Here is a 46,332-nt window from a genome sequence, read left to right on the forward strand (position 1 = left end):
AAATTTGGTACTGATACACGATGGCGGTGGGTCAGCCAATAAATTTGGTACTGATACACCGCCATCGCGAGCAAGCCCGCTCCCACATTGGGTCCTGCGGTGTTTGGAGGGGATCAGTACACGCCAGCGGTACCGCTCGGTGCCGCTGTACCTTTGAACTTGCCCACCAACCCCTGCAACCCACGCATCAGCACCGTGGTATCCACCCCCACCGCGACAAACCCCGCGCCCAGCTCGATGTAGCGCCGGGCCAGTTTCTCATCGGCACTGAGAATCCCCGCCGCCTTGCCCGCCTGGCGAATCCGCGCAATGGCATCTTCGATTGCCACTTGCACATCTGGGTGCCCCGGATTGCCCCGGTGGCCCATGGAGGCACTCAAGTCCGCCGGGCCGATAAACACCCCGTCCACCCCCTCGACGGCGGCAATTGCGTCAAGGTTGGCCAGGCCTTCGAGGCTTTCGATCTGCACCAGCAGGCACATCTGTGCATCGGCCTGGTCCAGGTAGCCGTCGATGCTGTTCCAGCGCGAAGCCCGTGCCAGGGCGCTGCCCACACCACGGATGCCCTGGGGCGGATAGCGCATGGCGCGCACCAGCTCCCGGGCCTGGGCGGCGCTTTCGACCATCGGCACCAGCAGGGTCTGTGCGCCGATATCCAGCACCTGCTTGATCAATGCGGTATCGCCGATCACCGGACGGATCACCGCCTCGCTGGCGTAGGGCGCCACGGCCTGCAATTGGCCGAGCATGCCGCGCAAGTCGTTGGGCGCGTGTTCGCCGTCGATCAGCAGCCAATCGAAACCGGCATTGGCCGCCAACTCCGCGCTGTACGCATCCGCCAGGCCCAGCCACAGGCCGATTTGCGTTTCACCGCGGGTGAGCCGCTGTTTGAAGCGGTTGACAGGCATGTCCATGAATCAATCCTCCAGATGTCAGACGAAGCGGCAGGAAATCGAGCCGAGCATGTCGTAGTCGACATGGAAGGTATCGCCCGGGCTGGCCGCCACTGGCCGGGTAAACGAGCCGCCGAGGATGATCTGCCCTGGCAGCAAGGTGACGTCGTAGGGCGCCAGCTTGTTGGCCAGCCAGGCCACGCCTTTGGCCGGGTGGTTGAGCACAGCGGCCGAAACCCCGGACTCTTCGATCACGCCGTTGCGGTACAGCACCGCCGGCACTTTGCGCAGGTCGATTTCGGTTGGCCGCACCGCGCGGCCGCCCATGACCACGCCGGCATTGGCGGCGTTGTCGGAGATGGTGTCGAACACCTTGCGCGTGGCCTTGGTGTGCGGGTCGACCTGCTGGATGCGCGCGTCGATGATCTCCAGGGCCGGAATCACCCACTCGGTGGCGTCGAGCACATCGAAAATCGTGCAGTTGGGGCCCTTGAGCGGTTTGCCGAGAATAAAGGCCAGTTCGACCTCGACCCGCGGCACGATAAAGCGCTCGAACGGGATGTCGGTGCCTTCCTCAAACAGCATGTTGTCGAGCAGCGCACCGTAGTCCGGTTCGCTGATGTTCGACGACACCTGCATCGCCCGTGAGGTCAGGCCGATCTTGTGCCCGACCAGCTTGCGCCCGCCCTTGATCTTCTGGGCGACCCAGGCGCGCTGGATGGCGTAGGCGTCCTCGATCGTGATCGCCGGATGATCGAGGGAAAACTGGCGTACCTGTTCGCGGCTGCGTTCGGCATGGTCCAGCTGGGCGGCGGCTTGCAGGATGAGCTGTGGATCGAGCATGACAAGGGTCTCTTACTGAGGGTTGACGATGGCGGCGTGGGTACGCAACACCAGCAGGCCGCCAAGGGCGATAAACAGCGCCAGTACGTACAGGGCGAGGCTGGCGCTTTGGGTGGTGTCGCGCATCCAGCCGATCAGGTAGGGCGCGAGGAACGAGGCGATGCTGCCAAACGAACTGATCATGGCGATCCCGGCCGCCTGGGTGCAGTTGGACAGGAAGGCCGGCGGCAGTTGCCAGAACATCGGCAGCGCGGCGCTGGCGCCCATGCCGGCGACGATCAGGCCGCCCATCACCACCAGCGAATTGCCCGGTGCCAGGCCCGCTACCGCGATCCCGGCCGCCGCCATCAGCAATGGCACGCACAGGTGCCAGCGGCGTTCGCGGTGGCGGTCCGAGGAGCGCCCGCAGCCGATCATGAAGAAGCAGCCGGCCAGATACGGCACGGCGCTCAGCAGGCCGACCTGGCTGTCGCGGCCGATGCCGGCGCCGTGGATCAGGGTGGGCATCCAGAACGCCAGGGTGTTGACCGCCAGCATCACCGCAAAGTAAATCGCCACCAGTAGCCACACTTGCGGGTCGCGCAGGATGCCGCCAAAGGAGGTGATGGATTTGCGCTTTTCCTCGGTGTTCAGTTGCTCGCGCAATTGTTGTTTTTGCGCCGGTTGCAGCCATTTCACCGTTTCAAAACTGTCCGGCAGGTACTTGAGTACCACCAGGCCCAGCAGCACCACGGGGGCGCCTTCGATCAGGAACATCCACTGCCAGCCGCGCATGCCGCCAAAGTCGTGGAAGTGCTCCAGGATCGCCCCCGAGAGCGGCCCGCCAATCACCCCGGCCATGGGCACGGCGATGGCGAACAGGGCCGTGATCTGCGCCCGGCGGCGCGCCGGGTACCAGCGGTTGAGAAACACCAGGATCCCCGGGAAGAACCCCGCCTCGGCCACCCCCAGCAAAAAACGCAGGACGTAGAAGCCGGTGGAACTTTCGATCCACAACATGCTGGTCGACAGGATGCCCCACACTACCATCAGGCAGGCGATCCAGCGCCGTGGCCCGACCCGGTCCAGGGCGATATTGCTGGGCACGCCGAACAGGGCGTAGGCGATAAAGAACAGGCCGGCGCCGAAGCCATACACCGTGTCGCTGAAGTGCAGGTCGCTGCTCATCTGCATCTTGGCGAACCCGATGTTGATCCGGTCCAGGTGGGCAAACAGGTAACAGATCAGCAACAACGGCATCAGGCGCCAGGTGACGGTGCTGTGGGTGCGATCATGCTCGGCAAGGGTGACGCTGTGTGCGGTATTGGCTGTGCTCATGATGTTGTACTTTTTGTCTGAGAGGCCGTTGGGGGAGGCGGGGTCAACCCGCCTGGTTGCTTAAAAACGCATGGACGTTGTTCTGTTTGAAATTCAACTGCGGGTGCAGCTCGATCATCTCGAAGGACAGGGCCAGCAGCCGTTGTGCCTGCAGGGCGGCGAAGTGCTCGGTGATCACCCTGAACAGGGTTTCAGCCACCGCCTGGCGGGTCGGCAGGTCGCGACCGTGGCCGACCTTGAGGGTCATGTGGACGAAGGCGTAGTCGTGCTTGCCATCGGCCATGCGCCAGGTGTCCAGGCGCACCGCGCGGCTGCGGATGCCGGCGAGGGGGAACACGCCACTGTCTCCCAGCATCTGGTGGACCTTTGCAAACAGCCCTGGCAGGTCGGCCTGGGAGTCGAGGTTGTCGGTGTATTCGGCGATGAAATGCGGCATGCAAAGCCTCCTTCTGTACGCGATTTAATGTGGGAGCTGTCTCGCCCGGCGAGACAGCTCCCACATCTACGGGTGTTGTACTCAGAGCGGGAAAATGGCGTTGATCTGGCCAGTGCCGGAGCTGCCGAACGGCTCGGTGATGATCTCGGCCGGGCGGTTGTACTCAGGCCCGCCGAGCAAGCCCAGGAGCATCGCGGTGTCGTGCATCTTGCCCTCGCCAAAGCAGTGTTCGGCGTAGTCCGGGAGCATCGCGCAGAACTCCTTGAAGCGGCCTTCGCGCCACATCTGCACCACGTGCATATCCACTTGCTTGTCGAACTCGCGGGTCCAGTTGTGGATATTGGCTTCGGCTTCGCGGTCGTCGGAGAAGCGGTGCGACAAGGAGCCGGAGGCCAGCACCAGCACCTTGCGATCACTCTTCTCGATGGCCCGGCGCACGGCGGCCCCGAAGGCGAAGCTGTCTTGCAGGCGATGCCAGGCACACCAGGCGGCGATGGAGATCACCTTGAATTTCTGCTCATCGGGCACATCCATGTGCATGTAGCGCATGGGCACCAGGGTGCCGTATTCCAGCTCCAGGCTCGGGATGTTGTGGTTCATGGTGCGCACCCCGGCCAGGTTGGCTTCGGCGGCAATCAGCTCGCCCAGCTCCGGGCAGCCGGGGTAGGCGTACTCCATGTTCTTGATGAAGTGCGGCAGCTCGTTGCTGGTGTAGGTGCCCTGGAACCGCTCGCCGCCGTTGACGTGATAGCCGCTGTTGACCAGCCAGTGCACATCGAACACCACGGCGGTGTCGGCCCCCAGTTCACGGGCGCGGCGCCCGATTTCCTTATGGCCGGCAATCGCCGCGGCGCGGCAACCGTGGTGCTTGCCCGGCAGTTCCGACAGGTACATGGAAGGGACGTGGCAGATTTTCGCCGCCAGGACTATTTCACCCATGATCATTCTCCTGATTTCATTATTCTTGTTGGTGCGCTACGGACCGTGTAGGAGCGAGCTTGCTCGCGAAAAACCCAAGGTCAGCGCGTTAACCCTGAACGTCAGCGTTATCGTTGACGAGCATCGCGGGCAAGCCCGCTTCCACAGTTACACGCCCCAGCGCGGGATGTGATGGCTGCCCATGGAGATGCATACGTTCTTGATCTCGGCGAACACTTCGAAGCTGTACTGGCCGCCTTCACGACCGGTCCCCGAGCCCTTGACCCCGCCGAACGGCTGACGCAGGTCGCGCACGTTCTGGCTGTTGATAAACACCATGCCGGCCTCGATGCCACGGGCCAGGCGATGGGCCTTGCCGATGTCCTGGGTCCAGATATAGGACGCCAGGCCGTACTCGGTCTCGTTGGCCAGTTGCAGGGCCTGGGCTTCGTCCTTGAAGGGAATCAGGCACACCACCGGGCCGAAGATCTCTTCCTGGGCGATGCGCATGTTGTTGTTGACGTCGGCGAACACGGTCGGCTGGATAAACTGCCCGCGTGCCAGGTGCGCCGGCAGGTTGGCCGGCCGCTCCAGGCCGCCTGCCACCAGGTTGGCGCCTTCTTCGAGGCCAATCTTGATGTAACCGGTGACTTTGTCATAGTGGGCTTGCGTGATCATCGAACCCACCTGGGTGTTCGGGTCTTGCGGGTCACCGACAATCAGGCGTTTGGCGCGGGCGGCGAACTCGGCGACGAACTGCGGGTACACACTCTCCTGGATAAACACCCGGCTGCCGGCGGTGCAGCGCTCGCCGTTGAGCGAGAAGATGGTGAACAGCGCGGCATCCAGGGCCCGTTCGAGGTCGGCGTCTTCAAAAATCAGCACCGGCGACTTGCCGCCCAGCTCCATGGAGTACTTCTTCAGGCCGGCGCTCTGCATGATCTTCTTGCCGGTGGCGGTGCCGCCGGTAAAGGAGATCGCCCGCACATCCGGGTGACGCACCAGGGCATCGCCGGCGGTGGCGCCATAGCCCTGGATCACGTTGAGCACGCCCTTGGGGATCCCCGCTTCCAGGGCCAGGCGCCCCAGTTCGTTGGCAGTCAAAGGCGACAGCTCGGACATCTTCAGCACCGCCGTGTTGCCCAGGGCCAGGCACGGGGCGGTCTTCCAGGTGGCGGTCATAAATGGCACGTTCCACGGCGACACCAGCGCGCACACACCCACCGGTTGGTACAGGGTGTAGTTGAGCATCTGGTCGTCCACCGGGTAGCTGTGGCCATCCATGCGCGTGCAGACTTCGGCGAAGAAATCAAAGTTGTGCGAAGCCCGTGGAATCAGCACGTTCTTGGTCTGGTGGATCGGCAGGCCGGTGTCCAGGGTTTCCAGTTCGGCCAGGTGCGGCACGTTCTGCTCGATCAGTTCGCCGAGCTTGCGCATCAGGCGCGCGCGCTCCTTGGCCGGGGTGTTGGCCCACTTCGGGAAGGCTTCCTTGGCCGCAGCTACGGCCTGGGCGACTTCTTCGGCGCCACCGCTGGCCACCTCGCCAAGCGCCTCGCCGGTGGCGGGGTTGTAGTTGATGAAGGTGTCTTTGCTTTCGACCTCACGGCCGTTGATCCAGTGTTTGATCATGGTGCTCAAGCCTCTTTGCGGGCGGCGAAAAAGTCCGCCTCGCTGACAATTCGGTTGACCAGGCGGCCGACGCCTTGCACTTCCACCACCACTTCATCGCCGGGCACTACATCGGCCAGGCCTTCAGGGGTGCCGGTGGCGATCATGTCGCCGGGTTGCAGGGTCATGAAGCTGGACAGGTATTCGATCAGGTAGGGGATATCGAAAATCATGTCGCGGGTGCTGCCTTCCTGGCGCAACTCGCCGTTGATCCAGGTGCGCAGGGTCAGGTTGCCCGGGTCCGGTACATCGGCCACATCGACGATCCACGGGCCGACCGGGGTGGTAGCGTCGCGGTTTTTCACCCGCAGGTTGGGGCGGTAGTAGTTTTCCAGGTAGTCGCGGATCGCGTAGTCGTTGCACACGGTGTAGCCGGCCAGGTACGCCAGGGCGTCCTCGCGCTTGACGTTGCGCGCCGGTTTGCCGATCACCGCCACCAGCTCGCACTCGTAGTGCATATAGGCGATGTTGTCCGGGCGCCAAGTGACCTGGTTATGCCCGGTGTAGGTGCCTGGCGACTTGATAAAGGCCAGCGGCTCGGTCGGCGGGGCGAAGGCCAGTTCGGCGGCATGGTCGGCGTAGTTCAGGCCCAGGGCGAACATATTGCCGGTGGCCGGTGGCAGCCATTGCACCTGGTCTTCGGCCAGCAGCCGGCCGTCAGCCAGGCGCACAGCATTGAACTCTTCGACGTGGACCTGATGGACCTGGCCTTCAAAACGGATACGCGCGTGTTTCATGGCTGTTCCTCGGCCTGGATGTGGTTGACCAGGCGGCCCAGGCCACTGATCTCGACTTCGACGGTGTCGCCGGGCTGTACATCCACCCGGCCTTCAGGCGTACCGGTGATCAGCACATCGCCCGCATGCAGGGTCATGAATTCGCTGATCTCGGCGATCAGCCGGGGAATGTCGCGCACAAAGTTGGCCGTGGTGTTCTGCTGGCGCAACTCGCCGTTGACGAACAGCTTGAGGCTCAACTGGTGAGGGTTGGCGATCTGCTCGCGGGCCACCAGTTCAGGGCCCAGGGCGCAGAACCCGTCGCGGCACTTGGCTTTGACGGCGGGGCGGTAGTAGCTGTCTTCCGGCAGGCTGAACTCATTGACGATGACATAGCCCGCCACATGCTCCAGGGCATTTTCCACGCTGACGCGGCTGGCGCTTTTGCCGATCACCACGCCCAGGGCAGGGCCCGGTTGCAGGCGTTCGCCGTGGGGCTGGACCACGATGCCGGCATGGCTGTTGCGGGTGTTGGGGGTCTTGATAAACAGCACCGGCTTGACCGGGGGCTTCTGGTACGGCGGCTGCTCGAATTCGGCGAGACGCTGGTTCAGCAAGCCCTGGTAGTTCAGCGCGACGCCGAACAGGGTGCCGCTGGCAACATCATGCAGGGTACGGCTCATGCATTTCTCCTGGCGATGGCGACTGCTCTGGAGGCAGTTCGTTAATGTGTTAACGTTATAATTAATATGTTAACTACCGTCAAGCGTGGCAAAATCATCGGGTGCAAAAAACAATAAAGAGACGCCTGTGAAACCGATCCCCAACATCAACATCGGCCAGGTCTACGACCAGCGCTACAGCGATGCCGACGTGCATTACGACCGGCTCGGCAACCTGGCGGGTTTTTTCGGGCGCAACATGCCCGTGCATCGGCATGACCGGTTTTTCCAGGTGCATTACGTCAAGAGCGGCGCGGTGCGGGTCTATCTTGATGACCAGCAGTACCTGGAATCCGGGCCGATGTTTTTCCTTACGCCGCCCACCGTGGCCCATGCCTTTGTCACCGAAGCCGACGCCGATGGCCATGTATTGACCGTGCGCCAGCAGTGGGTGCGGGCGCTGGTCGATGCCGACCCGAGCCTGGCGCCCGGGCCGCAGATCCCGCCCGCCTGTGTGGCGCTGGCCCGCCTGGCGCCTGTGTTCGAGCCCGAGATCAAGCGGCTGGAGTGGCTGTTCGACGAGTTGAGCGGCGAGATCAACAGCACCGGCGCGGGGCGGGCGGCGGCCCTGGCAAGCCTGACCCGTCTGATCATGATCAGCCTGCTGCGCCTGTGCGCCAACTCCCTGGAAGCACGCCCGGCGCGCCACGAAGACTTGCGTATCTTCCATCGCTTCAATGAGCTGATCGAAGACCACTATTTGCTGCATTGGCCGCTGTCGGCGTACGCCGAAAAAATTGGCGTCACCCAAGCGCGGCTCAACGACGTATGCCGGCGCATTGCCGACCTGCCGTCCAAGCGCCTGGTGCTTGAACGGCTGATGCAGGAAGCCAAGCGCCTGCTGCTGTTTACCGGCAGTTCCGCCAATGAAATCTGCTACCAGTTGGGCTTCAAGGACCCGGCCTATTTCAGCCGGTTCTTCCAGCGCTATGCGCAGATGACGCCGGGGGAGTACCGCCTGCGCCAAGCAGGCCTGCGCTGATCACCACAACGCCAGGCTGTAGCCGATGATGATGCGGCTTTCGTCGATATCGCTGGTCAGGCCGTTGCTCGAGCGCAGGGTCGCGTTACGCAGCCTGACGTTGACGTTTTTCAGCGGCCCATTCTGCACGGTGTAGGTCAGGTCGGTATCGCGCTCCCATTCGCGGCCATTGCGCACGCTGGCGGTTTGCACATGGCTGCCATCCACATAGCGCGTCATAAAGGTCAGCCCCGGCAGGCCGAGGGCAGCGAAGTTGTAGTCATAGCGCGCCTGCCAGGCATCGGTCTGGGCCTTGGTGAACACGTTGATGGTCACCAGGTTGACCGAATAGGGGTCCATGCCGGGGTAGGCAAAATCACCGTCGCCCGAAAGGTTTTGATAGCCCAGGCCCACCTTGTGGCCCCCCGCCGACAGGCTCAGCATGCCGTTGAAGAACCGGTTGTCGATGCGCCCGCCGTCTACCCGCGAGGCGCCGCGCAGTTCATGGCTGCCTTGCTCGCGGGTATCGAAGTAGCGCAGGTCGCTGCGCAGGCTCATGCCGTTGCCCAGCGGCAGGTCGTGTACCAGGCCGATGAAGTGCTGGCGATAGATGTCCTGCATTTGTGCGTAGTAGTAAGTCGTCGCCAGCTGTGGGGTGATGGCATAGGTGCCGCCGGCCAGGTCCAGGTGGCTGCTGTCGACGCCGGCGTAGCTCATCGGGTCGTTGCTGGAAGAGTCGCGCAGGTTCTGTTTTTCCAGGCGGCCCAGGTTCAGGGTCAGGCCGGCGATGTCCTGGGAGGTGACCAGCTCGCCGGTATAGGTCGAGGGCAGGAGCCGGGTGTCGTTGTAGGCGGCCACGGGCAATTGCGGCTGCAGGGTGCCGGCCTTGAGCACGGTTTTCGAGACCCGCACCTTGGCCGTCAGGCCCAGTTCACTGTAATTGTCGACCGGTTGCTGGCTGGCGCCATACGCCAGCAGGCCGGTGCCACGGCGGTCGCGACTGGAGTCGAGCTTGACCCCCAGTTCGCCCAGGGCATCCACGCCAAAGCCTACCAGGCCTTCGGTGTAGCCCGACTCCAGGCGCAGCACAAAGCCCTGGGCCCATTCATCGGCCTTGTTCTGCGGCGCGTTGGTCTGGCGAAAGTCGCGGTTCATATAGAAGTTGCGCAGGTCGAGGCTGGCCTTGCTGTCCTGGATAAACTCGGCGTAGGCGCTCAAGGGGCTGAACGTAGCGCACAGGCCGGCGCTGGCCGCCAGGGGAAGGAGGCGCAAATGCATGACAGATTCCTTTTGTTGTTTTTGTAGGTATCGCCCTTCGGATCGCTGAAGGGAGTGGCATATTGTTAACATGTTATATTTATTATGGGTAGACAATTTGCGCCGATTTAAAATAATTTATATCGAGGTTAACGAGTTTTTGCGGCGGCCAGCTTGCATGCCCATGGAGCCGACCCTAAGCTTCGACGCTTCGATCTCTTTTGTGCGTGAGCCATGTCCACTCCCAGACCTTCCCTGACGCTGACCCTGTTGCAGGCCCGCGAAGCCGCCATGGCGTTTTTCCGGCCGTTGCTCAATGAACATCAATTGACTGAACAGCAGTGGCGGGTGATTCGTATCCTGCGCCAGCAAGGCGAACTGGAGAGCCATCAACTGGCGCACCTGGCCTGCATCCTTAAACCGAGCATGACCGGCGTGCTGGCCCGCCTGGAGCGCGACGGCCTGGTGCGCCGGCGCAAGTCCAGCGAAGACCAGCGCCGGGTATTCGTGAACCTCACCGAGCAGGGGCAGCAGTGCTTCGTCGAGATGAGCGCGGGGATGGAAAGCAACTACCAGAAGATCCAGGAACAGTTCGGCGAAGAGCAGTTGCAGCAACTGCTCGAATTGCTCAACCAGTTGAAAAACATCAAGCCCTAAGCGCTGGCCGGCGATGGCGCCGCAGACAGGTCGAACCCCCATGCAAAGACGGCAATTTAGCGGTGGGATGAAAGGCAAGAACCTGCGCTACCTGAACGAAACCCCGGGCCAGGCCCCGCGCCGGGTGCGTGCGGGGTTTGTGTTGCTGGAGCACTTTTCCCTGCCGGCCTTCACCCAGGCATTGGACACCCTGATCACCGCCAACCTGCTGCGCCCGGGGCTGTTCACTTCGCGCACCTTCGGCCTGGACGGGCAGGAGGTGACCAGCGACCTGGGCCTGGTGATTCGCCCGGACGCGCGCCTTGAACACAGCGCGCTGGCCGACCTCGACCTGCTGGTGATTTGCGGCGGTTATCGCACCCAGCTCAAGGCCGGCGAAAGCTTTATCGAACTGCTCAAGGCCGCCGCGCAACAGGGCGTGATCCTCGCCGGCCTATGGAACGGTGCGTGGTTTCTGGGCAAGGCCGGGGTGCTGGACGGCTATCGCTGTGCCATTCACCCGGAACATCGCCCGGCCTTGACGGAAATCGCCAAGGCCACCCAGGTCAGCAGCGAGCCCTATGTGATCGATCGCGACCGCCTCAGCGCATCCAGCCCATCCGGTGCGTTCCATATGGCCCTGGACTGGATCAAGAGCCTGCACGACAAGGCGCTGGTGGAGGGCATCGAAGATATCCTGGCCTTTGAGGAGTCGCGGTACCGGCGGATCAAGCCCGCCGAAAATATCTGCGTGAGCGCGCCGCTGCGTGAAGTGGTGCGCCTGATGGACGCCAACCTCGAAGAGCCCCTGGCCCTGGAGCAACTGGCGGTGTATGCCGGGCGCTCGCGACGCCAATTGGAGCGCCTGTTCCGCGAGCAACTGGGCACCACACCGCAGCGCTATTACCTGGAGCTGCGCATCACCGAGGCCCGGCGCCTGTTGCAGCACACCGAACTGTCTCAGGTCGATGTGCTGGTGGCCTGCGGGTTTGTGTCGCCCAGCCACTTCAGTAAATGCTACAGCGCCTACTTCGGCTACCGCCCTTCAAAGGAAACCCGGCTGGTGAAATAACCGCCATGCCTACACGGAATGGGTCGCCGGTTTGCTCGCCGGTGTGCGCTTGACGCAATGCGCCAGTGCCTGCTCAAGATCGGCCAGCAGGTCCGCGATATCCTCCAGCCCCACCGACAACCGTACCAACCCTTCGCCAATCCCATGCTGGGCACGTTCTTCCGGGGTGTAGGTGGAGTGGGTCATGCTCGCCGGGTGCTGGGCCAGGGATTCGGCATCGCCCAGGCTGACTGCGCGGCTGAACAGCTTGAGCGCGTTCATAAAGCGCCTGCCCGTGGCGATGCCGCCCTTGAGTTCAAAGGCAATCATGCCGCCTGACAGTTTCATCTGACGTGCTGCCAACTCGTATTGTGGGAAGGAGCGCAGGCCGGGGTAGGTCACCGACTCGACCGCCGGGTGGGCCTGCAGGGCCTCGGCCACGGCCTGGGCATTGCTGCAATGGCGATCCATGCGCAGGGCCAGGGTTTTGAGGCCGCGCATCAAGAGAAAGGCGTCCTGGGGCGACAGGACGGCCCCCGTCAGGTCCTTCAAGCCTTGCAGGCGAAGGCGCTGCGCCAGGTCGTGGCGGCTGACGGCGATGCCGGCGGTGATATCGCCATGCCCGCTGAGGTACTTGGTGGCCGAATGCACCACCACATCCGCGCCCAGTTCCAGCGGGCGTTGCAGGTAGGGGGTGCAGTAGGTGTTGTCGACCACCACGGTGATGTGCGGTTGCTGGTGGGCGATCCTGGCCACGGCGCCAATGTCGATCAATTGCAGGTTGGGGTTGGCCGGGGTCTCGCAGTAGATCATGCGGGTCGCGGGGGAGAGTGCGGCGCGCAGGGCGTCGAGGTCTGACAGGTCGACATGGCGCACCTTGACGCCGAACTCGCCAATGCCATGGTGCAGCAGGGCGAAGGTGCAGCCGTACAAGGTCTGGCTGACGATCACCTCATCGCCGGGGCGCAACAAGGTCCAGAAGGTCGCGGCAATCGCGCCCATGCCGGAACTGAACGCCACCGCCGCCTCGCCGCCCTCCAGGGTGGCCATGCGTGACTCCAGCAGCGCCAGGGTCGGGTTGGAAATGCGTGTATAAAAGTGCCCGCTTTCTTCGCCGGCAAAACACCCCGCGCCGTATTCGGCGGTAGGGAAGGCGAAGGTCGCCGACAGATAGATCGGCGGCACCAGGGCACCGTGATGGTCTTGCGCATCGTAGCCGTGGTGAATGGCACGGGTAGAAAAGCCGAATGTGTTGTGTTTATTGTGCATGTCGGACACTCCTTATTTCCTACAATGCTATGCTCATAATCGAGGCCGAACGTTGCCTACTTTGCCGAGAAAAACCGCTGGCGAAGGATGAAACCCCATAAAAATAATGATTTGAGGCAAGACATGCCCAGCCATCTGGACCGTACCGACAAAGCCCTGCTCAACGCCCTGCAAGGCAACGCCCGCCTGACCGTCGCCGAACTGGCCGAGCGGGTGTCCCTGACCACCTCGCCGTGCTGGCGCCGGGTCAAGAACCTTGAAGACAGTGGCGTGATCAGCGGCTACCAGGCGATCCTCTCGCCCAAGGCCCTGGGCTACGGGGTCACGGCCTTTGTCAGCATCATGATGGACACCCACTCCAAGGAAATCGCCCGGGCGTTTGAACAGCGGCTGCTGGACATCCCGGAAATCGTCGCCTGCCATAACGTGTCCGGGCGTTATGATTTTTTGCTGGAAGTGGTGGCCAAGGACCTGGAGTCCTTTGGCGAATTCGCCCGCGAGGTGTTGCAGACATTGCCGTGCGTGAAGGAAATCTATTCGAGCTTTTCCTATAAGTCGGTCAGGCCGTTGCGGGTGATCCCGTTGCCGGGGTGATGGCTGTATCCGCGTGTAACCAAAGGTCTACGAAGTGCCGTTTCCTATAGGAAATGCAGACCGTTCGTGATACCCCAGCGGGTACGGATCCTTCAAGGTTCAGTCTGCGGCGCGTACTCAACCGTGCGCCCCGGATCTGAAACTTCAAGGAGCCACCGCCATGTCGACCTCTGCAATGCAAGGTAGCCCGCTGTTCCGAACGATTGACCAGTTTCGCCATCGCGATGATCGCGGTGGCGGTATCCAGCACAATGGCTTGCCATCCAAGACCACTGAAGAGGCGGCCCAATCGCTATGGCGTGCCAGTTCGGGCTGGCCGGACAAGAACGGTGACGGTATCCGCCAGGTCTCCTACACGTTTCGCCCCGCGCCTGCCGACCCCAAGGCGGTCTGGCAGAAAATGACCGGGTTCACCCATATCCTCGAAAATCAAAGGCAACAAATCAGGCGCAGCCTTGAGTCCATTGCGGATGTGGCGAACGTCACGTTCAGCGAAGGGCCGAAGACAGCCAACAGCGATGGGCACATTACCCTCGGCAATTATGGGCAAATGATCGGCAGCAATGGCAAGCCCCAGAGCGGCTACTCCTTTGCAGTCCTGCCGGGCAGCAGCCGTGGTGGCGAAGTGTGGTTTTTAAGCACGGATGACGATCAGTACATGGTCAATGCGACCCTTGGCGATGCGGGGCGGCACACGATTATCCATGAGCTGGGGCACGCCATGGGGCTGCGGCATCCCGGTCACTACGATGCCAGCGCTCCCCATGCCCAATTCGATTTCCATGAAGACTCGCAAAGCCATACCAACATGAGTTACCGGGGCGAGCGTACCGGCTATATGCGGCATGACGGTTTTCGTTCATCGGCGCCGCAACTGGACGATATAACGGCTTACCAACGCCAATATGGCGCAAATTTCAAGACCCGTAATGACGACACCACCTATGGCTTCAACTCCAATACGAATCGCGACTTCCTGAGCATCAAGAGTCATGGCGACAAGATGGTCGCTGCCATTTGGGATGGCGGCGGGACCGACACCCTGGATTTTTCGGGCTATGGCCAGGACCAGAAAATAAGCCTCGGGGCCGGTACGTTTTCTGATGTAGGGGGCCTTAAAGGCAACGTGTCCATTGCTTATGGCGTGACGATCGAGAATGCCATTGGCGGATCGGGCAACGACTGGCTGGTGGGCAACGCCGCGGATAACGAGCTGCACGGTGGTGATGGCGACGATGTGTTCTACGGCGCCGAGGGGGCCGACTCATTGTGGGGGGGCGAAGGCAATGACATCTTTGTCTACGGCAAAACCAACGAGTCCAGCGCTGCGGCGCCGGACCGGATCCACGACTTTGTCAGTGGGCAAGACCAGGTCGATGTGTCAGGTCTCAGAGCGCAATTGGGCGATAAACCGTTGCAGTTTGTCAGGCGTTTTTCCGGGGCGAGCGGCGAAGCTATCGTGGACTATGATCCGCTGTTGAACATGAGCACGTTGCAGATTTCTGGGAACCCCAACGAACCGACCTTCCTGCTGCAGGTGCAGGGGCAACTGCGGCGCAGCGATATCATGAGCTGACCACTAAAGGTGCCCAAGGGCGGTGGCCCAGTCCTGGCTGTTCAGTACACCCAGCACCTTGAGCTTGCCGTTAGCCCTCACCTGTACAAACAGCGAACTGCCGTATTCGGCGCCATCGGCATGGGGATAACCCAGCACCCGTTCCAGCTCGCCGATGCATTCGCTGTGGGTGACCAGCAACAGGTTACGCCCGGCGATCTTGTGGGCAGGCAGTTCGTGCACAAGGGCCGTGCCGCACAAGGTCAAGCGGTCGGGTAACACATGGGCTTCACCGAACATGAACCGCGAGGTTTGCACCGTGCGCGTGGTGGGGCTGCTCAATACATCGCTGTGGGACATGCCCAGGGTCTGGAATGCGCTACCCACTGCCGCAGCCGAGACACTGCCGGGGCGGGTCAAGCCATCCGCAGGGCCCAGGCAGGGGTTGTTGGAGCGGTCGCAGCGTTCTTCATGGCGCACCAGCACAATCAGGTTGCCACTGCGCCAGGCCGCCAGGGCCCCTGAAGTGACCAGGCGATTGCCGACGCTCAGGTTCTGCGGCGAGGTCGGCCAGAGTATCGCGCCCATGATCACCAGGCACAGGGTAAGGAGCGCGATGAAACGCAGCCATGACTGTTTGAAGGTGTTTGCCCGGGGCCCTTCTGGGCGATTCATGTCAACCACACTCTTCACCCTGGCACCTGAGGCACAGCTGTTTGCGTTGCCGGGCAATTTAGGGGGCGGGGCGTGGTCGGCCAGTGAAAGCGATGTGAAAAAATTGCCTTGGTTTGTTGCAAGACCTGCTTGGCTGTGATGGTTTGGCGCGTTTGACGCAGGGGGTAGCTTTGCTTGCATTCAATCAAAAAATATACTGTACATATATACAGTTATCTTCTACAGTCCATCCCAGGTGAACGGATTTCACCGCGCACCCAAGCCACAAATTTTTTAACTATGGATGGATAAAAAATGAAATCGAAAAAAGCCTTTATGCTAGGCGCGGCCATGGCGGCCTCCTGCTTTGTTTCGGCCTTTGCCCTGGCCGAACAATACCCTGCGCAAGCACCTGCAAAACTCGCGGTCCAGGCGGTCAAGTCTGCGGTCGATCAGGCGCTTAGAGCGGGTGGCAAGGTTGAGTCGTCGAAGCTGTCGGCCGAACTCAAGCAAAAACTCAAGGCGGCCAAGGTCGGCAAGTCCAAGGCTGTGGCAAGCAAGGCGGCAGTGAACAGTGAGGCGGTGGAGGCGGTCGTTGACGGTCTGCAAAAACCAAGCGAACTACAGGGCGCAGCGATTGCGGCCTTTACACCGTTGTTCCCGACGCTTGATATCAATACCCTCTACACCCTCACCGGGGTCGAGACCGGGGCGCAAATCGCCTACCACTTCAATCTGCCTACAAGCGCGCGCATCCAGGTCCAACTGCTGAACCAGAGTGCCGGCACCGATATGTCGCTGACCCTGTTCCACGACGACGGCCAGGGCAACCTGACGCCTCTGGGCACCTCTGATAACGCAGGCAGCGCCGATGAATACCTTAACGGCGTGATGCCTGCCGGCGATTACTACTGGTACATGGTGGCCAACACCGCGAGCAATGCGCAATTCAGTTTTGGCGTGGCAGTGGACAGCAATATCGATGCCTTCGAGCCCAACGACACCGCACAAAGCGCATTCGCCCTGCCGGATGCACTGAACCAGGTGACCGGCAACCTCGATAGCGTCAACGATATCGATTACTTCGACTTCACCTCCCTGCGTGGCCAGGGCGTGGGCATGTTCCTCGGCGATGACGACGAGGGCACCCGCAACCAGTGGATCTTCGAGCGTTTCGATGGCAACAACTGGGTGGTGATCCAGCCGAACAACACCTCCACCTATCCAAGCCTGACCCCTGGCTACATCGTCAAAGTGCGGGTGCGAGCCAACCCGGCGGTAGCCCTCAACCCCAAGGCGCAATACAAGTTGACCCTGGGGTCGGCGCCGCGCCTGAACCAGAGCAATGTGAACGGCGACAACGTGGTGCGTATCCCCAGTTCGATCATGCAACTGGCCACCCAGGCCTCCCGCAGCCTGAGCTGGAGCACCCAATGGTCGGACAGCACCGGCGAGCCACTGCGGGGCGTGACCCCGGTGCTCAGGGTCGATAAGCGTTTTGATGACAGCAACCAGTACCACTGGGTCAACTACGAGGCCAAGACCGGCATCACCGGTGCGGCATCCGGCAATGTCGACCTGGGCAGTTGCTCCGGCGATCTCAATGTGGTCTACCCGGACAGCTCGTCCGGCCAGACGTACAACTGGCGGACCTGGTTCAACATGGGCGGCTGGCGCATTGAACTCAAGGAGTTCCCGGGCGTGGGTGTAGGCGGCAATATCACGCAGTACGTCAGCCTGGGGCATATCTGCAGCCAGACTATCGTGCGCTGACCGCTCCATTCCCGTAGGCACTGGCTGGCCAGCCGGCGCCTACGGGTTCAACGCCAGTTTCAGCGGCAGCCGCGCCAGGCTGGTGTTCTTCAACGAACCCAGGTACAGCCAGTCGCCAGACTCGCGCGCGCTGGTCACCGGCGAATAATTGCCCGCGCTGCCATCCTGCAAGTTAGCGACCACCTGGCCATGCACATCCAACCCCAGCACAAAGGCTTTGCGCTCCACGGGCTTGGGCACCACCATCAGCGCCCGCACCACCATCTTGCGTACCGCCGGGTAACCGGCCAAGCCATCGAGCAAGGGATTGCGCGGGGAGTACAGGGCCACCCAGAAGCGGTCGCGGCCGTTGAAGCTGAGGTTGTCCGGCAGCCCCGGCAGGTTGTCGATAAACAGGTCATGGCTGCCAGCCTTGTCGCCCCTGAGCCAATAGCGACTGATGCGATAAGCCCCGGTTTCATTGACCAGCACATAGTCTTCATCCGGCCCCAGCGCCACGCCGTTGGCAAATTGCAACTGATCGAGCAACACCTCGGTCTGGCCGTTGCGAAAGTCATAGCGCAACAACCGGCCATCGCCACCATGCTCGATCACTGCTTCACCATCCTGGCCATAGCCCCAGCGGCTCGACGCGTCACTGAAGTAGGCGTAGCGCCCGGCAGCATCCACCGTTACATCATCGGTAAAGCCGAAGGGCAGGCCATTGGCACTGGTGCTCAGGGTGGTCAGTGTGCGCTGGCCGTCCAGGGCCAGCAGGCCTTTGATCCCATCGGCAATGATCAGGCGCCCGTCCGGGTGTTGGGCCAGGCCCAGCGGCCGGCCCCCGGTCTGGGCCAGCACCTCCAGGGCCTGGCTGTCGGGCGCGGTGCGGATGATCCGCCCATCATGCAGCCCGGTAATCAGAAACCCCTTGGCATCCACCAGCAACGCTTCAGGCCCGTCGATGCCTTGGGCGCCGATGCGCTGGATGTCCTTCAGACGCTGGTTTTCGCGGTAGGGCTCCTCCTGCAGCGACGGGGCCTTGGGCGGTGTCCAATTGACCGGTTGTACCGGGGTGGGCATCAACAGCAGGAAGGCGACGACCGCGATCAATACCAGTAGCAGCCAGTGACGGATTTTTTGACTCATGGTGCTTCCCGAGGCTCTTGGGAGGGGGGCGTGGCGGGCTCCCAGTGCAGTGTGCCGAACAGGTAGTCCATCAGCGGCAGCACGATGTTGAAGTTGCGCCCCTGCATCAACTCACGGCGGTGATGCAGCGCGTGGAGCTGGTGCATGTGCCGGATCCACGGCAGGCGGGCCAGGGGATGGGCAGGGGGCAAGTGTTCACAGGCATGGAAGATTTCGTAAAGCAGGTAACCCAGGATCATGCACCCGGCGAACAGCCCCGCCACGTTGGGGTTGAACTGCTTGAGCAGCCACCAGGCGGGGAGGGTGATGGCCAGGCTGTGGAGGATGATCAGCCAGGCAGGAAACAGGATCACCCGCCAATCCCTGGGGCTGTCGTAGGTCATATGGCCGGGGGTGAAAAAACTGTGGTGATCGCCGGTGTGGCGTGCATAGAACAGCTTGGAAAAACCGTGTTTACGATGGCCGAGGTGGCGGTGCACGAGGTAGATGCACAGGTTGAAGAACACCAGGGTCAGGGGGATGGTCAGCCATTCCCAGGCCTGGATGTGCTGGGTGCTGCCCCAGGCCAGGAGGATGCAGGACAAACCGTAGCTCAGCACAAAACCGGCATGCAGCCACGGGTTGTAGCGTGGGTGGACAGCGGCGCGGTAGCGTTGGCGAAAGGCCTCGGTGGGATGGGTCATGGCGTAGCCTGTTGTATTTTTTGTTGGTGAGTGAGCTTAGCCCGGCCCGAGGATTTTGCGAGCTGAGCCCAAGCAAGCCCGCCCCATCGGGAATATCGCAAGGGGCTTGCGCCCACCTCATTTCCTTGTTAGTTTCTGGCGAAATGTTAACGATAACATTCGCTCTGAAAATAAAAACAAAACTGAGACTCACGCCATGAAAATGCTTCGCAAAACCCTGTGTTTGTTGGCTTTAAGCATCTCCACCGTCGCCCTGGCCGAGACCAAACCGGCCCCCATGCGCATCGGCGCGTCCTTCCAGGAAATCAACAACCCGTACTTCGTCACCATGAAAGACGCCCTGCAAGAAGCGGCGGCGACCATCGGTGCGCAATTGATCATCACCGATGCCCGCCACGACGTGTCCAAGCAGGTCAGTGACGTCGAAGACATGCTGCAAAAGGGCATCGACATCCTGCTGATCAACCCCACGGATTCGGTCGGCGTGCAGTCCGCCGTCAAATCGGCCCACGCCGCGGGTGTGGTGGTGGTTGCCGTGGATGCCCAGGCCGACGGGCCGCTGGACTCCTTCGTCGGTTCAAAAAACTTCGATGCCGGGTTCCAGGCCTGTGAATACCTGGCCAAGAGCATCGGTGACCAGGGCAATATCGCAATCCTCGACGGCATCGCCGTGGTGCCGATCCTGGAGCGTGTGCGCGGTTGCAAGGAGGCCGTGGCCAAGCACCCGCAGATCAAGATCGTCAGCATTCAGAACGGCAAGCAGGAACGTGACCAGGCCCTGAGCGTGACCGAAAACATGCTCCAGGCCCAACCCACCCTCAAGGGTATTTTCAGCGTCAATGACAATGGTTCCCTCGGCGCCCTGTCGGCCATCGAGGCCAGCGGCATGGATGTCAAGCTGGTCAGCGTCGACGGCGCGCCGGAAGCGATCAAGGCCATCCTCAAGCCGGGCAGCAAATTTATCGCCACCTCGGCCCAGTACCCTCGTGATCAGATCCGTCTGGCGCTGGGCATCGCCCTGGCAAAAAAATGGGGCTCCCATGTACCCGCCAGCATCCCCGTGGATATCGCCCTGATCGACCAGGCCAAGGCCAAGGATTTCAGCTGGTAAACCGCCTAGGCCCCACGTCACGCGTGGGGCCCGGGGCTCCCTTCTGAACGAGAGGTCGGCGGTATGAGCAGTCTGTTGCAACTGGAAAATATCTGTAAGCGCTACCCCGGGGTGCAAGCCCTCAAGTCCATCAACCTGCAAGTGGAGCGCGGCGAGATTCATGCCTTGCTCGGGGAAAATGGCGCGGGCAAATCGACCCTGATGAAAATCCTCGGCGGGGTCGAGCACCAGGATGAAGGGCGCATTCTGATCGATGGGCAGGCCCGGCACTTTGCGACGTATCGCGATGCGATTGCCGCCGGTATCGGCATTGTCTTCCAGGAGTTCAGCCTGATTCCCGACCTCAGCGCCGTGGAGAATATCTTCCTCGGCCATGAGCTGAACAACCGCTTCGGCCTGCTGCGCAAGCGCGATATGCACGAGGCGTCCCAGGCCTTGTTCCAGCGCCTGGGGGTGAGCATCGACCTGCAATGCCCGGTGCGGCACCTGAGCGTGGCCGAGCAGCAGTTTGTCGAGATTGCCAAGGCCCTGGCCCTGGAGGCGCGCTTGTTGGTGCTCGACGAACCCACCGCCACCCTGACGCCGAGCGAGGCCGAGCTGCTGTTTGGGATCATGCGCGAACTCAAGCGCCAGGGCGTGGCGGTGATTTTTATCTCCCATCACCTGGAGGAGATTTTCCAGGTGTGCGACCGCATCAGCGTGTTGCGCGACGGCGGCAATGCCGGCGTCACCGACGTGGCCGACAGCGATATCGACCGTCTGGTGGAGATGATGGTGGGCCGCAAGCTGGAATGCAGTTTCCCGCCCAAACCCACCACCGCGCGCGGGCCGTTGCTGCTGGAGGTCAGGGATATCCAGCTGCAACGCAATGGTCCCCACAACCAGTTCCACCTGCACCAGGGCGAGATCCTCGGCTTTGCCGGGCTGGTGGGGTCGGGCCGCACCGAGCTGGCGCTGGGGATGATGGGCGCACTGGCGTCAGTGACCAAGGAGGTGTGGCTGCGCGGCGTCAAAATCAGCCTCGACGACCCGGCCCAGGCCCTGGCCCATGGCATCGGCCTGTTGCCGGAAAGCCGCAAGAGCGAAGGCCTGATCACCGATTTCAGCATTCGCGAAAACATCTCCCTCAACAACCTGCACAAATACCAGGGCGCCAGCGGCCTGATCGACAAAAACAAGGAATGCGCCAGCGTCGAAGCGTTGATGCAGCAACTGTCGATCAAGGCGCCGAGTGGCGAAAGCCGGGTGTTCAACCTCAGCGGCGGCAACCAGCAGAAAGTGGTGATTGCGCGCTGGATCAACCATCACTGCGATGTGCTGGTGTTCGATGAGCCGACCCGGGGCATCGATGTCGGCGCCAAGGCACAGATCTACGCGCTGATGCGCAAGCTCACCGAGCAAGGCTACGCAATCATCATGATTTCTTCCGAACTGCCGGAAATCATCGGCATGTGCGATCGCGTCGCTGTGTTCCACAAGGGCGCCATCGTCAAGGTACTGGAAGCGTCCGCCGTCAACCCACAAGAGGTCATGCGCCATGCCACAGGGGGCTCAAGTGAATACGTCCATTAACCGCGCAGGCACCCAGGGGCTACGGCCGAACCTGGCACGGCTGGTGCGCTCGCCGGCGTTCTATCCGTTTATCGGGCTGCTGGTGGTCACGGCGGTGATGATCGTGGCCAGCGATAACTTTCTCACCGCCAGCAACCTGTCCAACATTGGCCGCCAGGTGTCGATCAACGCGATCATCGCGGTGGGCATGACCTGCGTGATCCTTACCGGTGGTATCGACTTGTCGGTGGGGCCGGTGATGGCCTTGTCCGGCACCTTGACTGCCGGGCTGATGGTCGCAGGCCTGCCGCCGGGCCTGGCGATTGGCGCCGGGCTATTGATCGGTGTGGCCTTTGGCATCGGCAACGGGCTGTTCGTGGCGTACCTGCATATGCCGCCGATCATTGTCACCCTGGCGACCATGGGCATCGCCCGGGGCTTTGGCCTGATGTACACCGATGGCTACCCGATTTCCGGGCTGCCGGAGTGGTTCGGCTTCTTTGGTCGCGCCAGCCTGCTGGGGATCCAGGTGCCGATCCTGATCATGCTGGTCACCTACCTGGTGGCCTATGTGCTGCTGCAACACACACGCATTGGCCGCTACATCTACGCCATTGGCGGCAACGAAGAGGCGGTGCGTCTGTCCGGGGTACGGGCGGCGCGCTTCAAGTTGCTGGTGTATGGCATCAGCGGCCTGACCGCAGCGATTGCCGGGCTGGTGCTGACCTCGCGCCTGATGAGCGGCCAACCCAACGCCGGCATTGGTTTCGAGCTGGATGCGATTGCCGCGGTGGTCCTGGGCGGTGCCTCGATTGCCGGTGGGCGCGGGGTGATTGTCGGCACCTTGCTCGGCGCCATGCTGCTGGGCGTGCTGAACAATGGCCTGAACATGCTCGGGGTTTCGCCCTATGTGCAGAGCGTGATCAAGGGCGCAATTATTTTGCTGGCGATCTTTATCAGCCGTCAGCGCCACAAGTAAAACAACCAGCACCGCAACGCGGCCGCCGTGGCTGCGACGGGCTCTCTCAGCTTCAATAAAGGTCAGAACCTCATGGATAAGCACACCCAAATGCAAGCCGTCGTCTGCCACGGCCCCAAAGACTACCGCCTGGAGCGCATCAGCAAACCCCAAGCGCGGCCCAATGAACTGGTGATCCGCATTGCCGCCTGCGGCATCTGCGCCAGTGACTGCAAATGCCACTCGGGCGCGGCGATGTTCTGGGGCGGTGACAACCCGTGGGTCAAGGCGCCGGTGGTGCCGGGGCATGAGTTTTTTGGCTATGTGGAGCAAGTGGGCGAGGGCGCCGAGGAGCACTTTGAGGTCCAGGTCGGCGACAAGGTGATCGCCGAGCAGATCGTGCCTTGTGGCAAGTGCCGCTTCTGCAAGTCCGGCAAGTACTGGATGTGCGAGGTGCACAATATCTTCGGCTTCCAGCGCGAAGTGGCCGAAGGCGGAATGGCCCAGTACATGCGCATCCCCAAGACTGCCATCGTGCACAAGATTCCCGAGGCGGTGTCCCTGGAGGATTCGGCGTTGATCGAGCCGATGGCCTGCGCGATCCATACGGTCAACCGTGGCGACCTGCAACTCGATGACGTGGTGGTGATTGCCGGCGCCGGCACCCTGGGCCTGTGCATGGTCCAGGTGGCCGCACTGAAAACCCCGAAAAAACTGGTGGTGATCGACATGGTCGACGAACGCCTGGCGCTGGCGAAGCAATACGGCGCCGATGTAGTGATCAACCCCGCCCGCGACGACGCCCGCGCGATCATCAATGGCCTGACCGACCACTACGGCTGCGACGTGTATATCGAGACCACCGGCGTGCCGGCGGGCGTGACCCAGGGCCTGGAGCTGATCCGTAAATTGGGGCGGTTTGTCGAGTTCAGCGTGTTCGGCGCCGAGACCAGCGCCGACTGGTCGATCATCGGCGACCGCAAGGAGCTGGACGTCCGCGGCGCGCACCTGGGGCCGTATTGCTACCCGGTGGCCATCGACCTGTTCGAGCGCGGCCTGGTGACGTCCAAGGGCATCGTCACCCATGACTTCCCCCTGGATAACTGGGCCGAAGCGTTCGACCTGGCCAACTCGGTGAAGTCGATCAAGGTGCTGCTCAAACCGGGGCAATAAGTATGAAATACGTGATTGGCGTGGACATTGGCACCCAAAGCACCAAGGCGCTGTTGGTGGATGGCGAGGGGCGAATCATCGCCCAGCACAGCCAGGGCTATCGCGTGGACACGCCAAAAGTGCGCTGGGCCGAGCAGTGGCCGCAGGTCTGGCTGGACGCGGTGCAGGCCTGCGTGGCCGAGTGCATGGGCAAGTCCGGGGTCGTCAAAGAACAGGTCAAGGCGCTGTGTATCAGCAGCCTGTACGGCGGCTCGGGAATCGCCGTGGATGACGCGATGAAACCGCTGCACCCGTGCCTGATCTGGATGGACCGTCGCGCCGGCGAGCAGGTGGCCTGGGTGCGCGAGCACGTTGACCTGGAGCGCCTGTTCGCGGTCACCGGCAACTCGGTGGACAGCTACTACGGCTTCACCAAGATGCTCTGGCTCAAGCAGCACCAGCCCGAGGTCTGGGCCAACACCCGCTACCTGCTGCCGCCCAACAGCTATATCAACTACTGCCTGACCGGTGAGGTGGCGGTGGATCACAGCAGCGCCGGCAATATCGGCGGGGTCTACGACGTGGCCGCGCGCGGCTGGTCGGCCGAGATGCTGGCGGCGCTGGATATCCCGTTGGCGATGATGCCCGAGCGCTTGCTGTATTCGGGCGAAGTGGTGGGCGGCCTGCTGCCGGAATGGGCGCAACGCCTGGGCCTGGCGGCGGGCATGCCGGTGCTGGCCGGTGGCGTCGATGCGGCCATGGCGACCCTGGCGGCCGGCGTCACTCGGCCGGGCAACCACGTGGCGATGATCGGCACCAGCATGTGCTGGGGCTACCTCAACCAACAGGTGGATGCCCGCCATGGCCTGGTCAGCATGCCCCATGTCTACAACGGCCAGCGGGACCTGTACATCTTTGGCGGCGCGATTACCGCCGGGGCCTCGGTCAGCTGGTTTCGCGAGCAGTTCTGCCAGGCCGAGGAGCAACAGGCCCAGGACACCGGCCAGGACAGCCTGTGGCTGCTGGAACAGAGCGCGCGCAAGATCCCGGCGGGCAGTGAAGGGCTGTTGTTTTTGCCGTACCTGATGGGCGAGCGCAGCCCGGTGTGGGATGACCAGGCCAGCGGCAGCTTTGTTGGCCTGAACCTGTATCACAGCCGCATCCACCTGTACCGCGCGGTGCTTGAAGGCGTGAGTTTTGCCCTGCGGCACAATATCGAGGCGGGCATGCGCGGCGCCCATTCCCTGGACCCACGGTTGATCGTGGTGGGCGGGGCGAGCCATTCGGATTTATGGATGCAAATCATCGCGGATGTGACCCGCTACCCGGTGTACACCATCGTCCAGGAAGTGGAGGCGGCATTGGGTGCGGCGTTGTTGGCGGCGCATACGGTGGGGTTGGTGGACGAGGGGCAGATGGCGCAGGGGTGGGTGCAGTTGGAGCTGCGGGCTGAGCCTGGGGCTGAGAATGTGCAGGCGTATGACCGGGCGTTTGCGGACTACTTGCAGCTCTATCCCGCGCTGAAACCCGTCATGCACAGCTTGCAAAGCCACTAAGTGAACACCTATCCAAATGTGGGAGCGGGCTTGCTCGCGATAGCGCAGGTTCAGCCAGAAATAGATCGACTGACACTCCGCCATCGCGAGCAAGCCCGCTCCCACAAGGGTTCTCCATTGCATTCGAGACCGTAATCCATGACCACCACCTTCGACTTCACCCACCAGCGTATCCTCGTCACTGGCGCCACCAGCGGCATTGGCCGGGAAATCGCCCTGCAACTGCTCGCCAGCGGCGCCCAGGTCTTCGCCATTGGCCGTGACGCCAACGCACTCGCACAATTGGGCTGCGAAACCCTGTGCCTGGACATCGCCAACAGCCCCGCCCTGGACCTGGCCCTCAAGGACCTGCCGCCCATGCATGGCCTGGTCAATTGCGCCGGGATCTCGCGCCTGGAACCGGCCGCGGCGATCAGTAGCGCCGCTTTCGACCAGGTGATGAACGTCAACGCCCGCGCCGCCGCGCAAGTCGCCAGCCGGGTGGCGGCAGCGATGATCGCGGCAGGCATCGCCGGCAGTATCGTCAACGTCTCCAGCCAGGCCTCGCTGGTGGCGCTGGACGATCACCTCGGCTATTGCGCGTCCAAGGCCGCGCTGGATGCAATCACCCGCGTGCAATGTGCCGAATGGGGGCGTTTCGGGATCCGGGTCAATAGCGTCAACCCCACCGTGACCCTCACGCCCATGGCGCAACAGGCCTGGTCCGACCCGGCCAAGCGCGACCCGGCGCTCGCGGCGATACCCTTGGGACGCTTCGCCCAGCCGCACGAAGTGGCATTGCCGGTGCTGTTCCTGTTGAGCGAGGCGGCGAGCATGATCAGCGGGGTCAGCCTGCCCATCGACGGCGGCTATACTAGCCGCTAGCCGTTCTCCAGTTTGCCGGCGATCACTACCTTGTCCCGTGGCTTGTACGGGTCTTGCAGGCGGTCGAGCAACAGGCGCACCGCACTGCTGCCGGCCAGCGACGCATCGTGGGCCACGCAGGCAATCGGCACGCCGAAGATATCGGCAAAGGGCAGGCGGTCGATGCCGCAGATGGTCAGGCTATCGTGGGGGATATTGTGCATGCGCAAGGCGCGCAGGGCGCCCAGGGTGATCAACTGGTTGAAGCCCATGATCGCATCCGGCGCGGCGTGGGCGGCCAGGTAGTCGAGGGTGTGCAGGTAGGAGGGCATTAAGGTGTAGTCGCCGGCGCGCACTTGGACCTGCACTTGGGGATGCTCGGCCAGTACTTCGCGCAGGCCCTTGAGGCGTTCCACGGTGATCCGCGAATGCTCAGGCCCGGTCAGCACCAGCAGGCGCTTGAGCGCCGGGTTGTGGCGCAACAGGTACTGCGCGGCCTCGATCCCGCTGTGGTAGTTGTCCAGCACCACGCGGCTGAACGGGCTGTCGTGGATCGTGCGGTCGAGCAGCACCACCGGGGTCTTGCCGTTGCCCAGGCGCTCCAGGTAATCGGGCTGGTAGTCGGGCTCGTCGGAGACCGGCGACAGGATGATCCCGGCCACGCGATAACCGAGCAGGGTGTCCACGGCCTTGCTTTCCAGTTCCTCCAGCTCGTCGGTGTCCACCAGCATGATGGTGTAGCCGTGCTTCTTCGCCTCGCGGGAAATCGCCTTGATCATTTCGCTGTAGAACGGGTTGTCCACCGATGCGGTGATCACCCCGATGATCAGGCTTTCACTGCGCTTGAGCCCGCGGGCAAAGGCGTTGGGCACGTAGTCCAGCTCACGCGCCACCTCAAGGATTCGCGCCAGGGTGGCGGGCTTGACCAGGTCGGGCTTGCTCAACGCCCGCGACACCGTGATGGTGGTCATATTGACCCGTTTGGCGATGTCGCTGATGGTGACGGATTTTTTCTTGTTCATTGGCAGGTGGGACCAGGAGAAAACATCAGGAGGCTAACATGGGCACTGGTTCAAAGCACCGGATCCCAGCGTTGCGACCAGTCGCTCTGGGCCTTGACCACCCCACGCAGCAGCACCAGGGCCTGTTGCAGGATCGCCGAATCGCGCTCGCGCGAGTACACCAGGTAAGTCGGGAAACTGAACTCCGGGGCCTTGGGCACGCGCTCCATCACCCCGCTTTCGAGGTAACTCTGCACCACCCGTGTGCGGAAATAGCCGCTGCCGCCGTTCTCCAGGATGTACTGCAAGGCCAGCGGCCCGAGGTTGAAACTCACGGCGGCGCGGGCCTTGTCCGGCAGGGCCGCATCATGTTGCTGGCGAAAGCCCGGGCCCCAGTCGATATACACATAGGGATCGGGGTGGGCGGCCAGGCGCACCAGGATCAGTTTTTCTTCCAGTACCTGCTCCACCTGCAATCCCGGCCAGTACTGCGGTTGGAACACCAGCGCGGCGTCCAGCCCGCCCAGCTCCAACTGGCGCAACAGGTATTCGCCGTCACGCACTTCGGTGCGCAGCGCATGGCTGGGGATGTGTTCACGCAGGGCCTTGGCCCAGCCGAGCATCAGCGGGTTGCACAGGCTGACTTCGCCGCCGATATGCAACACATTGCGGTAGCCCTCGGGCAACGGCAGGTCGCGGCGCGCCGCTTCCCAGGTTTGCACCAGTTGGTTGGCATACACCACAAACGCCTCGCCATCCGCCGTCAAGCGCGCCCCGGCGCGGTTGCGCACAAACAGCGTGCTGTCGAGCTGGCTTTCGAGCTTTTGCACACGTGCGGTAATGGCGGTCTGGGTGACGTGCAGTTTCTCGGCGGCGGCGGCCAGGCTGCCGCAGCGGGTGATTTCCAGGAAAGTGCGTGCCAGTTCGATGTCCATGTCGGCTCCGGAGGGGGTGGAGGGACATTGTAGTGTGACAATCGCAGATCAGTCTGTGAAATGCGATTGAGTGTGGGAGCAGGCAAGCCAGCTCCCACATTGGATTGGGTGTCAGCCCAGGTCTTTCGGTGCTTGCAGGTGCTGGGTCGGAAACGCCCGGGCATACGCCTGGCACACCCTTAACACCTGCTCATCGGCAAACCGCGCGCCCACCACATGCAAGCCCACCGGCAAGCCATTGGCTGCCAGCCCGCAGGGCACGGAGGCCGCCGGTTGTTGGGTGAGGTTGAACGGATAGCTGAACGGCGTCCACTCCATCCACTCGCCCAGTCCCGAGCCCGGTGGCACGTTGTGCCCCGCGTCAAAGGCGGTGATCGGCAGCATCGGCGAGACCAGGAGGTCGTAGTGCTCATGGAACGCCGCCATGCGCGCCACCAGTACCGCCCGTGCTTCCAGGGCCGCGTTGAAGTCGTCCAGGCTGAGGCGTTCGCCCTGTTGCGCAATGCGCAGCAGGCCGGGGTCGAGCAGGTCGCACTGGGCGCCGGTCAGCTGCCCGGTCAGGCGCGCCGCGCCAGCACACCACAGGGTACTGAATATCTCCAGCGGGTCGCTGAAGCCCGGGTCGATCTGTTCCACCTGCGCCCCCAGTTGCACCAGGCCCGCGACTGCCTGTGCGACCACCTTGGCCACCTGCGGATCGACGTTCACGTAGCCAAAGTCCGGGCTGTAGGCGATACGCAGGCCCTTCAGGTCGCTGCCCGGGGTGAGCCACGGCGTGTTGCGTGGCGCGCCGATCAGGCCGTCGCGGGCGTCCGGGTGGGCCACGGTTTGTAGCATCAGCACTGCATCTTCCACGGTGCGGGTCATCGGCCCCAGGTGCGAGAGGATGGTCATGGAGCTGGCCGGCCATTGCGGCACGTAGCCAAAGGTCGGCTTGATGCCGAAGGTGCCGGTAAAGGCGCAAGGAATGCGGATCGAGCCGCCAGCATCGCTGCCCTGGTGCAGCACGCCAAGGTTCAGCGCCGCCGCCGCGCCCGCGCCGCCCGACGAGCCGCCCGCCGTGGTACGCGTGTCCCAGGGGTTGCGGGTGATGCCGTACAGCGGGTTGTCGGTCACGCCTTTCCAGCCGAATTCCGGGGTGGTGGTCTTGCCCAGCAACACCGCACCGGCCTTACGCATAAACGCCGAAAACGGCGCATCGACGTCCCACGGCCCGGCGGCGGATGAGGTGCGTGAGCCCTTGCGCGTGGGCATGCCGGCCGTCAGGGTCAAATCCTTGATCGACGCCGGCACCCCGTCCAATGCGCCGCAAGGCTGGCCCTTGAACCAGCGTTGTTCCGAAGCCCGGGCGGCGTTCAAGGCGCCCTCGGGGTCGACATGGCAGTAGGCGTTGACCAGCGGGTTGTAGCGCTCGATGCGCAGCAAGGTGTCTTCAGTCACTTCCAGCGGCGACAGGCTTTTATCCCGGTAGCGCGCCAGCAGTTCCCCGGCCGTCAGGTGGGCGATCTCCGTCATGCTGCTTCACCTCCCTGTTGCGCGGCATTGACCATGGCCCGCAGCAACACCGCGCAGCCGGCGGCCAGGTCATCCGGCGCGGCGTTTTCGATTTCGTTGTGGCTGATGCCGCCTTCGCACGGCACAAAAATCATCCCGGCCGGGCCCCGTTCGGCGACAAAAATCGCATCGTGCCCGGCGCCGCTGACGATATCCATATGGCTCAAGCCCAGCACACTGGCCGCATCGCGCACGGCGTTGACGCAAGAGGGATGAAAGTCCAGCGGCGGGAAGTCGGCGGTGGGCGTCAGTTCATAGCTCAGGCCATGTTGCTTGGCCGTGGCCTCGATCACCTCACGCACTTCATCGACCATCGCTTGCAGCTTGTCGGCATGCAGATGGCGCAGGTCGATGGTCATCTGCACCTGGCCGGGAATCACGTTGCGCGAGCCCGGGTGCAGGCTCAGGCAGCCCACGGTTCCGCAGGCATGGGGTTGTTGCTCATGGGCAATCCGGTTGACCGCGCTGACCACCTGCGCGGCACCCACCAGGGCGTCCTTGCGCAGGCGCATGGGCGTGGGGCCGGCGTGGGCCTCGACGCCGGTGAAGGTCAGGTCGAACCACTTCTGGCCCAGGCAGCCCATGACCACGCCAAGGGTGATGGCCTGGTCTTCCAGCACCGGGCCCTGTTCGATATGTGCCTCGAAATAGGCCCCCACCGGGTGCCCGAGTACCGCACGCGGGCCGGCGTAGCCAATGCGCTGCAACTCGGCGCCCACCGACAGGCCTTGCTCGTCCTGCTTGTCGAGGGTCTCCTGCAGGTCGAACTTACCGGCAAATACCCCGGAGCCCATCATGCACGGCGGGAAGCGCGAGCCTTCCTCGTTGGTCCACACCACCACTTCAATCGGCGCCTGGGTTTCCACCCCCAAGTCATTCAAGGTGCGGATCACTTCCAGGCCGGCCATCACCCCATAGCAGCCGTCGAACTTGCCGCCGGTGGGTTGGGTGTCGATATGGCTGCCGGTCATCACCGGAGGCAAATCCGGGTTAAGTCCGGCGCGGCGCGCGAAGATATTGCCGATGGCATCCACACTGACCCTGCACCCGGCCGCCGTGCACCACTGCACAAACAGGTCGCGGGCCTGGCGGTCGAGGTCGGTCAGGGCCAGACGGCACACGCCGCCCTTGGCTGTGGCGCCGAGCTGGGCCAGGTCCATCAAGGATTGCCACAGGCGGTCGCGGTTGACCAGCAGGGCGTTGCTCGGCAGCGGTTGCGCAAAACTATTCATCAGCAGTCTCCGGTCAGGCACTCAGGGCCAGGTAGCGGTTCTTGATCGTCGGGTCGGCCCGAAAGGCCTCGGCGCTGCCTTCGTAGACCACGCGGCCCTGTTCGAGCACGTAGTGGCGGTCGGCAAGCTTGTCGCAGACCAGCAGGTTCTGTTCCACCAGCAGCACTGGCAGGCCGTCGTCCTTGATCTTGCGCAGGATCTTCACCAACTCGTCGACGATCACCGGGGCCAGGCCCTCGGTGGGTTCGTCGAGGATCAGCAGCTTGGGATCGTTGAGCAGGGCGCGGGCGATGGCGAGCATCTGCTGCTCACCACCGGACAGCGCATGCCCGGCGTTTTTGCGCCGTTCCTTGAGGCGCGGGAACATCGCGTACACGTCCTCCAGCTGCCAGCGGCTGGTCTTGCGCACGGCGATGCGCAGGTTTTCCTCTACCGTGAGCAGGCGGAAGATCCCGCGGTTCTCCGGCACCAGCGCTAATCCCTGGCGGGCAATTTCAAAGATTTTCTGCCCCACCAGTGGTTGGCCGTTGAAGTGAATCTGCCCCTGGCGCGGGCAGATAATCCCCAGAATGCTGCGCAGGGTGGTGGTCTTGCCCGCGCCATTACGTCCCAGCAGGGTCACCAGTTCGCCGGGGTTGACTGTCAGGGACACGCCCTCGAGGACGTGGCTCTTGTCGTAGTAGGAATGGATATTGTCGACGGTCAGCATCAGGCGGCCTCCCCCAGGTAAGCACTGCGCACGCGTTCGTCGGCGCGCACGAATTGCGGCGTGCCCTCGACCAGGATCTGCCCGTGGCTCATCACGGTGATGCGTTGGCTGATGGACATGACGATGCTCATGTTGTGCTCGATCAGCAGCATCGTATGGTCGCGGCCCAGGTCGCTGATCAGTTGGGTCATGATCGGAATATCGTCGATGCCCATGCCCGACGTGGGTTCGTCGAGCATCAACAGCTTGGGCCTGGAGCAGATCGACATGCCCACCTCCAGCACCCGTTGCTGGCCGTGGGACAACTCGCCGGCCAGGGTCTCGGCGCGGGCGGTGAGTTGCAGGCGTTCCAGGACCTGGTCGGCCATCTCCAGGTGTTCACGTTTGCTGTCCACGCGGCGCCAGAAGTTCAGGGCGCGTGCGCCGTCACGGCCCTGGGCGGCCAGGCGCAGGTTTTCGCGCACGCTGAGGTTCTGGAACAGGCTGGTGAGCTGGAACGAACGGGCCATGCCCAGGCCGACACGGCCGTGGGCCGGTTTGCGCATCAGGTTCTGGCCGTCGAAGTGGATTGCACCTGCGGTGGCCTGGCGCTCGCCGGTCAGGCAGTGAAACAGGCTGGTCTTGCCGGCGCCGTTGGGGCCGATAATGGTGTGGATGGTGCCGGCTTCGACCTTGAGGTTGACGCCGTTGACAGCATGGAAGGCGCCGTAGGCCAGTTCCAGGTCTTTGGTTTCCAGCAGGATGCTCATAGCAGCTCCTCCTTGGTCACGACGGCGGCCTTGCGGCTACCCCGCACACGTTCAAACAACGACGACAGGCCGCCCCACAAGCCGCCGCGCATAAAGATCACCACCAGGATCAGGATCACCCCCAGCAGCATCAGCCAGCGCGGCCACAGATCGGAGAGAAAGTCCCCCAGCAACACAATGGCACCGGCCCCCAGCAACGAGCCGAACAGCGAGCCGGTGCCGCCGACAATGGTCATGATCAGGATGTTCTCCGACATCACCAGGTCGATATTGGACAGCGGCACAAAGTGCAGCAGCATCGCGTACAGCGCCCCGGCAATCCCGGTAACCGCGCCAGACAGCACAAACACCAGGATCTTGAAGTGGCGCGTGTCGTAGCCGATGGCCGAGGCGCGGGTTTCGTTTTCGCGGATCGCCATCAGCGTGCTGCCGAATGGCGAGGCGATGACCCGGCGTGCGCCGATAAAGATCAGCAGGAACAGCACCGCGACGAACCCGTAGAACACCCGGGCGTCGGCCAGGGACAGCAGCACCGTGTCACCGATACGGATTTGCGGGCGCGGCACACTGAGCAGGCCGTTGTCGCCGCCGGTCCAGCCGCTCAGGGTGTAGGCCAGGAAGTAGGCCATCTGGCTGAAGGCCAACGTCAGCATCACGAAGTAGATACCGGTGCGGCGGATCGCCAGGGCGCCCACCAGGAACGCCAGGAACCCGCCGACCAGGGCCGCGCCGAGCAGCGCGCTGAACAGGCCCAGTTGCAGGTGGATCATCAGCAAGGCGGCGCAATAGGCGCCGGCGCCGAAGAAGATACCCTGGCCGAACGACAGCAGCCCGGTGTAGCCCAGCAACAGGTTGCAGGCCAGGGCGGCGAGGGCAAAGATCAGGATCTCGGTGGCCAGGGTCGCCGAGGGCAATATCAACGGCAGGCCGATCAACACCGCCAGCACCCACAGCAACATGGCCTTGGATTGGGTCTTGGCAAACGGCAGGGGGTTTTTCTCGCTCATCTCAGGCTCTCCCGAACAGGCCGTAAGGGCGCACCAGAATCACCACGGCCATGGCGCCGTAGATCATCAGGCTTGCGCCTTGGGGCCACAGGGTGGTCATCAGGCTTTGCACCACGCCCACCAGCAAACCGCCCACCAGGGCGCCGCTGAACGAGCCCATGCCGCCGATCACCACCACCACAAAGGCGATGCCGAGGATTTCCGGGCCGACAAAGGGCTGGGCGCCACGCAACGGGGCAAAGAGCACCCCGGCGACCCCGGCCAGGGCCACGCCGAGGGCGAAGGTCATGGAGAACAGGCGGAAAATATTGGTGCCCAGCAGCGACACGGTCTCGGTGCTTTCACTGCCGGCCCGCACCAGGGCGCCAAAGCGCGTGCGCTCCAGCAGCAGCCACAGGCCCAGGCCCACCAGCCCTGAGAACACAATCAAAAACAGGCGGTAGTAGGGGTACACGAAGTCGCCGACCACCAGCACCCCGCGCAGCAGTTCCGGCACGGCGACGCTCTTGCCCACCGGGCCCCAGATCATCACGCTGGCTTCCTGGATGATCAGCGCGATGCCCAGGGTCACGAGGATCTGGAACATGTGTGGCAGGTGGTAGATGCGCTGGATCAATAATCGCTCGATCAGCCATGCCAGCGCGGCCACCACCAGGGGCGCGATCAGCAGGGCCAGCCAGAAGCTGCCGGTGAGGCTGACGGCGGTGTAGCAGATGTACGCCCCCAGCAGAAAAAACGCGCCGTGGGCGAAGTTGACGAAGTTCAGCAGGCCGAAAATGATCGTCAGCCCGACCGCAATCAGGAAGTAGATCATCCCCAGGCCCAGGCCGTTGAGAATCTGGAACAGGTAAAGATTGAGCATGCAAGAATCCTCCAACAGGCAGTCGCGGTCAACGGCCCTGTCGTGTGTGACCGGTGAAAGTGGGCGGATCAGCCGAGCGTGCAGCCCGTGGCTTCTACCGGTGGGAACGACTGGCCGGCGCTGAGGACCTTGGCCAGGTCATCCTTGTCGGCCATGTCGCCCGTGGCCTTGCCCACCAGCAGGTAGTAATCCTTGATCACCTGGTGGTCGCCGGCGCGGATCGTTTCCTGGCCGGTCGGGCCGTCGTAGCTCAGGCCCTGCATGGCCTTGGCCACGGTGGGGCCGTCGAAGCTGCCGGTGGCCTTGATGGTGTCGAGCATGACCTTGGTGCTGATGTAGTCGGCGGCCAGCGGGTAGGTGGGGTTGATCCCGTATTTGGCCTGGGTCAGCTTGACCAGCTCGCGGTTGAGCGGGGTATCGACCTGGTGCCAGTACTGCGCGCCGAGGTACACGCCTTCGAGTACATCACTGCCCAGTTCCTGGAACTGGTCGAGGCCGGCGGACCACACCAGCAGCACTTTCATGCGCTCCTTGATGCCGAAATTGACGGCCTGGCGCAGGGTGTTGGAGGACTGGCTGCCGAAGTTGAGCAACACCAGCACGTCGGGCCGGGCGGCGATGGCGTTGGTCAGGTAGCCGGAGAACTCCTGCTCCTGCAAGGAGTGATAGCTGTTGCCCACATGCTCCAGGCCGCTCTCGGCCAGTACGCTCTTGGCGCCTTCGAGCAGGGCTTCGCCGAACACGTATTGCGGGGTGATGGTGTACCAGCGCTTGGCCTCGGGCAACAGCTTGATCAGCGGCACCAGGGTTTCGCGGATCGCGCCATAGGTGGGCACCGACCAGCGGAAGGTCGCGCCGTTGCAGTCCTTGCCGGTGACTTCGTCGGCGCCCACCGGGGTCATGAACACTCCGCCCACCTTATCGACTTCCTTGGCCACCGCCAGCGCCGAGGACGACAGGGTACAGCCCTGGAAGAACCGCGCGCCGTCCTGGCCGATTGCCTCCTGGACCTTACGCACCGCCTTGCCGGCGTTGCCTTCGGTGTCGATCACCTTGTAGTTCAGTGGGCGCCCCAACAAGTCTGAGTACTGCGCCACGGCCAGGCGTGAACCCATGTCGGCAAACTTGCCATAGCTGGCAAAGGCGCCAGACATGGACTTGAGGCCGTAAAAGGTAAACGGTTCGGCGGCGAATGCCCCGCGCACGCCCAGCGGAAGGCTGAGCGCGGCGGCGGCGGTGAGGCTGGCTTTCAACAACGTACGACGCTGCATGGGGTGACTCCCTGGTTTAGTTATTGGCAGGAGTGGCAATGGCGATACGGTGGAGCACGGCCTGTGGGCAGGCCTTTTTTATTGAAGTCAAACACGGTCAAAACTGTAGGAGCTGGCTTGCCTGCGATAGCGGTTGATCAGTTGAGAAAATTTGCCTGACCGACCGCTATCGCAGGCAAGCCAGCTCCTACAGGGATTTGTGGTGTGTTCAGGAGTGGTCGAACTCCAGCAAAAAATGCGGGCTGACCTGGCCTTCCAGCGCGGTCATGTGGTGTTCGGCGTCGCACATATGTTCATGCATCAGGCTGCGCACCGCCGCTTCATCGCCGGCGCGAAAGGCGCTCAGCAGTTGCTTGTGATAGTCCAGGTTGGCCGCGTCGAACTGCTTGCGCTTGGGCTTGTAGGCCTTTTTCAGCACCACCAGGTCGCGCAGCAGGTCGTTGAGGAACTGCGCCATAAAACTCAGCAGCGGGTTGGGGCAGGCCCTGGCCAGCAGGTTGTGGAACTCCAGCTCCGCCAGGCGCTGCTCGCGCTGGCCGGCCTCGCTGTCTTCCGGGGCGCTGCAAAAGTCCACGTTGTCTTGCAGGGCGCGATAGTCGTCTTCGCTTAGGCGCCCCAGCACCGACACCGCCAGTTCCACCTCGATCACCTTGCGCAACTGGTACACCTGCTCGCCATCCAGGTGCTGGAAGTGCAGGTAGTTGCGCAAGGCGCGGCTGGCCGGCTCTGTGCCGGCCTGGTTCAGGTAGGCGCCCCCGGTGGGGCCGGTGCGGGTGTTGACCAGGCCTTCGACTTCCAGGGCCTTGAGCGCTTCGCGGGCCGAGCCCTTGGAGCATTGGAAGCTCTCCATCAATTCGCGCTCGGTGGGCAGGCGGTCGCCGGGCTTCAAGGCATCGGTGACGATCGAGCGCTTGACCGACTCGACAATCACATCGGAAAGCTTCTGGCGTTTGCGTCGCAGGGGGCGGCTGAGCATGGTTTTTAATTTATCGTATTAATGCGGATAAATAGCACTTAATAGGGGTTGGGGCGGGGCGTCAACGGCAGGGGTCGTTTTCAGTGGAAACAGGTCGTAAACCACCTTTGGACTAGCAGGCCAACTCAAATCAACTGTGGGAGCTGGCTTGCCTGCGATAGCGGTTTATCAACTGAGAAAATATTGCCTGACCCACCGCTATCGCAGGCAAGCCAGCTCCCACAGTTGAGGTGTCGTGTTCACAACATTGAGCCTGGCGCAGTAATTGCGTGCTATGTGGGTCCAGTCTTTGTGCAGGAGCACCCGAGCATGCAATTACGAGCCTTGCGGTATTTTCACGAGGTGGCGCGCTGCGCCTCGTTGCGTAAGGCGGCCGAGCGTTTGTACGTCACGCCCACTGCCGTCAGCCGGCAGATCGAACACCTGGAACACTTCTTTGGCGCCGCCCTGATTGAGCGCGGCCCGCGTGGTATCCGCCTGACGGTGGAGGGCGAGTGTCTGGCCGAACAGGTCACCAGCACCCTGCGCGGCCTCGACCAGGTGCGCGATGTGATCGCCAGCCGGCAAAGCCAGGTGGCGGGTAACATCAGCATCCATGTGTCAGAAAGTATCGTTTCCACGGTGTTGGCGCCGGTGCTCGCGGCGTTCTACCGGGCGCACCCCAAGGTCACGTTCAATATCGTGATTGCCAGCGCCTCGGCCACCCTGGATGCACTGTGCAGTGGCGAGGCCGACCTGGGCCTGGCGTTCTATCTGCAGGAGCGCGCCGATGTGGAGGTCACCGCGCAATGCGAGTTGTGGCACCGCGTGCTGGTCAGCGCCGAACACCCCTTTGCCCTGCGCGACAGCATTGAGCTGCGCGAGCTGGAAGGCCAACCCCTGGCCATCCCCGACTCGGCGTACGGCGTGCGCCAGGCCCTGGAAGCGGCGGCGAAAAAGCGTGGGGTGACGATCCAGCCGGTGTTTACCACCAGTTCCCTGGAAGTGCAGAAAAGCCTGGCCCGGCAACGGGCAGCGGTGTTGATCCTGCCCCAGGTGGATGCCGAGGCCCGCGACCTGGGCGATGGCCTGGTGGCGGTGCCGATTGCCGATGAGCACCTGGGGCGGATTCGCATCGACCTGTGCGGCTACCGCAACCGACCGCGCTCGGTGGCGGTGCTCAAGTGCCAGGAGATGCTGGCCAGCGCGATGCAGCGTTGCGCGCTGGTGGATTAGTCGGCCAGGCAACGGGCCGACGCTGGCGGCTGCCTGCCATGGGCCAGGTAGGTGCCGGCCCAGCGGTTTACGCACTGGCTGGCATCCGTGGTGGTGCTCTGTAGATACGGGCCCTTGAGCCGCAGGGTGGCGGGCAGTGTCGCGGAGGCCTGGGCGGTGGTGCCATCGGGCTCGATCAGCACCATGTGCTCGACGCGATCGGTAAACAATTGGGCGTACCCGGCCCCGAGGGCATTGCCCTGGGCAATGCCCAGGAAGCTGATCCGTGGCTCACCCAGTTGCTGGCGCACGAACTCCATGTCCCAGGCCGCTTGCTCGCTGGCCGGCCCATTGCGCGGGCTTAGCTCAATCACATCGTAGAAGCGTGTCAGCGTGCGGTACGCCTCGTTGTTGTAGTACTTCCACACCGTCGCCAGATGCACCGCGAACACCCCGCGCAAATCTGCCTGTGCCGTGGCCGGCCGCACGAAGATCACGCCCCGGCGTTCCAGGGGCTGCTGGGCCCCGACCCGGGTGATGGTCAGGCGATGGGGGCGTGTGCTGGGGGCCTGATGGTCCAGGGGCACGGTGACGATGCCGCACTGGGTGCGCGCCACCACCTCCTGGTCGAGGGCCCGCCCGGGCAGGCGCGGGCAATCGACCAGCCATTCGATACCCGGCGGCGTGGCCTGGCCGGGTGAACTCATGAGCATCATCCACCCACTGATGAGGCAAAGCGCTGCTGCTTTCAAAGGTTTCATCCGCGTTCCTGGGTAACCGTCCATAGGGACTGGTTTTTTACCAAGGTCGGCGGCGAACCAATGCCGGAGCAGTCGCATACAGGGTGTAAGAATTCTGAAGATTACCTATCGGCACTTGCTGGTGCCGACAGGCGGGTGTCAGAACAGGTTGATGGGAAAGTTACCGACGATCCTGAACTCGTCGTAGCTGCCGTCGATCTGCCCGCCACTGGCGCGGTGGTTGTAGACGATGGTGCGCAGTACGCTGTTTTTCAGCTTCCCGGACTGCACCACATACGCCAGCATCAAGCCGTTTTCGTTGTGCTTGGCGTTATCCAGGCCACGCACGTTGTAGCCCGTGTTGCGGCCGTTGCGATCGCCCTCATAGTGCGTGCCATCGATGCCCCAGCCCTTGGCGTGCCACAGGCTGGCCGTCAGGCCGGGCACGCCATAGGCCGCCAGGTCGATGTCGTAGCGCAGTTGCCAGGATTTTTCGTTGGGGCCGTTGTAGTCCGAGTACAACGAGTTGGCCATGTAGTTGCCGGTGGATTCCCACACATAGTCGAAGTACTCGTTGCCCAACACCTGTTGCCAGGCCAGGGTCAGGCTGTGGGCCTGGTGGTTGGCGGTCACGGCCAGGCTGGCGGCGTCGTTGTCGATGTAGCCCAGGCGCTGCTGGCCGGAGTCCCGGGTGTGGTAGTAGTGCAGGGCGGTCTTGAGGGCCAGCGTATTTTTGTCGCCGATACGGTGGGTCAGCCCCAGGTAGTACTGGTCCCACATGTCCTCGAAGCGTGAGCCGTAGAGGCTGGCTTCCAGGCCGTAGCCCGGCTTGAGCGTGGCCCCCAGGTAACTGATGCGCGCGCCGCTGTAGGCACGGTTGCCGAAGGTGGTGGTCAGGCGTTCGGCGCCACTGCCGGTGCGCGGGATGGCCCGGTCGAAACTGCCGCCCTGCACCGACAGCCAGTCCCGCTCGTTGCTGTACAGGCCCACGCCCTGGAAGCTGGACGGCAGGGCGCGGTTGTCCTTGTAGCGCAGGATCGGGTTGTCGGTCATCAAGCGCCCGACCTTGAGTTCGGTGTTGGACAGGCGCAACCGCACATCGCCCACCCCCAGCCGGCTCCAGGTCGGGAGCGCGTCGCCGTCGCTATCCACCAGCACGCGGTCGCCGCCATTGGCCACCTTGCCATGCCCGCGCTGCAGGTTGACCGCGCTGAAGACGCCTACATCCACCCCCACGCCAATCACGCCCTGGGTGTAGCCGGAGCTGTACTTGAGCATGGCGGTCTGCACCCAGGTCTCGCGCACGCGGGTGCGTTCGATACCGCCGGGTTTCTTGATGCTCAGGTAGGTACTGCGCTGGGTGTGCTGGTTGGAATAGTAGTGACGCAGGTTCAGGTCCAGGCTGCTGCCTTCGATAAAGCCGGGGGCGCTGGCCTGGGCGTTTTCTTGAGCATAAGCCTGGGTACCGGACGCCAGGGCGGCGGCCAGGAAAAGACGTGGATACATGGTCAATCCCCACACAAAGAAGAGTAAGGCGGCCGCTTAGGCCGGGCACTGTACCTGTGGCAAGCAGCCTTGCCACAGCAGGGATAAATCAATCAGCGCACCGGGGCTTCTGTGAGCCGGGTTTCGCGGGCCGGGGTGCCGGGCAGCACGGGCCGGGTTTCCTTGGCGAACCAGGCAGCGCTGAGGCACACCAGGTTGGCGATCAGCAGGTACCACACCGGTGACATCGGGTCGCCTGTGGTGCCGATCAGCCAGGTGATGATGATCTGCGCGGTGCCGCCAAACGCCGCCACACCAAAGGCGTAGACGATGGAGAAACCGGTGGAGCGCACGGATTTTGGGAAGCTCTCCACCAACAACACGATCAACGCCGCGCCGCTCATGCCATGCAGGCCCGAGAGCAGCGCCAGGGTCAGGAGGAAGGTCGCGGGGCTGGGGTGCTCGGTCATCAATTGCAAAGCCGGGAACAGGATCAGCAACAGCACCACCCGGGGCGTCATCAGGATCACCCGGCGCCCGAAGCGGTCGCACAACATGCCGCCGGCCACGGCGCACACCGCCATGGCCGCGCCGGCTACCAGGGTCGAGAGCATGGAAATACTGGTGGGCAGCTTCAGCTCGGTGAGGGCAAAGGTGGTCATGTAGTTGAGGAAGTACTGGGTGATGGTGCTGCCCGAGAGGATCAGCAGGCCCAGGACCAGGGCGCGCCGATGCTTGCCGCAGACTTCGCGCACCAGATCGCCGGTGCTGGTGGTTTCGCCCTGGCCGTGGAAGGTCTCGGCCAGGTTGCGGCGGATGTAGATCCCAATCGGCAACACCAGCAGGCCAAACACGAACGGCACGCGCCAGCCCCAGCTGTTGAGGTCTTCGGGGGACATCACTTGGGTCAGGGTATAACCCACCAACCCGGCGGCCATGGCGGCGACGCCCTGGGCCACCACTTGCCAGCAGGCATAGGTGCCGCGTTTGTGCGGCGGCGCGGCTTCCAGGATATAGGTGGTGGCGGGGCCGGCTTCACCGCCCCAGGCCAGGCCCTGAATCATGCGTGTCACCACCAGCAGGATCGGTGCGGCGATCCCGATGGTCTCGTAGCCGGGCAATATCGCAATACTGCCGGTGCCCACCGCCATCATCACCAGGGTCAGCAACATCGCCGGCTTGCGCCCGACGCGGTCGGCGTAGGCGCCAATCAGCACCGCACCCAGGGGCCGCACGATAAAGCCGATGCCAAAGGCCGTGACCGAGAGCATCAAGCTGACGAAGGCGCTGTCAGACGGGAAAAACGTGTGGCCGATCATTACCGCGAAGGTCGCGTAGACCCCAAAGTCGAAAAACTCCACGGCATTGCCCAGCACTACGGCGAAGATGCTCTTGCGCCCGGCATCCGGCGCCGGCGTTTGGTGTGTGTGCTCGGGACCCTCGCGAGTCAATTGTTCAGTGTGCATACCAGCCCCTCGGTTTTAGTTATAGGTCGTCCAGGCCCCGGCCTTGTGGCCAGGGAGCGGGCGTGTGGGTGGGCAGTTCGGTTACAGCGTCAAGGTCAGTTCGGGTTCGGCCATTGGTGGATTGCGCCACGCCAGCTCTCATAGGTTTTTGCGATTTGCAGCAGCCAGATATCGGCAAAGCGGGGGGCGATCATCTGCAGGCCGATGGGCATGCCATCGGCGGCAAAACCACAGTTGATCGACAGCGCCGGTTGCTCGCCCATATTCCAGGGCACGGTGAACACGATGTGTTCAAACGGTAATTGCGGGTCATTGCTCGGTGACGGCCATTCGGCGGGGAACGCGTTGACCTGGTTGGTGGGCGACAGGATCAGGTCCATGTCGCTGAAGGCCTGGGCGGTGCGGCGGCGCATCTCGAAGGTCTGGTTGAAGCCCTGCACGGCCTGCACGCCACTGATATCGGCACCGGGTGCGGCCCAGTCGCGGATGTACGGCAAGACCTTATCGAACTGCTCGCTGCTCAAGGCCGACAAGTCGCCCCATTGCCGGGCGCGCCAGAACTGGTCGAGGCCGTCGAGCTGGGCGCGGTCCATGATCGGCGGGATCAGCGTGACCTTGGCGCCATGGGCCTCGAACAGGCGCGCGGCATGCTCCACCGCGGCGCACACGAAACCTTCCGGTTGCAGGCCGGCACCGGGCTCCAGCATCAGGCCGACGCGCAGGCCCTTGACCGACAGCGGCTGGTTGCTCCACTCGCCGGTCAGCGGCGGCAGGCTGGTGGCGTCGCGGGCGTCGGGGCGGGCCAGGTGCTGCATCATCAGCACGCAGTCGTCTACCGTGCGGGTCATGGGCCCGGCGGTGCGGCCGGTGTAGTACGGGTCAATCGGGATACGCCCCAGTGTCGGCTTGAACCCCACCAGGCCGCACCAGGCGGCGGGCAAGCGCACTGAGCCGCCGATATCGGTGCCGATATGCAGCGGCCCGTAACCGGCGGCGGCCGCAGCGGCAGCGCCCGAGCTGGAACCGCCGGTGTTGTTGGCGGTATTCCATGGGTTGCGGGTGATGCCATGGAAGCTCGACAGGCCGGAGGAGAGCATGCCGAAATCCGGGACAGTGGTCTTGGCCAGCACAATCGCCCCGGCTTCCCGCATCCGCGCGGCGGGCGGGGCGTCCCTGAGGGCCGGGGTCAGGCGGGTGGCGGCGCTGCCGAGGGGAATCGGCGTGCCCTCGGTGGCCACCAGTTCCTTGATGGTCACGGGCACGCCATCGAGCACGCCATTGGGCTGGCCTTTGTTCCAACGCTCGGTGGAGGCCTGGGCTTGCCGGCGCACCTGCTCGGGATCGAAGGCATACAGGGCACGGATCTGCGGCTCCCAGCGGTCGATATGGCCCAGCAGGTGGTCGTAGTAGTCGATGGGGGAGAGCTGGCGGCTGGCGAAGCTTGCCAGCAATTGCGCGGCCGTGAGGTCGTGAAGGTCGGTCATTGAGCGCTTCCTGGTGATGGGCCCTGGGGCTCATGGCGGGTGGCTGTTGGTCTGGACTATATAAACCCTGGGCAGCAGCGACCATCACATTTGAAGCGGTACAGTGTTGCGTTTTTGTGTGCACTCGACATGAGCCCATGTGGGAGTGGGCTTGCCCGCGATGACTGACGATCAGTTGATACATGGGGGGGCTGACACACTGCTATCGCGGGTAAGCCAGCCACAGGGGATCAGCGCAACAATTGCTCGATGGCTTGCCGGACCCGTGGGTCATCACAATGCGCCACATTGAACCGCATAAAATCCCCCACGCCCGGCTCATACCCAAACAACGCCCCCGGCGCCAACACCATGCCGCGCTTGAGCCCCTCCTCGGCCAGTTGTTCCCCATTGACCCCGGCCGGCAGGCGCGCCCAGATAAACATCCCCGCCTCATAGCCCATGGGCAGTTCACAGCCACAGCGGCGCAGCCATTGCTCCACCCGGGTGCCCGCTTCCAACAGGCGCTGCACCATGCGCTTGCGGTGCCGGGCATAGCTGCCTTCACTGAGCAGGCGGTAGACCAGTTGCTCGAACAGCTCCGAGGTCACGCCGCCGCTCATCAACTTCATATTGGTCAGGTTGGCCGCCAGTTGCGGCGCGGCCACCACATAGCTGACCCGGGTATTGGCGCTGAGGGTTTTCGAGAAACCCGCCAGGTAGGTCACCTGCTCCAACCCGGCCAGTGCCGCCAGGCGGGGCGGCGGGTTGGGGTGCAGATCGCCGTAGAGGTCGTCCTCGATGATATGGCAGTGATACTGGCGCATCAGTTGCAGCAGCCCAAAGGCCTGGGCCGCGCTGAAGGAATGGCCGGTGGGGTTGTGCAGGATGCTGGTGGTCACATACAGGCTGGGCCGTTCTTCGGCGAGCAACTGCTCCAGGGCCGCCAGGTCGAACCCCTCCGGGCCGCGCGGCAGTGTCACCACCTTGACCCCATGCAACGCCAGGTTGGCGTGGAAGTTGAAATAGCACGGTGCATCCAGCAGCACCGTGTCGCCGGGGCGCGCCAGCAGGCGCATCAACATATCCAGGCCTTGCAGGGTGCTGGGTGTGGTGATGATCTGTTCCACCGGCACCGCCAGGCCATCGCCCTGCAGTTTTTGTTGCAGGGCCTGGCGCAGCGGCAGAAAACCCGCCGGCGTGCCCATGCCGGCCACGCGCAGGGAAGGGGCCCGCACCACACTGCGCAGGGCCTGGCGCAAGGCCTCGGAATCGAGCCAGTCTTCGGGTAGGTGGCCGCCACCGGGGCGCAGCTCGCCCTGGCCGGTCAGCATGGGACGGCGCAGCACGCTGAGCAAATCCTGGGGCAGCAGGTCCACCCAGTTGCTGGACGACGGCTGCGTCTGGCGCTGGGCGACAAAGTGCCCACGGCCCTGGCGCGAGGTCAGCAGATGTTGGCCACGCAGGCGGTCCAGGGCTTCATTGACCGTAAATTTTCCGACACCCAACTGCGCTCCCAGCTCACGCACCGACGGCAGTTTGCTGCCGGCGGCCAGTTCGCCTTGCTCGATAGCATGGGCGAAGGCCTCGACGATCTGCTGGACCTTGGGGGCGTGGTCGTGGAAGTGGATCTGCGGAAGGGGCATTGTGATGTCCTGAAAGTTTGCCGGTCACTTTGCCGGTAAAGCCTGCGTAAATAACCGCTGAGTTTACCTGCCCGGCACCGGATCTGCGCCCTAGACTGCGCAACATTCCTCCCCGTCGTGAAATTACCCACCATGGTCACTGCCCTTACGCTGTCGTCCTTCCTGTATTTCCTGGTGCTGTGCGCCACCCTGGCCTTCAGCCCCGGCCCTATGACCTTGCTGCTGCTGAGCCTGGGGCTGAAGGATGGCTTGCGCCATTCCTTGCCGGCCCAGTTCGGTGCCAGCGTGTCGTACCTGATTTCGATCCTGATCTTTGCCGTGGGCTTTTCCGAGTTGATCAAGGGCTACCCGCTGATTACCCAGGGCATCCAACTGGTGGGCGTGGCCTATATTCTCTACCTGGCCTACAAGCAATGGACCAGCAGTGGCGTGCAGATCAACACCGCCGGGCCAGGGCCGGAAACGCCCCGTGACCTGTTCGGCAAGGGCTTGCTTACCGGTTTGTCCAACCCCAAGGCAATCATCCTGTTCAGCGCAGTGTTCCCGCAGTTTGCCGCCGTCGGGCAGGCCAGCGCCGCCGGTGATATCGCCATCCTCGGCCTGACATTCCTGATCCTGCAGTTCGCCAGTGGCTGCCTGTACTGCTACTTCGGCCAGCGCATCAAACATGTGCTTGAGTCGCCGCGCAAACGGGTGCTGTTGCAGAAGGTCACGGCGGTGTTGTTGTTGATGGTGGCGATGTTGTTGGCTCGTGGCTCATGACTTGCGATCAAATAGCTTCGTCCTTTTATCTTAGCGAGTCTCCCCAACGCTCGCGAAATTCAACTTGTTCCTCGATATCACTCGTCAGATCATGTTCTTCGTAATCGAATATGCGCACCATTTCGGGGTCAGGCTCACCTAGTTTCATTTCATAGGCCACCAGTCCACCCGACATTGATGATGACATCGCAGAAGGGAAAACATTGATTTTTGAGCCTTTGCACAGGAACTTTATGTCGCTAAATTCCTTTCGTAGTAAACCAAATGAACGGAAAACATCCAATCCGGAGTATGTTTTTTTTGTTTGGTCGGAAAAGGTTATAAAAAGTGCACCGGTGTTTCGATCATATTCAACTGTTGCTTTTTCAATATTGCCTTTGTTGAGTATGCTTATTTCTATTTTTTTCATGAGTTACTTTCTATAAGGGTTTATTAAGCTGTAGTTTGCGCTTGTACCATCTTCGTTTACTGGGGTTGCACCTAATATGTCTTTTCGATCAATACGGTCGGGGATGGCTATTTCTTTTTCTATTTTGTAGTCGGATAGTATTCTAATTCTTTGTTGACGTCTCGACCGGGTATCTTTTTTAAGGTGTACAAAAAGCCATCTTCTAATCCGAAACTTGTTGCAAATGTCATACCTACGTCCCTTGAGGTTGAGGTGGGTACAAAGTTGCTTGGTGGATTCGTATTGTCTCTTGAATGCAAGAGCAGGTCCGTGCTTTTTCCTCTACTCTTGAATCCATGTTTAAAAATTTCATTTGGATGTCTGGAGTCGCCCCTGTAAAGATATTGTTTTTTCGTTGCGGGGGGCGGAGCGGAGGGCGCGCCCTCGTTGGTTTCTGTGTTGGTGGACGGGTTTTGGCCTTCAGTTACGGGCTCACATTTTTCTTTGCCCGGGCATGAGTTCAACCCCAACGGATCCACCCACCCCGTAGGGTTGGGCACATACAAATAACCGTTCAACCCACCGGCCAACTTCACCGGGTCGGGCGTCAGGTAGCGGCCATTATCTGGATTGTAGTAGCGATGCCG

Annotated in this window: 44 protein-coding genes; 14 read left to right on the forward strand and 30 right to left on the reverse strand. The window is 62.7% G+C overall.

Going from position 1 to position 46,332, the window contains the following annotated elements:
* Positions 1 to 113 precede the first annotated feature (113 nt).
* The 8 genes from hpaI to AC07W7_RS24370 form a co-directional block, all read right to left on the reverse strand.
* A complete protein-coding gene (gene hpaI / locus AC07W7_RS24335) occupies positions 114 to 914 on the reverse strand; it encodes a 4-hydroxy-2-oxoheptanedioate aldolase (protein ID WP_495040267.1) in 801 nt (266 codons plus the stop codon).
* Positions 915 to 932: 18 nt separating this feature from the next.
* Positions 933 to 1,736: a 2-oxo-hept-4-ene-1,7-dioate hydratase gene (hpaH, locus tag AC07W7_RS24340; RefSeq protein ID WP_495040268.1), complete on the reverse strand. Its 804-nt coding sequence runs from the start codon at positions 1,734 to 1,736 to the stop codon at positions 933 to 935.
* 12 nt (positions 1,737 to 1,748) lie between these two features.
* Complete coding sequence (locus tag AC07W7_RS24345) at positions 1,749 to 3,053, reverse strand: MFS transporter (RefSeq protein WP_495040269.1); 1,305 nt, start codon at positions 3,051 to 3,053, stop codon at positions 1,749 to 1,751.
* A gap of 43 nt (positions 3,054 to 3,096) precedes the next feature.
* Positions 3,097 to 3,489 carry a tautomerase family protein gene (locus AC07W7_RS24350; protein ID WP_495040270.1) on the reverse strand — a complete coding sequence of 131 codons (393 nt, stop codon included), beginning with the start codon at positions 3,487 to 3,489 and terminating at the stop codon, positions 3,097 to 3,099.
* 81 nt (positions 3,490 to 3,570) lie between these two features.
* Complete coding sequence (gene hpaD, locus AC07W7_RS24355) at positions 3,571 to 4,428, reverse strand: 3,4-dihydroxyphenylacetate 2,3-dioxygenase (protein WP_076961402.1); 858 nt, start codon at positions 4,426 to 4,428, stop codon at positions 3,571 to 3,573.
* Positions 4,429 to 4,575: 147 nt separating this feature from the next.
* The gene (gene hpaE, locus AC07W7_RS24360; RefSeq protein WP_076961403.1) at positions 4,576 to 6,036 is read right to left on the reverse strand and encodes a 5-carboxymethyl-2-hydroxymuconate semialdehyde dehydrogenase; all 1,461 of its coding nucleotides are present in this window, start codon (positions 6,034 to 6,036) and stop codon (positions 4,576 to 4,578) included.
* 5 nt (positions 6,037 to 6,041) lie between these two features.
* A complete protein-coding gene (locus AC07W7_RS24365) occupies positions 6,042 to 6,812 on the reverse strand; it encodes a fumarylacetoacetate hydrolase family protein (protein ID WP_076961404.1) in 771 nt (256 codons plus the stop codon).
* Entirely contained in the window at positions 6,809 to 7,474 is a 666-nt protein-coding gene (locus AC07W7_RS24370) for a fumarylacetoacetate hydrolase family protein (RefSeq protein ID WP_076961405.1), read from the reverse strand. The genes AC07W7_RS24365 and AC07W7_RS24370 overlap by 4 nt, the downstream gene beginning before the upstream one ends.
* A 127-nt stretch (positions 7,475 to 7,601) precedes the next feature.
* On the opposite strand from AC07W7_RS24370, the gene hpaA reads away from it, so the two are divergent.
* Positions 7,602 to 8,495: a 4-hydroxyphenylacetate catabolism regulatory protein HpaA gene (gene hpaA, locus AC07W7_RS24375; protein WP_099168512.1), complete on the forward strand. Its 894-nt coding sequence runs from the start codon at positions 7,602 to 7,604 to the stop codon at positions 8,493 to 8,495.
* Here hpaA and AC07W7_RS24380 read toward each other — a convergent pair whose 3' ends face one another.
* Positions 8,496 to 9,752 (reverse strand): OprD family porin, encoded by a 1,257-nt coding sequence (locus AC07W7_RS24380; protein ID WP_099168511.1) that lies wholly within the window; start codon positions 9,750 to 9,752, stop codon positions 8,496 to 8,498.
* Between the two features lie 213 nt (positions 9,753 to 9,965).
* On the opposite strand from AC07W7_RS24380, the gene hpaR reads away from it, so the two are divergent.
* Positions 9,966 to 10,388 carry a homoprotocatechuate degradation operon regulator HpaR gene (hpaR, locus tag AC07W7_RS24385; RefSeq protein WP_032863720.1) on the forward strand — a complete coding sequence of 141 codons (423 nt, stop codon included), beginning with the start codon at positions 9,966 to 9,968 and terminating at the stop codon, positions 10,386 to 10,388.
* Between the two features lie 40 nt (positions 10,389 to 10,428).
* On the forward strand, positions 10,429 to 11,439 hold the full coding sequence (locus AC07W7_RS24390) for a GlxA family transcriptional regulator (RefSeq protein WP_090413001.1): 1,011 nt from the start codon (positions 10,429 to 10,431) through the stop codon (positions 11,437 to 11,439).
* Positions 11,440 to 11,448: 9 nt separating this feature from the next.
* On the opposite strand, the gene AC07W7_RS24395 is transcribed toward AC07W7_RS24390, so the two are convergent.
* Positions 11,449 to 12,687: a methionine gamma-lyase gene (locus tag AC07W7_RS24395; protein ID WP_169900391.1), complete on the reverse strand. Its 1,239-nt coding sequence runs from the start codon at positions 12,685 to 12,687 to the stop codon at positions 11,449 to 11,451.
* Positions 12,688 to 12,810: 123 nt separating this feature from the next.
* Between AC07W7_RS24395 and AC07W7_RS24400 the strand changes: the two genes are divergently transcribed.
* A complete protein-coding gene (locus AC07W7_RS24400; protein WP_076961411.1) occupies positions 12,811 to 13,281 on the forward strand; it encodes an Lrp/AsnC family transcriptional regulator in 471 nt (156 codons plus the stop codon).
* A gap of 160 nt (positions 13,282 to 13,441) precedes the next feature.
* Positions 13,442 to 14,857: a M10 family metallopeptidase C-terminal domain-containing protein gene (locus AC07W7_RS24405; protein ID WP_495040271.1), complete on the forward strand. Its 1,416-nt coding sequence runs from the start codon at positions 13,442 to 13,444 to the stop codon at positions 14,855 to 14,857.
* A gap of 3 nt (positions 14,858 to 14,860) precedes the next feature.
* On the opposite strand, the gene pmrG is transcribed toward AC07W7_RS24405, so the two are convergent.
* Positions 14,861 to 15,511, reverse strand: coding sequence for a lipopolysaccharide core heptose(II)-phosphate phosphatase PmrG (pmrG, locus tag AC07W7_RS24410; protein ID WP_076961413.1), 651 nt, complete (start codon positions 15,509 to 15,511; stop codon positions 14,861 to 14,863).
* 294 nt (positions 15,512 to 15,805) lie between these two features.
* Between pmrG and AC07W7_RS24415 the strand changes: the two genes are divergently transcribed.
* The gene (locus AC07W7_RS24415) at positions 15,806 to 17,263 is read left to right on the forward strand and encodes a hypothetical protein (protein ID WP_495040272.1); all 1,458 of its coding nucleotides are present in this window, start codon (positions 15,806 to 15,808) and stop codon (positions 17,261 to 17,263) included.
* 39 nt (positions 17,264 to 17,302) lie between these two features.
* Here the strand turns inward: AC07W7_RS24415 and AC07W7_RS24420 are convergent, their stop codons facing one another.
* Together AC07W7_RS24420 and AC07W7_RS24425 are read right to left on the reverse strand one after the other, a co-directional pair.
* Positions 17,303 to 18,391 carry an SMP-30/gluconolactonase/LRE family protein gene (locus tag AC07W7_RS24420; protein ID WP_169864358.1) on the reverse strand — a complete coding sequence of 363 codons (1,089 nt, stop codon included), beginning with the start codon at positions 18,389 to 18,391 and terminating at the stop codon, positions 17,303 to 17,305.
* Positions 18,388 to 19,074 carry a sterol desaturase family protein gene (locus tag AC07W7_RS24425; protein ID WP_076961416.1) on the reverse strand — a complete coding sequence of 229 codons (687 nt, stop codon included), beginning with the start codon at positions 19,072 to 19,074 and terminating at the stop codon, positions 18,388 to 18,390. Before AC07W7_RS24425 ends, AC07W7_RS24420 begins: the two co-directional genes overlap by 4 nt.
* A gap of 196 nt (positions 19,075 to 19,270) precedes the next feature.
* Here AC07W7_RS24425 and AC07W7_RS24430 point away from each other — a divergent pair, with 196 nt between their 5' ends.
* From AC07W7_RS24430 to AC07W7_RS24455, 6 genes are all read left to right on the forward strand, one after another.
* Positions 19,271 to 20,185 (forward strand): substrate-binding domain-containing protein, encoded by a 915-nt coding sequence (locus AC07W7_RS24430; protein WP_076961417.1) that lies wholly within the window; start codon positions 19,271 to 19,273, stop codon positions 20,183 to 20,185.
* 63 nt (positions 20,186 to 20,248) lie between these two features.
* Positions 20,249 to 21,757: a sugar ABC transporter ATP-binding protein gene (locus tag AC07W7_RS24435; protein ID WP_197882590.1), complete on the forward strand. Its 1,509-nt coding sequence runs from the start codon at positions 20,249 to 20,251 to the stop codon at positions 21,755 to 21,757.
* Positions 21,723 to 22,715, forward strand: coding sequence for an ABC transporter permease (locus tag AC07W7_RS24440; protein ID WP_099168506.1), 993 nt, complete (start codon positions 21,723 to 21,725; stop codon positions 22,713 to 22,715). Before AC07W7_RS24435 ends, AC07W7_RS24440 begins: the two co-directional genes overlap by 35 nt.
* A 72-nt stretch (positions 22,716 to 22,787) precedes the next feature.
* Positions 22,788 to 23,867: an alcohol dehydrogenase catalytic domain-containing protein gene (locus tag AC07W7_RS24445; RefSeq protein ID WP_169864360.1), complete on the forward strand. Its 1,080-nt coding sequence runs from the start codon at positions 22,788 to 22,790 to the stop codon at positions 23,865 to 23,867.
* A 2-nt stretch (positions 23,868 to 23,869) separates the two neighbouring features.
* Complete coding sequence (locus tag AC07W7_RS24450; RefSeq protein WP_495040273.1) at positions 23,870 to 25,402, forward strand: FGGY-family carbohydrate kinase; 1,533 nt, start codon at positions 23,870 to 23,872, stop codon at positions 25,400 to 25,402.
* Between the two features lie 138 nt (positions 25,403 to 25,540).
* Positions 25,541 to 26,266, forward strand: coding sequence for an SDR family oxidoreductase (locus AC07W7_RS24455; protein WP_099168504.1), 726 nt, complete (start codon positions 25,541 to 25,543; stop codon positions 26,264 to 26,266).
* Here AC07W7_RS24455 and AC07W7_RS24460 read toward each other — a convergent pair.
* From AC07W7_RS24460 to AC07W7_RS24505, 10 genes are all read right to left on the reverse strand, one after another.
* Positions 26,263 to 27,267, reverse strand: a complete 1,005-nt coding sequence (locus tag AC07W7_RS24460; RefSeq protein WP_099168503.1) for a LacI family DNA-binding transcriptional regulator — start codon at positions 27,265 to 27,267, stop codon at positions 26,263 to 26,265. The genes AC07W7_RS24455 and AC07W7_RS24460 overlap by 4 nt on opposite strands.
* Before the next feature lie 50 nt (positions 27,268 to 27,317).
* Complete coding sequence (locus tag AC07W7_RS24465; protein ID WP_076961423.1) at positions 27,318 to 28,181, reverse strand: LysR family transcriptional regulator; 864 nt, start codon at positions 28,179 to 28,181, stop codon at positions 27,318 to 27,320.
* A 111-nt stretch (positions 28,182 to 28,292) separates the two neighbouring features.
* Positions 28,293 to 29,696 (reverse strand): amidase, encoded by a 1,404-nt coding sequence (locus AC07W7_RS24470; protein ID WP_495040274.1) that lies wholly within the window; start codon positions 29,694 to 29,696, stop codon positions 28,293 to 28,295.
* Complete coding sequence (locus AC07W7_RS24475; protein WP_495040275.1) at positions 29,693 to 30,967, reverse strand: Zn-dependent hydrolase; 1,275 nt, start codon at positions 30,965 to 30,967, stop codon at positions 29,693 to 29,695. The genes AC07W7_RS24470 and AC07W7_RS24475 overlap by 4 nt, the downstream gene beginning before the upstream one ends.
* Before the next feature lie 13 nt (positions 30,968 to 30,980).
* Positions 30,981 to 31,676, reverse strand: coding sequence for an ABC transporter ATP-binding protein (locus AC07W7_RS24480; RefSeq protein WP_076961426.1), 696 nt, complete (start codon positions 31,674 to 31,676; stop codon positions 30,981 to 30,983).
* Entirely contained in the window at positions 31,676 to 32,425 is a 750-nt protein-coding gene (locus AC07W7_RS24485) for an ABC transporter ATP-binding protein (RefSeq protein WP_495040276.1), read from the reverse strand. The genes AC07W7_RS24480 and AC07W7_RS24485 overlap by 1 nt, the downstream gene beginning before the upstream one ends.
* The gene (locus tag AC07W7_RS24490; protein WP_495040277.1) at positions 32,422 to 33,432 is read right to left on the reverse strand and encodes a branched-chain amino acid ABC transporter permease; all 1,011 of its coding nucleotides are present in this window, start codon (positions 33,430 to 33,432) and stop codon (positions 32,422 to 32,424) included. Before AC07W7_RS24490 ends, AC07W7_RS24485 begins: the two co-directional genes overlap by 4 nt.
* 1 nt (position 33,433) lies before the next feature.
* Entirely contained in the window at positions 33,434 to 34,294 is an 861-nt protein-coding gene (locus AC07W7_RS24495) for a branched-chain amino acid ABC transporter permease (RefSeq protein WP_099168497.1), read from the reverse strand.
* Positions 34,295 to 34,362: 68 nt separating this feature from the next.
* The gene (locus AC07W7_RS24500) at positions 34,363 to 35,565 is read right to left on the reverse strand and encodes an ABC transporter substrate-binding protein (protein WP_495040278.1); all 1,203 of its coding nucleotides are present in this window, start codon (positions 35,563 to 35,565) and stop codon (positions 34,363 to 34,365) included.
* A gap of 208 nt (positions 35,566 to 35,773) precedes the next feature.
* Positions 35,774 to 36,541: a FadR/GntR family transcriptional regulator gene (locus AC07W7_RS24505; RefSeq protein WP_495040279.1), complete on the reverse strand. Its 768-nt coding sequence runs from the start codon at positions 36,539 to 36,541 to the stop codon at positions 35,774 to 35,776.
* A gap of 309 nt (positions 36,542 to 36,850) precedes the next feature.
* On the opposite strand from AC07W7_RS24505, the gene AC07W7_RS24510 reads away from it, so the two are divergent.
* Complete coding sequence (locus AC07W7_RS24510; protein ID WP_076961432.1) at positions 36,851 to 37,756, forward strand: LysR family transcriptional regulator; 906 nt, start codon at positions 36,851 to 36,853, stop codon at positions 37,754 to 37,756.
* Here the strand turns inward: AC07W7_RS24510 and AC07W7_RS24515 are convergent.
* The 5 genes from AC07W7_RS24515 to AC07W7_RS24535 all read right to left on the reverse strand — a co-directional run bounded on the left by AC07W7_RS24515 (position 37,753) and on the right by AC07W7_RS24535 (position 44,535).
* On the reverse strand, positions 37,753 to 38,442 hold the full coding sequence (locus tag AC07W7_RS24515) for an alpha/beta hydrolase family protein (RefSeq protein ID WP_495040280.1): 690 nt from the start codon (positions 38,440 to 38,442) through the stop codon (positions 37,753 to 37,755). The genes AC07W7_RS24510 and AC07W7_RS24515 overlap by 4 nt on opposite strands.
* A gap of 192 nt (positions 38,443 to 38,634) precedes the next feature.
* A complete protein-coding gene (locus AC07W7_RS24520; RefSeq protein ID WP_495040281.1) occupies positions 38,635 to 39,981 on the reverse strand; it encodes an OprD family outer membrane porin in 1,347 nt (448 codons plus the stop codon).
* 92 nt (positions 39,982 to 40,073) lie between these two features.
* Positions 40,074 to 41,426: a citrate-proton symporter gene (locus AC07W7_RS24525; protein ID WP_076961435.1), complete on the reverse strand. Its 1,353-nt coding sequence runs from the start codon at positions 41,424 to 41,426 to the stop codon at positions 40,074 to 40,076.
* Between the two features lie 95 nt (positions 41,427 to 41,521).
* Positions 41,522 to 42,910: an amidase gene (locus tag AC07W7_RS24530; RefSeq protein ID WP_495040282.1), complete on the reverse strand. Its 1,389-nt coding sequence runs from the start codon at positions 42,908 to 42,910 to the stop codon at positions 41,522 to 41,524.
* A gap of 230 nt (positions 42,911 to 43,140) precedes the next feature.
* Positions 43,141 to 44,535 carry an aminotransferase-like domain-containing protein gene (locus tag AC07W7_RS24535; protein WP_495040283.1) on the reverse strand — a complete coding sequence of 465 codons (1,395 nt, stop codon included), beginning with the start codon at positions 44,533 to 44,535 and terminating at the stop codon, positions 43,141 to 43,143.
* Positions 44,536 to 44,667: 132 nt separating this feature from the next.
* Here AC07W7_RS24535 and AC07W7_RS24540 point away from each other — a divergent pair, with 132 nt between their 5' ends.
* Entirely contained in the window at positions 44,668 to 45,297 is a 630-nt protein-coding gene (locus AC07W7_RS24540; protein ID WP_169864380.1) for a LysE family translocator, read from the forward strand.
* Positions 45,298 to 45,322: 25 nt separating this feature from the next.
* On the opposite strand, the gene AC07W7_RS24545 is transcribed toward AC07W7_RS24540, so the two are convergent.
* Positions 45,323 to 45,706, reverse strand: coding sequence for a hypothetical protein (locus AC07W7_RS24545; RefSeq protein ID WP_076961439.1), 384 nt, complete (start codon positions 45,704 to 45,706; stop codon positions 45,323 to 45,325).
* 119 nt (positions 45,707 to 45,825) lie between these two features.
* Positions 45,826 to 46,332: RHS repeat-associated core domain-containing protein (locus AC07W7_RS24550; RefSeq protein WP_495040284.1), on the reverse strand; the 507-nt coding region annotated here is incomplete at its 5' end.

This window comes from Pseudomonas sp. GW821-FHT01D09, from assembly GCF_059422465.1.

Excerpts from the sequence above, each read along its gene's own strand:
- hpaI (WP_495040267.1), bottom strand. The coding sequence starts at position 914 with ATGGACATGCCTGTCAACCGCTTCAAACAGCGGCTCACCCGCGGTGAA.
- hpaH (WP_495040268.1), bottom strand. The coding sequence starts at position 1,736 with ATGCTCGATCCACAGCTCATCCTGCAAGCCGCCGCCCAGCTGGACCAT.
- AC07W7_RS24345 (WP_495040269.1), bottom strand. The coding sequence starts at position 3,053 with ATGAGCACAGCCAATACCGCACACAGCGTCACCCTTGCCGAGCATGAT.
- AC07W7_RS24350 (WP_495040270.1), bottom strand. The coding sequence starts at position 3,489 with ATGCCGCATTTCATCGCCGAATACACCGACAACCTCGACTCCCAGGCC.
- hpaD (WP_076961402.1), bottom strand. The coding sequence starts at position 4,428 with ATGGGTGAAATAGTCCTGGCGGCGAAAATCTGCCACGTCCCTTCCATG.
- hpaE (WP_076961403.1), bottom strand. The coding sequence starts at position 6,036 with ATGATCAAACACTGGATCAACGGCCGTGAGGTCGAAAGCAAAGACACC.
- AC07W7_RS24365 (WP_076961404.1), bottom strand. The coding sequence starts at position 6,812 with ATGAAACACGCGCGTATCCGTTTTGAAGGCCAGGTCCATCAGGTCCAC.
- AC07W7_RS24370 (WP_076961405.1), bottom strand. The coding sequence starts at position 7,474 with ATGAGCCGTACCCTGCATGATGTTGCCAGCGGCACCCTGTTCGGCGTC.
- AC07W7_RS24380 (WP_099168511.1), bottom strand. The coding sequence starts at position 9,752 with ATGCATTTGCGCCTCCTTCCCCTGGCGGCCAGCGCCGGCCTGTGCGCT.
- hpaR (WP_032863720.1), top strand. The coding sequence starts at position 9,966 with ATGTCCACTCCCAGACCTTCCCTGACGCTGACCCTGTTGCAGGCCCGC.
- AC07W7_RS24390 (WP_090413001.1), top strand. The coding sequence starts at position 10,429 with ATGCAAAGACGGCAATTTAGCGGTGGGATGAAAGGCAAGAACCTGCGC.
- AC07W7_RS24395 (WP_169900391.1), bottom strand. The coding sequence starts at position 12,687 with ATGCACAATAAACACAACACATTCGGCTTTTCTACCCGTGCCATTCAC.
- AC07W7_RS24400 (WP_076961411.1), top strand. The coding sequence starts at position 12,811 with ATGCCCAGCCATCTGGACCGTACCGACAAAGCCCTGCTCAACGCCCTG.
- AC07W7_RS24405 (WP_495040271.1), top strand. The coding sequence starts at position 13,442 with ATGTCGACCTCTGCAATGCAAGGTAGCCCGCTGTTCCGAACGATTGAC.
- pmrG (WP_076961413.1), bottom strand. The coding sequence starts at position 15,511 with ATGAATCGCCCAGAAGGGCCCCGGGCAAACACCTTCAAACAGTCATGG.
- AC07W7_RS24415 (WP_495040272.1), top strand. The coding sequence starts at position 15,806 with ATGAAATCGAAAAAAGCCTTTATGCTAGGCGCGGCCATGGCGGCCTCC.
- AC07W7_RS24420 (WP_169864358.1), bottom strand. The coding sequence starts at position 18,391 with ATGAGTCAAAAAATCCGTCACTGGCTGCTACTGGTATTGATCGCGGTC.
- AC07W7_RS24425 (WP_076961416.1), bottom strand. The coding sequence starts at position 19,074 with ATGACCCATCCCACCGAGGCCTTTCGCCAACGCTACCGCGCCGCTGTC.
- AC07W7_RS24430 (WP_076961417.1), top strand. The coding sequence starts at position 19,271 with ATGAAAATGCTTCGCAAAACCCTGTGTTTGTTGGCTTTAAGCATCTCC.
- AC07W7_RS24435 (WP_197882590.1), top strand. The coding sequence starts at position 20,249 with ATGAGCAGTCTGTTGCAACTGGAAAATATCTGTAAGCGCTACCCCGGG.
- AC07W7_RS24440 (WP_099168506.1), top strand. The coding sequence starts at position 21,723 with ATGCCACAGGGGGCTCAAGTGAATACGTCCATTAACCGCGCAGGCACC.
- AC07W7_RS24445 (WP_169864360.1), top strand. The coding sequence starts at position 22,788 with ATGGATAAGCACACCCAAATGCAAGCCGTCGTCTGCCACGGCCCCAAA.
- AC07W7_RS24450 (WP_495040273.1), top strand. The coding sequence starts at position 23,870 with ATGAAATACGTGATTGGCGTGGACATTGGCACCCAAAGCACCAAGGCG.
- AC07W7_RS24455 (WP_099168504.1), top strand. The coding sequence starts at position 25,541 with ATGACCACCACCTTCGACTTCACCCACCAGCGTATCCTCGTCACTGGC.
- AC07W7_RS24460 (WP_099168503.1), bottom strand. The coding sequence starts at position 27,267 with ATGAACAAGAAAAAATCCGTCACCATCAGCGACATCGCCAAACGGGTC.
- AC07W7_RS24465 (WP_076961423.1), bottom strand. The coding sequence starts at position 28,181 with ATGGACATCGAACTGGCACGCACTTTCCTGGAAATCACCCGCTGCGGC.
- AC07W7_RS24470 (WP_495040274.1), bottom strand. The coding sequence starts at position 29,696 with ATGACGGAGATCGCCCACCTGACGGCCGGGGAACTGCTGGCGCGCTAC.
- AC07W7_RS24475 (WP_495040275.1), bottom strand. The coding sequence starts at position 30,967 with ATGAATAGTTTTGCGCAACCGCTGCCGAGCAACGCCCTGCTGGTCAAC.
- AC07W7_RS24480 (WP_076961426.1), bottom strand. The coding sequence starts at position 31,676 with ATGCTGACCGTCGACAATATCCATTCCTACTACGACAAGAGCCACGTC.
- AC07W7_RS24485 (WP_495040276.1), bottom strand. The coding sequence starts at position 32,425 with ATGAGCATCCTGCTGGAAACCAAAGACCTGGAACTGGCCTACGGCGCC.
- AC07W7_RS24490 (WP_495040277.1), bottom strand. The coding sequence starts at position 33,432 with ATGAGCGAGAAAAACCCCCTGCCGTTTGCCAAGACCCAATCCAAGGCC.
- AC07W7_RS24495 (WP_099168497.1), bottom strand. The coding sequence starts at position 34,294 with ATGCTCAATCTTTACCTGTTCCAGATTCTCAACGGCCTGGGCCTGGGG.
- AC07W7_RS24500 (WP_495040278.1), bottom strand. The coding sequence starts at position 35,565 with ATGCAGCGTCGTACGTTGTTGAAAGCCAGCCTCACCGCCGCCGCCGCG.
- AC07W7_RS24505 (WP_495040279.1), bottom strand. The coding sequence starts at position 36,541 with ATGCTCAGCCGCCCCCTGCGACGCAAACGCCAGAAGCTTTCCGATGTG.
- AC07W7_RS24510 (WP_076961432.1), top strand. The coding sequence starts at position 36,851 with ATGCAATTACGAGCCTTGCGGTATTTTCACGAGGTGGCGCGCTGCGCC.
- AC07W7_RS24515 (WP_495040280.1), bottom strand. The coding sequence starts at position 38,442 with ATGAGTTCACCCGGCCAGGCCACGCCGCCGGGTATCGAATGGCTGGTC.
- AC07W7_RS24520 (WP_495040281.1), bottom strand. The coding sequence starts at position 39,981 with ATGTATCCACGTCTTTTCCTGGCCGCCGCCCTGGCGTCCGGTACCCAG.
- AC07W7_RS24525 (WP_076961435.1), bottom strand. The coding sequence starts at position 41,426 with ATGCACACTGAACAATTGACTCGCGAGGGTCCCGAGCACACACACCAA.
- AC07W7_RS24530 (WP_495040282.1), bottom strand. The coding sequence starts at position 42,910 with ATGACCGACCTTCACGACCTCACGGCCGCGCAATTGCTGGCAAGCTTC.
- AC07W7_RS24535 (WP_495040283.1), bottom strand. The coding sequence starts at position 44,535 with ATGCCCCTTCCGCAGATCCACTTCCACGACCACGCCCCCAAGGTCCAG.
- AC07W7_RS24540 (WP_169864380.1), top strand. The coding sequence starts at position 44,668 with ATGGTCACTGCCCTTACGCTGTCGTCCTTCCTGTATTTCCTGGTGCTG.
- AC07W7_RS24545 (WP_076961439.1), bottom strand. The coding sequence starts at position 45,706 with ATGAAAAAAATAGAAATAAGCATACTCAACAAAGGCAATATTGAAAAA.